The organism is Microbispora sitophila (assembly GCF_014892245.1).
In the GTDB taxonomy this organism is placed as follows: Bacteria; Actinomycetota; Actinomycetes; order Streptosporangiales; family Streptosporangiaceae; genus Microbispora; species Microbispora siamensis.
Genome location: NZ_JADBGC010000018.1, coordinates 57,338 through 113,378, shown reverse-complemented (window position 1 = coordinate 113,378; position 56,041 = coordinate 57,338). Strand labels below are relative to the sequence as shown.

The 56,041-nt window shown below is 71.4% G+C and carries 55 protein-coding genes and 1 pseudogene (2 of these 56 cut by a window edge); 36 read left to right on the top strand and 20 right to left on the bottom strand.

Annotated features, from left to right (window positions below; translation table 11 throughout):
- The 3 genes from atpD to IL992_RS30105 form a co-directional block, all read left to right on the top strand.
- Nucleotides 1-1,256, top strand: partial view of a F0F1 ATP synthase subunit beta gene (gene atpD, locus IL992_RS30115; RefSeq protein WP_193206730.1) — the 3' portion only. Its footprint begins 172 nt before the window's first position; only the last 1,256 of its 1,428 coding nucleotides appear in the window; its start codon lies beyond the left edge, outside the window; its stop codon occupies nt 1,254-1,256.
- A 71-nt stretch (nt 1,257-1,327) separates the two neighbouring features.
- Nucleotides 1,328-1,729 carry a F0F1 ATP synthase subunit epsilon gene (locus IL992_RS30110; RefSeq protein WP_079320504.1) on the top strand — a complete coding sequence of 134 codons (402 nt, stop codon included), beginning with the start codon at nt 1,328-1,330 and terminating at the stop codon, nt 1,727-1,729.
- 21 nt (nt 1,730-1,750) lie between these two features.
- Nucleotides 1,751-2,149 carry a DUF2550 domain-containing protein gene (locus tag IL992_RS30105; protein ID WP_193206729.1) on the top strand — a complete coding sequence of 133 codons (399 nt, stop codon included), beginning with the start codon at nt 1,751-1,753 and terminating at the stop codon, nt 2,147-2,149.
- A 156-nt stretch (nt 2,150-2,305) separates the two neighbouring features.
- Here the strand turns inward: IL992_RS30105 and IL992_RS30100 are convergent, their stop codons facing one another.
- The 4 genes and pseudogenes from IL992_RS30100 to nucS all read right to left on the bottom strand — a co-directional run bounded on the left by IL992_RS30100 (nt 2,306) and on the right by nucS (nt 4,993).
- Nucleotides 2,306-2,923: a cob(I)yrinic acid a,c-diamide adenosyltransferase gene (locus IL992_RS30100; protein ID WP_193206728.1), complete on the bottom strand. Its 618-nt coding sequence runs from the start codon at nt 2,921-2,923 to the stop codon at nt 2,306-2,308.
- A gap of 53 nt (nt 2,924-2,976) precedes the next feature.
- A complete protein-coding gene (locus tag IL992_RS30095; protein ID WP_193206727.1) occupies nt 2,977-3,585 on the bottom strand; it encodes a TetR/AcrR family transcriptional regulator in 609 nt (202 codons plus the stop codon).
- Between the two features lie 429 nt (nt 3,586-4,014).
- Nucleotides 4,015-4,231, bottom strand: a pseudogene (locus IL992_RS46715) (ATP-binding cassette domain-containing protein); the annotation flags it as partial.
- An 87-nt stretch (nt 4,232-4,318) separates the two neighbouring features.
- Entirely contained in the window at nt 4,319-4,993 is a 675-nt protein-coding gene (nucS, locus tag IL992_RS30085) for an endonuclease NucS (protein WP_193206726.1), read from the bottom strand.
- A 215-nt stretch (nt 4,994-5,208) separates the two neighbouring features.
- Here nucS and IL992_RS30080 point away from each other — a divergent pair, with 215 nt between their 5' ends.
- The 3 genes from IL992_RS30080 (at nt 5,209) to IL992_RS30070 (ending at nt 7,101) form a co-directional block, all read left to right on the top strand.
- Complete coding sequence (locus tag IL992_RS30080; protein WP_179155549.1) at nt 5,209-5,526, top strand: ATP/GTP-binding protein; 318 nt, start codon at nt 5,209-5,211, stop codon at nt 5,524-5,526.
- Nucleotides 5,527-5,546: 20 nt separating this feature from the next.
- Entirely contained in the window at nt 5,547-6,251 is a 705-nt protein-coding gene (locus tag IL992_RS30075) for an alpha/beta hydrolase (protein ID WP_193206725.1), read from the top strand.
- A gap of 79 nt (nt 6,252-6,330) precedes the next feature.
- Entirely contained in the window at nt 6,331-7,101 is a 771-nt protein-coding gene (locus IL992_RS30070; RefSeq protein WP_193206724.1) for an alpha/beta fold hydrolase, read from the top strand.
- Between the two features lie 91 nt (nt 7,102-7,192).
- Here the strand turns inward: IL992_RS30070 and IL992_RS30065 are convergent, their stop codons facing one another.
- Nucleotides 7,193-8,494, bottom strand: a complete 1,302-nt coding sequence (locus tag IL992_RS30065; protein ID WP_193206723.1) for a DivIVA domain-containing protein — start codon at nt 8,492-8,494, stop codon at nt 7,193-7,195.
- Nucleotides 8,495-8,675: 181 nt separating this feature from the next.
- The gene (mce, locus tag IL992_RS30060) at nt 8,676-9,098 is read right to left on the bottom strand and encodes a methylmalonyl-CoA epimerase (RefSeq protein WP_139575889.1); all 423 of its coding nucleotides are present in this window, start codon (nt 9,096-9,098) and stop codon (nt 8,676-8,678) included.
- Nucleotides 9,099-9,203: 105 nt separating this feature from the next.
- Here mce and IL992_RS30055 point away from each other — a divergent pair, with 105 nt between their 5' ends.
- Nucleotides 9,204-10,433 (top strand): acetyl-CoA C-acetyltransferase, encoded by a 1,230-nt coding sequence (locus tag IL992_RS30055; protein ID WP_193206722.1) that lies wholly within the window; start codon nt 9,204-9,206, stop codon nt 10,431-10,433.
- A gap of 12 nt (nt 10,434-10,445) precedes the next feature.
- On the top strand, nt 10,446-11,450 hold the full coding sequence (gene meaB / locus IL992_RS30050) for a methylmalonyl Co-A mutase-associated GTPase MeaB (protein WP_193206721.1): 1,005 nt from the start codon (nt 10,446-10,448) through the stop codon (nt 11,448-11,450).
- A 34-nt stretch (nt 11,451-11,484) separates the two neighbouring features.
- Here meaB and IL992_RS30045 read toward each other — a convergent pair whose 3' ends face one another.
- Nucleotides 11,485-12,207, bottom strand: coding sequence for a DUF4230 domain-containing protein (locus IL992_RS30045; protein ID WP_319018923.1), 723 nt, complete (start codon nt 12,205-12,207; stop codon nt 11,485-11,487).
- Between the two features lie 145 nt (nt 12,208-12,352).
- On the bottom strand, nt 12,353-14,446 hold the full coding sequence (locus IL992_RS47870; protein WP_193206720.1) for a hypothetical protein: 2,094 nt from the start codon (nt 14,444-14,446) through the stop codon (nt 12,353-12,355).
- Between the two features lie 377 nt (nt 14,447-14,823).
- On the opposite strand from IL992_RS47870, the gene IL992_RS30035 reads away from it, so the two are divergent.
- A complete protein-coding gene (locus tag IL992_RS30035) occupies nt 14,824-15,369 on the top strand; it encodes a MarR family winged helix-turn-helix transcriptional regulator (protein WP_193206719.1) in 546 nt (181 codons plus the stop codon).
- Between the two features lie 215 nt (nt 15,370-15,584).
- Here the strand turns inward: IL992_RS30035 and IL992_RS30030 are convergent, their stop codons facing one another.
- On the bottom strand, nt 15,585-17,321 hold the full coding sequence (locus IL992_RS30030; RefSeq protein WP_319018922.1) for a S8 family serine peptidase: 1,737 nt from the start codon (nt 17,319-17,321) through the stop codon (nt 15,585-15,587).
- A 205-nt stretch (nt 17,322-17,526) separates the two neighbouring features.
- Between IL992_RS30030 and IL992_RS30025 the strand changes: the two genes are divergently transcribed.
- Nucleotides 17,527-19,221 carry an acyl-CoA mutase large subunit family protein gene (locus IL992_RS30025; protein WP_226874031.1) on the top strand — a complete coding sequence of 565 codons (1,695 nt, stop codon included), beginning with the start codon at nt 17,527-17,529 and terminating at the stop codon, nt 19,219-19,221.
- Between the two features lie 24 nt (nt 19,222-19,245).
- On the opposite strand, the gene IL992_RS30020 is transcribed toward IL992_RS30025, so the two are convergent.
- The gene (locus tag IL992_RS30020) at nt 19,246-20,631 is read right to left on the bottom strand and encodes a pyridoxal phosphate-dependent decarboxylase family protein (protein WP_193206718.1); all 1,386 of its coding nucleotides are present in this window, start codon (nt 20,629-20,631) and stop codon (nt 19,246-19,248) included.
- 67 nt (nt 20,632-20,698) lie between these two features.
- Between IL992_RS30020 and IL992_RS30015 the strand changes: the two genes are divergently transcribed.
- A complete protein-coding gene (locus IL992_RS30015) occupies nt 20,699-21,166 on the top strand; it encodes an Lrp/AsnC family transcriptional regulator (protein ID WP_193206717.1) in 468 nt (155 codons plus the stop codon).
- Between the two features lie 19 nt (nt 21,167-21,185).
- Here the strand turns inward: IL992_RS30015 and IL992_RS30010 are convergent, their stop codons facing one another.
- On the bottom strand, nt 21,186-21,692 hold the full coding sequence (locus tag IL992_RS30010; RefSeq protein ID WP_193206716.1) for a DinB family protein: 507 nt from the start codon (nt 21,690-21,692) through the stop codon (nt 21,186-21,188).
- A 128-nt stretch (nt 21,693-21,820) separates the two neighbouring features.
- Here IL992_RS30010 and IL992_RS30005 point away from each other — a divergent pair, with 128 nt between their 5' ends.
- The 3 genes from IL992_RS30005 to IL992_RS29995 all read left to right on the top strand — a co-directional run bounded on the left by IL992_RS30005 (nt 21,821) and on the right by IL992_RS29995 (nt 25,063).
- Nucleotides 21,821-22,738 (top strand): tetratricopeptide repeat protein, encoded by a 918-nt coding sequence (locus IL992_RS30005; RefSeq protein ID WP_193206715.1) that lies wholly within the window; start codon nt 21,821-21,823, stop codon nt 22,736-22,738.
- A 237-nt stretch (nt 22,739-22,975) separates the two neighbouring features.
- Nucleotides 22,976-24,385 carry an NAD-dependent malic enzyme gene (locus tag IL992_RS30000; protein WP_193206797.1) on the top strand — a complete coding sequence of 470 codons (1,410 nt, stop codon included), beginning with the start codon at nt 22,976-22,978 and terminating at the stop codon, nt 24,383-24,385.
- Nucleotides 24,386-24,487: 102 nt separating this feature from the next.
- Entirely contained in the window at nt 24,488-25,063 is a 576-nt protein-coding gene (locus tag IL992_RS29995) for a YqgE/AlgH family protein (protein ID WP_079315330.1), read from the top strand.
- A gap of 82 nt (nt 25,064-25,145) precedes the next feature.
- Here the strand turns inward: IL992_RS29995 and IL992_RS29990 are convergent, their stop codons facing one another.
- The gene (locus tag IL992_RS29990) at nt 25,146-26,531 is read right to left on the bottom strand and encodes a cellulase family glycosylhydrolase (RefSeq protein WP_193206714.1); all 1,386 of its coding nucleotides are present in this window, start codon (nt 26,529-26,531) and stop codon (nt 25,146-25,148) included.
- 259 nt (nt 26,532-26,790) lie between these two features.
- Between IL992_RS29990 and IL992_RS29985 the strand changes: the two genes are divergently transcribed.
- Nucleotides 26,791-27,798, top strand: coding sequence for a leucine-rich repeat domain-containing protein (locus tag IL992_RS29985; protein WP_319018921.1), 1,008 nt, complete (start codon nt 26,791-26,793; stop codon nt 27,796-27,798).
- Between the two features lie 15 nt (nt 27,799-27,813).
- Here IL992_RS29985 and IL992_RS29980 read toward each other — a convergent pair whose 3' ends face one another.
- Nucleotides 27,814-28,455: a TetR family transcriptional regulator gene (locus IL992_RS29980; RefSeq protein WP_193206713.1), complete on the bottom strand. Its 642-nt coding sequence runs from the start codon at nt 28,453-28,455 to the stop codon at nt 27,814-27,816.
- A gap of 135 nt (nt 28,456-28,590) precedes the next feature.
- Between IL992_RS29980 and IL992_RS29975 the strand changes: the two genes are divergently transcribed.
- From IL992_RS29975 to IL992_RS29960, 4 genes are all read left to right on the top strand, one after another.
- A complete protein-coding gene (locus tag IL992_RS29975) occupies nt 28,591-30,153 on the top strand; it encodes an MFS transporter (protein WP_193206712.1) in 1,563 nt (520 codons plus the stop codon).
- An 85-nt stretch (nt 30,154-30,238) separates the two neighbouring features.
- Entirely contained in the window at nt 30,239-30,499 is a 261-nt protein-coding gene (locus tag IL992_RS29970) for a DUF3039 domain-containing protein (protein ID WP_030510937.1), read from the top strand.
- Between the two features lie 71 nt (nt 30,500-30,570).
- Entirely contained in the window at nt 30,571-31,848 is a 1,278-nt protein-coding gene (locus IL992_RS46705; protein ID WP_226874029.1) for a zinc metalloprotease, read from the top strand.
- Nucleotides 31,849-32,057: 209 nt separating this feature from the next.
- Nucleotides 32,058-32,948, top strand: a complete 891-nt coding sequence (locus IL992_RS29960; protein ID WP_193206711.1) for a hypothetical protein — start codon at nt 32,058-32,060, stop codon at nt 32,946-32,948.
- 271 nt (nt 32,949-33,219) lie between these two features.
- Here IL992_RS29960 and IL992_RS29955 read toward each other — a convergent pair whose 3' ends face one another.
- On the bottom strand, nt 33,220-33,570 hold the full coding sequence (locus IL992_RS29955; protein ID WP_193206710.1) for a hypothetical protein: 351 nt from the start codon (nt 33,568-33,570) through the stop codon (nt 33,220-33,222).
- Nucleotides 33,571-34,078: 508 nt separating this feature from the next.
- On the opposite strand from IL992_RS29955, the gene IL992_RS29950 reads away from it, so the two are divergent.
- The 4 genes from IL992_RS29950 (at nt 34,079) to IL992_RS29935 (ending at nt 38,452) form a co-directional block, all read left to right on the top strand.
- Nucleotides 34,079-34,549 (top strand): hypothetical protein, encoded by a 471-nt coding sequence (locus IL992_RS29950; protein WP_193206709.1) that lies wholly within the window; start codon nt 34,079-34,081, stop codon nt 34,547-34,549.
- Between the two features lie 394 nt (nt 34,550-34,943).
- Nucleotides 34,944-35,480 carry a hypothetical protein gene (locus IL992_RS29945; RefSeq protein ID WP_226874027.1) on the top strand — a complete coding sequence of 179 codons (537 nt, stop codon included), beginning with the start codon at nt 34,944-34,946 and terminating at the stop codon, nt 35,478-35,480.
- A gap of 316 nt (nt 35,481-35,796) precedes the next feature.
- Complete coding sequence (locus IL992_RS29940) at nt 35,797-36,405, top strand: hypothetical protein (RefSeq protein WP_193206707.1); 609 nt, start codon at nt 35,797-35,799, stop codon at nt 36,403-36,405.
- A gap of 289 nt (nt 36,406-36,694) precedes the next feature.
- Nucleotides 36,695-38,452, top strand: a complete 1,758-nt coding sequence (locus IL992_RS29935; RefSeq protein ID WP_193206706.1) for a DEAD/DEAH box helicase — start codon at nt 36,695-36,697, stop codon at nt 38,450-38,452.
- Nucleotides 38,453-38,714: 262 nt separating this feature from the next.
- Here the strand turns inward: IL992_RS29935 and IL992_RS29930 are convergent, their stop codons facing one another.
- The 4 genes from IL992_RS29930 to IL992_RS29915 form a co-directional block, all read right to left on the bottom strand.
- The gene (locus tag IL992_RS29930; protein ID WP_193206705.1) at nt 38,715-39,476 is read right to left on the bottom strand and encodes a DUF4407 domain-containing protein; all 762 of its coding nucleotides are present in this window, start codon (nt 39,474-39,476) and stop codon (nt 38,715-38,717) included.
- A 245-nt stretch (nt 39,477-39,721) separates the two neighbouring features.
- Complete coding sequence (locus tag IL992_RS29925) at nt 39,722-40,372, bottom strand: hypothetical protein (protein WP_193206704.1); 651 nt, start codon at nt 40,370-40,372, stop codon at nt 39,722-39,724.
- A 127-nt stretch (nt 40,373-40,499) separates the two neighbouring features.
- Nucleotides 40,500-41,072 (bottom strand): nicotinamidase, encoded by a 573-nt coding sequence (locus tag IL992_RS29920; RefSeq protein ID WP_193206703.1) that lies wholly within the window; start codon nt 41,070-41,072, stop codon nt 40,500-40,502.
- Between the two features lie 64 nt (nt 41,073-41,136).
- Nucleotides 41,137-42,414: a nicotinate phosphoribosyltransferase gene (locus IL992_RS29915; protein ID WP_193206794.1), complete on the bottom strand. Its 1,278-nt coding sequence runs from the start codon at nt 42,412-42,414 to the stop codon at nt 41,137-41,139.
- Between the two features lie 45 nt (nt 42,415-42,459).
- On the opposite strand from IL992_RS29915, the gene clpS reads away from it, so the two are divergent.
- The 5 genes from clpS to IL992_RS29890 all read left to right on the top strand — a co-directional run bounded on the left by clpS (nt 42,460) and on the right by IL992_RS29890 (nt 45,188).
- Nucleotides 42,460-42,747 carry an ATP-dependent Clp protease adapter ClpS gene (gene clpS, locus IL992_RS29910; RefSeq protein WP_079315320.1) on the top strand — a complete coding sequence of 96 codons (288 nt, stop codon included), beginning with the start codon at nt 42,460-42,462 and terminating at the stop codon, nt 42,745-42,747.
- Nucleotides 42,747-43,271 carry a DUF2017 domain-containing protein gene (locus IL992_RS29905; protein WP_193206702.1) on the top strand — a complete coding sequence of 175 codons (525 nt, stop codon included), beginning with the start codon at nt 42,747-42,749 and terminating at the stop codon, nt 43,269-43,271. The genes clpS and IL992_RS29905 overlap by 1 nt, the downstream gene beginning before the upstream one ends.
- A gap of 10 nt (nt 43,272-43,281) precedes the next feature.
- Entirely contained in the window at nt 43,282-43,698 is a 417-nt protein-coding gene (locus IL992_RS29900; RefSeq protein ID WP_142560302.1) for a Mov34/MPN/PAD-1 family protein, read from the top strand.
- Nucleotides 43,699-43,961: 263 nt separating this feature from the next.
- Nucleotides 43,962-44,240, top strand: a complete 279-nt coding sequence (locus tag IL992_RS29895; RefSeq protein ID WP_079315318.1) for a MoaD/ThiS family protein — start codon at nt 43,962-43,964, stop codon at nt 44,238-44,240.
- On the top strand, nt 44,241-45,188 hold the full coding sequence (locus tag IL992_RS29890; RefSeq protein ID WP_193206701.1) for a PLP-dependent cysteine synthase family protein: 948 nt from the start codon (nt 44,241-44,243) through the stop codon (nt 45,186-45,188).
- A gap of 91 nt (nt 45,189-45,279) precedes the next feature.
- On the opposite strand, the gene IL992_RS29885 is transcribed toward IL992_RS29890, so the two are convergent.
- The gene (locus IL992_RS29885) at nt 45,280-46,902 is read right to left on the bottom strand and encodes a DUF3352 domain-containing protein (RefSeq protein ID WP_193206700.1); all 1,623 of its coding nucleotides are present in this window, start codon (nt 46,900-46,902) and stop codon (nt 45,280-45,282) included.
- Nucleotides 46,903-47,066: 164 nt separating this feature from the next.
- Between IL992_RS29885 and IL992_RS29880 the strand changes: the two genes are divergently transcribed.
- From IL992_RS29880 to IL992_RS46700, 7 genes are all read left to right on the top strand, one after another.
- Nucleotides 47,067-47,861 (top strand): thioesterase family protein, encoded by a 795-nt coding sequence (locus IL992_RS29880; RefSeq protein WP_193206699.1) that lies wholly within the window; start codon nt 47,067-47,069, stop codon nt 47,859-47,861.
- 84 nt (nt 47,862-47,945) lie between these two features.
- A complete protein-coding gene (gene murI, locus IL992_RS29875) occupies nt 47,946-48,782 on the top strand; it encodes a glutamate racemase (protein ID WP_404804796.1) in 837 nt (278 codons plus the stop codon).
- Entirely contained in the window at nt 48,779-49,531 is a 753-nt protein-coding gene (locus IL992_RS29870) for an MBL fold metallo-hydrolase (protein ID WP_193206697.1), read from the top strand. Before murI ends, IL992_RS29870 begins: the two co-directional genes overlap by 4 nt.
- 5 nt (nt 49,532-49,536) lie before the next feature.
- Nucleotides 49,537-50,253 carry a ribonuclease PH gene (rph, locus tag IL992_RS29865; RefSeq protein WP_193206696.1) on the top strand — a complete coding sequence of 239 codons (717 nt, stop codon included), beginning with the start codon at nt 49,537-49,539 and terminating at the stop codon, nt 50,251-50,253.
- Between the two features lie 29 nt (nt 50,254-50,282).
- Nucleotides 50,283-50,885 (top strand): XTP/dITP diphosphatase, encoded by a 603-nt coding sequence (locus IL992_RS29860; protein WP_193206793.1) that lies wholly within the window; start codon nt 50,283-50,285, stop codon nt 50,883-50,885.
- Nucleotides 50,886-50,932: 47 nt separating this feature from the next.
- On the top strand, nt 50,933-52,642 hold the full coding sequence (locus IL992_RS29855; protein WP_319018919.1) for a molybdopterin-dependent oxidoreductase: 1,710 nt from the start codon (nt 50,933-50,935) through the stop codon (nt 52,640-52,642).
- 159 nt (nt 52,643-52,801) lie between these two features.
- The gene (locus IL992_RS46700; RefSeq protein ID WP_226874025.1) at nt 52,802-54,499 is read left to right on the top strand and encodes a toxin glutamine deamidase domain-containing protein; all 1,698 of its coding nucleotides are present in this window, start codon (nt 52,802-52,804) and stop codon (nt 54,497-54,499) included.
- 39 nt (nt 54,500-54,538) lie between these two features.
- Here IL992_RS46700 and IL992_RS29845 read toward each other — a convergent pair whose 3' ends face one another.
- Nucleotides 54,539-55,492, bottom strand: a complete 954-nt coding sequence (locus IL992_RS29845) for an alpha/beta fold hydrolase (protein WP_319018918.1) — start codon at nt 55,490-55,492, stop codon at nt 54,539-54,541.
- Between the two features lie 86 nt (nt 55,493-55,578).
- Here IL992_RS29845 and IL992_RS29840 point away from each other — a divergent pair, with 86 nt between their 5' ends.
- Nucleotides 55,579-56,041, top strand: the 5' portion of a protein-coding gene (locus IL992_RS29840; protein ID WP_193206695.1) for a TetR/AcrR family transcriptional regulator. The gene runs 161 nt beyond the window's last position; only the first 463 of its 624 coding nucleotides appear in the window; the start codon lies at nt 55,579-55,581; its stop codon lies beyond the right edge, outside the window.

Sequence of the window (56,041 nt, the reverse complement as noted above, 5' to 3'; positions counted from 1 at the left end):
TCGGCGACAACATCGTCCGGGCCATCTCCATGCAGCCCACCGACGGCGTGGTCCGCGGTGCGGCCGTGACCGACTCCGGCGCCCCGATCTCGGTGCCGGTCGGCGACGCGGTCAAGGGCCACGTGTGGAACGCCCTCGGCGAGCCGCTCGACGCGGACAAGGCCTCCATCCAGGTCAACGAGCGCTGGCCGATCCACCGTCCGGCCCCGGCGTTCGACCAGCTCGAGGCCCGTACGGAGATGCTGCCCACCGGCATCAAGGTCATCGACCTGCTCACGCCGTACGTGAAGGGTGGCAAGATCGGTCTGTTCGGCGGCGCGGGCGTCGGCAAGACCGTTCTGATCCAGGAGATGATCCGCCGCGTCGCGCTGAAGTTCTCGGGCACCTCGGTGTTCGCGGGCGTCGGCGAGCGCACCCGTGAGGGTAACGACCTGTGGCTGGAGATGGAGGAGGCGGACGTCCTCAAGGACACCGCGCTCGTCTTCGGCCAGATGGACGAGCCCCCGGGCACCCGTCTGCGGGTGGCGCTGTCCGCTCTGACCATGGCGGAGTACTTCCGCGACGTGCAGAAGCAGGACGTGCTGCTGTTCATCGACAACATCTTCCGCTTCACCCAGGCGGGTTCGGAGGTGTCCACGCTGCTCGGCCGCATGCCGTCCGCCGTGGGTTACCAGCCGACCCTCGCCGACGAGATGGGCGTGCTCCAGGAGCGCATCACCTCCACCCGCGGTCACTCGATCACCTCCATGCAGGCGATCTACGTGCCCGCGGACGACATCACCGACCCGGCGCCGCACAACGCGTTCGCGCACCTCGACGCGCAGACCGTTCTGTCCCGGCCGATCTCGGAGAAGGGCATCTACCCCGCGGTGGACCCGCTCGACTCCTCCTCGCGGATCCTCGACCCGCAGATCATCGGTGAGGAGCACTACGCGGTCGCCCAGGAGACCAAGCGAATCCTGCAGAAGTACAAGGAGCTGCAGGACATCATCGCCATCCTGGGCATCGACGAGCTCTCCGAAGAGGACAAGGTCACCGTTCAGCGGGCGCGCCGCATCGAGCGGTTCCTGTCCCACCCGATGTACGCCGCCGAGGCGTTCACCGGTCAGCCGGGCGAGTTCGTGCCGCTCGACGAGACCATCGCCTCGTTCAAGGGCCTGTGCGCCGGCGAGTACGACCACCTGCCCGAGCAGGCCTTCTTCATGGTCGGCGGCATCGAGCAGGCCATCGCCAAGGCGAAGGAACTCGAGCGCTAGGACGCCTTCGACGCCTGTGCGGCACGGCTTCGGCCGGGCCGTACAGGCGTCCGTCGAAAGGGAGCTGAGAAGTGGCAAAGCTTCGCGTGGGCGTCGTCTCGCCGGAACGTGAGATCTGGACGGGCGAGGCCGACATGGTCATTGCCAAGACCGTGGACGGTGAGATCGGTATTATGCCGAATCACGCTCCCGTTCTCGGTGTCCTCGTCGAGGGCGGGGTGCTGCGCGTCAAGCGCGGCGACGAAGGCGACCTCGTGGCCGCGGTACACGGCGGATTCATCTCCGTCGCCGACAACGACGTGTCGATCCTGGCGGAGGCGGCCGAGCTCGGCTCCGAGGTCGACGTCGCGCGGGCCAAGGACGCGCTGCAGCGTGCTCAGGCCTCGATCGAGGCCGACCAGGAGGACGCGGACGCACGACTGCAGGCCAAGCGTGCGGCTGCCCGGCTGCGGGCGGCCGGCGAAGAGGTCTGACACAGCAGGAGGAGGGCGGCAGTGGCGGCGCTTGGGATACTCGCGGGCGTCTTCGCCGTGGCCGCGCTCCTCGTCATCCGGGGCTTCGTCCTGGCACGAGCCCGGGGCACGATCGTCTGCCGGGTACGGGACGGCCAGGGGGGCTGGAAGAGCGGGGTAGCCCGCTACGTAGGGGGAGAGCTCCACTGGATTCCGTTCCTGGGACTCGGCCTGAGGCCGCGCCACGCGATCGCGAGGCGCGGCCTCACCGTTTCCAGCCGGAGGATGCTCGACACGGGTGAGGGGCCCGCCGGCTACTGGACCGTCGTCTGCTCGGCCGAGCGCGGCCCGCTGTCCCTGGCGATGAGCGAGGACGCTCTCACCGGCTTCCTCGCCTGGCTGGAGTCCGCACCGCCCAGCGCCCACCTCGACGCCGCGTAAAATTGCCTCGCCTCTGGCGGGGCGGCTCGGGCGCCTTGAGGCCGTTGGCCGTGCCGGAGGCGCGCCGTGAGCTCAGACCTCGTCGCGCTTGGTCGCTTCGCTCCCGCGCGCTCCTCAGTCCAGAGCACGGCCGCGCCCTCGCGCCCCTGTGGTGGGTCAGCGGGTTCCGCCGGGCTTCCAGAGGATCTCGTCGCCGGCGGAGGCGATGCGGCAGAGGATGAACATCAGGTCGGACAGGCGGTTCAGATACTTGGCCGTCAGGGGGTTCACGTCGTCGTGGGCCTCAAGCGCCGCCCAGGCCGACCGCTCGGCCCGCCGTACGACAGTGCGGGCGAGGTGGAGGAAGGCCGTGGCCGGTGCGCCGCCGGGCAGGATGAAGCTGCGCAGCGGCTTCAGCTCCGCGTTGAACCGGTCGCACTGCTCCTCCAGCCAGGCGATGTACGGCTCCTCGACCCGCAGCGGCGGAATGTACTCCCTCTGCGCGGCTCCGCCACGACCCGGATCCTCGACGACCGGGGTGCACAGATCGGCGCCGACGTCGAACAACTCGTTCTGCACCCGGCTCAGAACGGCCGCGACGTCCTCGGACAGGCCATCGGTGGCGAGAGCGACGCCGATGGCGGCGTTGGCCTCCTCCACGTCCGCGTAGGCGGCCAGGCGGGGGTCGGTCTTGCGGGTGCGGCTCATGTCGCCCAGGGCGGTCGTGCCGTCGTCGCCCGTCCTCGTGTAGATCTTGGACAGGACGACCGGCTTGTCGTTGTCGGCTCGGGTCATGCCGCTCAGCGTAGTCGCCGCGCTCTGCGTCACTGGGCGAAGGCCGCCACGGGTCACTGGGCGGAGGCCGTCAGGGGACCGTCTGAGCTGAAGGTGCGGCGGAAGATGTACACGGCGGTCTCGATCAGTTGCTCCGTGGGCGGGGACGGTTCGGTCATCACCCATTCGATGAGTAACTCGGTGATGGCGCCGATGAGGCCGAGCGCCAGCAGGTGCAGGTCGAGGGGAGGCATGCGGGCCGCGCCCCGTGCCGAGGACTCTATGACCTTGGTGAACGAGGCCACCGCCTGCTGACGGGAGCCGCTGAGCACGTTGCCCGCCCGTCGCACCTCCAAGTGCATCAGACGGGCGCGCCGCACGTCCTTGGTGACGAAGCGGATGTATTCGGCGATGCCGGCCACGATCCGGTCGTCGAGCGTGGGCGGGGCCTCGTCGATGGCCTCGGTGACTGACGTCAGGGTCTCATCGATGCACCGCTCGTAAACCGCGCGCATCAGGTCCTCGCGACTGGAGAAGCATTCGTAGAAGGCGCGATTGGAGATGCGCGCGGTCGCGCACAGCCGCTCGATGGTGGTCGCGTGGAAGCCGGGTTGGGCGAACAAGGTGTATGCGGCTGATATGAGCCTTTCCCTCCTGTCTGCAAGCCTTTCGGCAGCCGACATCCCCCGATAGTCCCGTCCCGCCACTTTTCACCTCACCCTGTCATGGTCCCCCCAGAAGTCCCCATTATGAACGCAAGATCCTTTTTGTGGAAGTGCTGAGAAATGAGCACTTTCAAGCTATGCCAAAGACGCTCATTAGCTTGACAGGGTCGTCAAGAGGTCAGCACGCTTACCAATTGGGATAGACAGACCGCGCTGCAATTGCATCGGCAATTACAGCAGCCCGCGCGCCAGGGCGGTCGTCACCGCGGCGGCGCGGTCGGAGACGTCTCACGCCGGGACAGCGCCCATCCGGCGGAGGTCTTCCAGGCATGCGCGTCCGTGGCGGTCCCTCCGGGCCTCTCGCACGCGGCGCCCGGCGCCGGGCCCCGCCGGCTCAAGGACCGGCCGGCGCCGCGCTCCGCGATCGGGCTCATCCGTCGCGCCGCCCCTTCCAGCCGACGGGTCCTGCCCCAGCATGGTGACCTCCCCGGCGTCGCGTTTGCGGTAGCCCTCCAGGATCTCGACCGTGGTCGACTTGCCGGCGCCGTTCGGGCCGAGGGACGGCGAAGACCTCGCCGTGCTTGACGTCGAGGTCCAGGCCCGCGACGGCCTGAACCTCGCCGTATCGTTTGGTCAGGCCCCGTACACGTATGGCGTGTTCCATGCCCCAAGGATCCACCGCGGAAGGATCACGGAACACCCTCGATCGGACGGTGATCGGTGTCCTCCGCACGGTGGACACGGGCCGGGGTCAAAACAGCGTGGGGTTCTCCGGCTCGATGCCGCGCAGGGCGTCGTAGTCGAGCGTCACGCACTCGATGCCGCGGTCGGCGGCGAGCACGCGGGCCTGCGGCTTGATCTCCTGGGCCGCGAAGATCCCCTTGACCGGGGCCAGGCGCGGGTCGCGGTTGAGCAGTTCGAGGTAGCGGGTGAGCTGCTCCACACCGTCGATGTCGCCGCGTCGCTTGATCTCGACGGCGACCGCGCCGCCGAGGTGGTCGCGGCACAGGATGTCCACGGGGCCGATCGCGGTCATGTACTCCCTGCGCACCAGCGTCCAGCCGTCCCCGAGCGTGGTGATGTGCTCGGCGAGCAGTTCCTGCAGGTGCGCCTCGACGCCGTCCTTGCGCAGGCCCGGGTCGACGCCCAGCTCGTGGCTGGTGTCGTGCAGGATCTCCTCGATCGTCAGCACGAGCTTCTCACCGGTCTTGCCGTGCACGACCGACCAGGTGAGCACCCCGTCGATCGTCTCCTCGCGGACCTTGCAGGGCGGGTTCATCCAGTTCAGGGGCTTGTACGCCCGGTCGTCGGCGTGTATCGACACGCTTCCGTCCGCCTTCATCAGGATGAGCCGAGGGGCCATGGGGAGGTGGGCGGTGAGCCGTCCCACGTAATCCACGCTGCACCGCGCGATGACCAGCCGCATGTGCGCCAACCCTACCGGGGTTACGGAGGTCCCGAGGCGTTCTGGGACACTGACCGGCATGGCACGGGCGTTCGCCCCGGCCGGAGCGGCCCGGGTCGGCACGACGAACACGGGGACCAACGGGGTCCGCACGTACGCCGGCTGAGCCGCTGCTGGAAGAATGGGCCGTCATCTCCCGTTCTGCCTGACATGAACCCCCCGGAAGGATGCCCGCCGTGAGTCCCCGCCGTGCCCGCCGCCGCGGCCCCTACGAACGCCCGGACGGCCGTGCCGTGCGGCCGGTGGGCCCTCAGGTGGCCGGGGTGGACCGCGTGGAGAGCGCGCACGACGGCGAGTGGGTCGTCCGCAACGTCTCCGGCGCCGCCCAGGGCAAGGCGTACCGGTGCCCGGGGTGCGAGCAGGAGATCAGGCCCGGGCTGCCGCACGTGGTGAGTTGGCCGGCCTGGTCCGGGGGAGAGGACGAGCGGCGGCACTGGCACACCGCGTGCTGGCGCAACCGGGCCAACCGGGGTCCGGGCCGCAGCCGTTACTGACACGAGCTTTCGGAGTGGGAATGGACATCAGGGCGTCCACGGTGCTGCCTGCCCGTCGCGAGGACATCGAGCTGCAGACGGCCGACGGGCTGACCCTCGTCGGCGAGGTGGCGTTGCCGGAGAGTCGGCCGCCGGTGGCGACGCTGGTCTGCCTGCATCCTCTGCCCACCCACGGCGGGATGATGGACAGCCACGTGCTGCGCAAGGCGTCCTACCGGCTGCCGGCGCTCGCCGACATCGCGGTGCTGCGCTTCAACACCCGGGGTACGACCTCCGACCGGGGGACCTCCCAGGGGTCCTTCGACGGCGGTGAGGCGGAGCGGTGGGACGTCGCCGCCGCCCTGGAGTACGCCGACTTCCACGACCTGCCGAACCCCTGGCTGCTCGGCTGGTCGTTCGGCACCGAGCTGGCGCTGAAGTGGGGCCGCGACCCGATCGTGCGGGGCGCGATCCTGCTGTCGCCGCCGCTGAAGCGGGCGGGCGAGAAGGACCTCGTCGCCTGGGGCGAGTTCGGCCGCCCGCTGGTGGCCCTGGTGCCGGAGCACGACGACTACCTGCGGCCGGAGGAGGCCGTACGCCGGTTCGCCGCGGCGCCGCAGGCGGAGGTCGTCGGCGTGGAGGGGGCCAAGCACCTGTGGGTCGGCGAGCCGTACGTGCGGATCGTGCTCGACGAGATCGTCAAGCGGGTGAACCCCGCCGCCGCGCCGCTGCCGACCACGGTCTGAACGTGACGGATCGCCCCGGCGGGGTCGCGAATCGGTGACGAACGGCGGCGGCGGGCGCGCGGCGCGTTACCGTGACCTGATGCAGCTCTACTCGCGATCCGCCGGGAGCGGCCTGCCAGTCGTCCTGCTCCACGCGTTCCCCCTGTCCTCCGCGATGTGGCTCGCCCAGCGCGAGGGTCTCGCGCCCGTCTGCCGGGTGATCACCCCGGACCTGCGCGGCTTCGGCGGCACGATGCTCGGCGACGACGAGCCCTCGATCGACCTCATGGCCGACGACGTGGCGCGCCTGCTCGACCAGGAGGGCGTCGACCGCGCCGTGGTCGGCGGCCTGTCCATGGGCGGCTACGTGGCGATGGCGCTGTGCCGCCGCCACCCGGACCGCGTACGCGGCCTGATCCTCGCCGACACCAAGGCCCAGGCCGACCCCGAGCCGGCCCGGGCGAACAGGGAGCGGATCGCCGCAGCGGTCCTGGAAAGCGGCACGGGCATCCTCGTGACCGAGTCGCTGCCCCCGATGCTCGGCGCGACCACCAGGGAGCGCAGGGGGATGGTTCTCGGGCGCGTCCGCGGGCTCGTCCAGGCGGCGCCGCCCGCGGCCGTCGCGTGGGCCCAGCGGGCGATGGCCGCGCGGCCCGACGCGTTCGGCACGCTGCGGTCCCTGACCGTTCCGGCACTGGTCGTCGTGGGCGACGAGGACGAGCTGTCGCCGCTGCCGGACGCCCAGGCGATGGTGGAGGCCATCCCGCAGGCGCGGCTCGCCGTCATCGAGAAGGCGGGCCACCTGTCCGCCATCGAGCAGCCCGAGGCGTTCAACCGCGTTGTCGCGGAGTTCGTGAAGTCCCTCGACTGAGCCGGGGAGCGGGAACGCACACACGAGAACGGGGCCCGGCGATCGCCGGGCCCCGTTCAGCCGTCACAGACTCCCCGAATTGTGCCAGCGGCTACTCCTGCCACCACTCCGCGTCGTCGTCGCTCTTGGTGGAGCTGATCGGCTCGACGGCCGGCGGGGCGGGCACGGCCGGCTTCTCCACGACCGGCGGAGCCGACAGGGCCGGCTTCGCCGGGGCCGCGGTGACGGGCGCCGGCTCCGGGTCCATGCCCGGCAGCGGGGCGCCGCCGAGCAGCTGACGGAGCTGGGCGAGGTGGCTGGTGATGCTGTCGCGCTGGCGGGTGAGCTCGTCCACCTGGCGCTGCATCGCCGTACGGGTGCGCTCGGCCTCGTTCTTGGCCTCGGTCACGATCGTGTCGGCGCTGGCCTTGGCGTCGGACACGAGCTGGTCGGCGTTCTTGCGCGCGTTGGCCAGCAGCTGCTTGGCGTGGGTGTCGGCCTCGCGGCGGGTCTGCTCGGCCTGCTGCGTGGCCTTGGCGGCCCGCTGCTCGGCGGTGGCGGCGCGCTGCTCGGCCTCGGCGACCAGCTTCTGGGTGTTGGCCTGGGCGGTGGCGTGCCGCTCGGCCTCCTGCCGCTCGGCCTCCTCGCGGCGGGCGGCGAGCTGGATCTCGAACTCCGCCTCGTCCTGGGCGCGCTTGGCCTCCGACTCCTCCAGGATCCGCTGCGCCTGGGCCCGCATCTCGTCCGCCTGACGCTTCGCGGTGGTGAGCACCTCGTCGCGCTCGCGCTTGGTCGAGGCCCGCAGCTGGGCCACCTCGCGCTCGGTCGTGGTGCGCAGCTTGGCGATCTCGCGCTCGGCGTCCGCCCGCTTCTCCGCGACCTCGTGGTCGGCGGTGGCGCGGATCTTGGCGACCTCCCGCTCGGTGGTGGCGGTCAGCTCGTCGGCCTCACGCCTGGCGGTCGACCGGATCTCCTCCGCGTCGCGCTCGGCGGTGCTGCGCATCTCCTCGGCCTCGCGCGCCGCCAGCGCCCGCTTCTCCGCCGCCTCGTTCTCCGCGGCCGCCCGCAGGTCGGCGGCGTCCACCTTGGCGGCGGCGCGGATCTCGTTCGCCTCCGACCTGGCCGCCTGGACGAGCTCGGTGGCCTGCTCCTCCGCGAGCCTGAGCAACTGCTCGATGCGGGCGCCGAGACCCGAGTACGTCGGCCGCTCCTGCTCCTGCAGCTGGCGCTGCGAGTCGGACAGCTCCCGCTGGAGTGCGCTGATCTGTTCCTTGGCCTGACGCAGTTCGGTGTCGATAGTCTTCAGGTGGTCGTGGACCTGGTGCCGGTCATAACCCCGGAGCACCACGTCGAATTCGCGAGATGGGGCGTCCTCGAAGAAGTTGTTGAGCTGGGCGTCGATGTCGGACTGCATGAGGCTCGATCCTGGTTGTCGAGACGGCTACAGGGGCCGGACGGGGGGTCGGTTCCGAGGCGAGGAAGCCGATGTGGCGTCCACGTCCGGTGGTACGCCAGCGTACTCCGGTACTGCCGCGTTGGAGGCCCCCTCCGACTTTCTGCGCGACTTGTTACGTATGAACGTTTCTTGCGTTTGCCTAGCGCCTGGACGTCTCGACGAGCTCGGTGAGAACCCCTCCCACGTCCTTGGGATGCAGGAACGCGATCGAGGCTCCCATCGACCCGTGCCTGGGCCGCTCGTCGATCAGGCGCACGCCCTTCGCCCCGATCTCCTCCAGGGCCTTGGTGACGTCCGCCACGCCGTACCCGATATGATGCACGCCCTCGCCCCGCTTGGCGAGGAACCTGCCCACGGCGGTGTCGGGGTGCAGCGGTTCGAGGAGCTGGACATACGACGCGCCCTGGTCGCCGTCGGCGACGTGCAGCATGGCCTCGCGGACGCCCTGCTCCTCGTTCACCTCCCGGCTGACGACGGTCAGACCGAAGACGGACTCGTAGAACTCGATCTTCTCTTCCAGGTTGTGGCAGGCCACGCCCACGTGGTCGATTCGCAGCAGCATCGCCGTCTCCCCTCGCCGTTCCCGTCCCGCCGCCCGCTCTCCGGCGACCGTACTACTCCTGGGTATGGTGACACCGTTGCCCCGATCTCGCAGTGGAGGGTCCCAATGTCTGGTTCCGTCATCGTCGCCGGAGCACGTACACCGATCGGACGGCTTCTCGGCTCGCTCTCCGACCTGTCCGCCGTCGAACTGGGCGGAATCGCGATCAAAGCGGCACTGGAGCGGGCGGGCGTCTCACCGGACCAGGTCCAGTACGTGATCATGGGGCAGGTGCTCCAGGCCGGGGCCGGTCAGATCCCCTCCCGCCAGGCGGCGGTGAAGGCCGGCATCCCCATGACCGTGCCCTCCCTCACCATCAACAAGGTCTGCCTGTCGGGCCTCGACGCGATCGCGCTGGCCGACCAGCTCATCCGCGCGGGCGAGTTCGACATCGTCGTCGCGGGCGGCATGGAGTCGATGACCAACGCGCCGCACCTGCTGCCGGGCCTGCGCAAGGGCGTGAAGTACGGCAGCGCCGGAATCCTGGACGCGATGGCCTACGACGGGCTCACCGACGCCTTCGACCAGATCGCGATGGGGGAGTCCACCGAGCACCACAACGCCAGGCTCGGCCTGACCCGGGAGGAGCAGGACGAGTTCTCCGCGCGGTCGCACCAGCGCGCCGCCGAGGCCACGGAGAAGGGCCTGCTCGACGACGAGATCGTCCCGGTGCCGCTGCCGCAGCGAAAGGGGGCGGTGGGGCGTAGCCATGGGGGGGAAACACAGGATGACCGGGTGCTGTTCTCCGCCGACGAGGGCATCCGCAAGGACACCACGGTCGAGGCCCTGTCGAAGCTGCGCCCGGCGTTCACCAAAGACGGCACCATCACGGCCGGATCGGCCTCGCAGATCTCCGACGGCGCCGTCGCCGTGGTCGTCATGTCGAAAGCCAAGGCCGAGGAACTGGGCCTCGAATGGCTGGCCGAGATCGGCGCGCACGGCAACGTGGCCGGGCCGGACAACTCGCTGCAGTCCCAGCCCGCCAACGCCATCAAGCAGGCGCTGGCCAAGCAGGGGCTGACCGTCGACGACCTCGACCTGCTGGAGATCAACGAGGCGTTCGCCCAGGTCGTGCTGCAGTCGGCGAAGGAGCTCGGCGTCCCGCTCGACAAGGTCAACGTCAACGGCGGCGGCATCGCGCTCGGTCACCCGATCGGCGCGTCCGGCGCCCGGATCGTGCTGACGCTGGCCCACGAGCTGAAGAGGCGCGGCGGCGGCCTCGGCGCGGCCGGCCTGTGCGGCGGCGGCGGCCAGGGCGACGCGCTGATCATCCGAGTTCCCGCGCCCGGCGCCTGATCGGAGTCGCAGGTGGACGTCCGTGAGCTTGTCGGCCAGGCGCGACTGGGACGGCCGCGCGCGGTGGCGCGGTTGATCTCGCTCGTGGAGAACGCCGTGGAGAACGCGGTGAACGTCACGGGCCCCGACGGGGGAGACCGGGCGGCGTCCGCGGCGGCGAGCCGTGCGCTGCGCGAGGCGATGGCCGAGCTCGCCACCGGCACCGCCCGGCCGTACACCGCCAGGGTCATCGGCCTGACCGGCTCTCCCGGCGTCGGCAAGTCGACCTCGACCGGCATGCTCATCCGGGCGTTCCGCAGGCGCGGCAGCAGGGTGGGGGTGCTGGCGGTCGACCCGTCGAGCCCGTTCACCGGCGGCGCTCTGCTCGGCGACCGCGTACGCATGCAGGACCACGCGACCGACCCCGAGGTCTTCATTCGCAGCATGTCGAGCCGGGGGCACCTTGGCGGTCTCGCATGGGCCACGCCGCAGGCGCTACGCGTGCTGGAGGCCGCCGGGTGCGACGTGATCCTCGTCGAGACGGTCGGCGTCGGGCAGGCCGAGGTGGAGATCGCCCGCCTGGCCGACACGACCGTCGTCATTCTCGCGCCGGGCATGGGCGACGGCGTTCAGGCCGCCAAGGCGGGCATCCTCGAGGTCGCCGACGTCCTGGTGGTGAACAAGGCCGACCGCGACGGCGTCCAGACGACCGTGCGGGAGCTGCGGAACATGACGGGCCTCGTCGAGACGCCGTGGCGGCCCCCGATCGTCACGACCGTCGCCTCAAAGGGCGAGGGCGCCGACGACCTGCTGGCCGCGCTGGACAAGCACCAGGCATACCTGGAGGAGTCCGGCGAGGCTCGCAGGCGGCGGCTGGCGCGGGCCCGCGACGAGATCGAGGCCATCGCGCTGGCCCAGCTCCGGTCGCGCTTCGCCGTGCTCCACGCGGGCCGCCTGGACGCGCTCGCCGAGCGGCTGCTCGGCGCGGAGACCGACCCCTACGCCGCCGCCGACGACCTCATCGCCGCGCTGGGTTAGGTCGTACGGCTCTCGCGTCGCGGCGGCCGACGGGTCAGGGCTCTCCGGCGTACTTGACCGTGATCGTCGTGAAGCCGAGGGACTTCAGCATGCCCTCAAGCATGGCCTTGGCGTTCTGGTCGGCCCGGGAGCGCAGATCGCTGGCGGTGGCCGCGTCGGCGATCTTGCGTTCGGCCAGTACGTAGAGCTCCTGCTGGTTCTGCGGCGACGACGACAGGAAGTCGGAGATCCGGTCGAAGATGCCCCGCTCCTGGGCGAAGACGTACGACCGCTTGTTGTCGAGGTTGGGCTTTTCCAGCTCCGCGTGCGGCAGCCGCACCGTCACCGCCGTGCGGTCGGGGGAAACCGTGAAGGCGTCCTTGGGCAGCGACGAGAAGTCCACGTAGGCGTCCACGTGGCCGGCGCCCACGAAGAGCGTGCGGCTGCCCTTGATGGCGTCGGGCAGGAACTTCGCGTCCTTCTCCAGGTCGACGATGACCTGGAAGTCGCCGGTCGCGGCCTCGAAGCGGCTCAGGTTCTGCACCGACCTGAGCAGCGCGGGGCCGCTGCGGTCGATGGTCTGCTCGCCCAGCGGGTTGAGCCAGGACCAGGTCAGCCGGGCGCCGACCACGAGCAGCAGGACCACGAACAGCAGGCCGGCGAGCACCCGCCAGCCGCGCCGGGAGCGGCGTGCGGGGGCCGCGGCGCTCGCCGTGGCGTCGGTGGCGGCGGCGCCGGAGTCGGCCGGCGCGAACGAGGGTCGAGTCTGACGGTCCACGGGGGGAATCTTCCCGGTATTCCCGCGATCTCACGCCCGGCATGATCGTTTCTGCCCGCAGACCGTGCTTCGGCCCTCCCAAACCCGCCTTTCGTCCGGCCCGGTAGCCATACGGGCCCTCCGCCGCTCGCTCACCCCGAGGGCGCTATGCGGCGGGGGCCAGGAGCGTGCCGGGGACGCCCGCCACGCCGGGGTCGTCCTGGGGGCTGTCGGTGTCGCCCGTGGCAGGTCGGCCGCCGTCCGTGCGACCGCCGTCACGGCCGCTGTCACGACCGCCGTCGTGATCGTCGCCGCGTCCCCCGACGCGTGCGGTGCGTCCGGGACGCCTGTCGTGCCCGTCGCTGCCGGGGACCGGGCCGCCGGACTGCGGGCGGCCGGGCCGGTGCTCCTGGACGGGTGACGGGCTCGCGCCGGGGCCGCCGCCGGGCCGTGCCTGTGGACGGCCGGGCCGCTCCTGGACGGGTGAGGGGCTCTCGCCGGGCCGTGCCTGCCCGCCGGGCGCACCCGGCCGGTCCGGGGACGCGGTGTCACCGGGCCTGCCGGTCCTTCCGGGCCGCCAGGGGTGCGGCGACCGTCCCGGGCCGGGGGCCCAGGGACCGCCTCTCCGCGCGCCTTCGCCGTTCGGCGTGTCCCACGGACCCGGATAACCCGCGCGGCCCATCGGACCCTGACCCGCCGGACCCCGCCCCATCGGACCCCGCCCCATCGGACCCTGACCCGCCGGACCCTGCCCCATCGGACCTCGCCCCATCGGGCCCTGACCCGCCGGATCCTGGTCTGCGGGGCTCGCGGCGGGAGACGGCCACACCGGGGCGGACGGACTCGGGCCGGTCCATCCCGGACCGGTCTCGCCGCCGCTCGGGTCCGTGCCCCGCTCCCAGCCGGGGTCGGGTCCGGCCGGCAGGCCGGTGGCGACGGCAGTACCCGCAGGGGTCGGCTCGACCGGATACTCCGGCGCGTACGCGGGAGTGGGGTTCACCGGATAGCCCGAGGCGACGGGGTCGGCGAGCCGGGTGCCGCCGCCGAAGTGCTTGGCCTGCAGGCCGCAGGAGACGAAGTCGGAGTAGAACATGCGCAGCCAGTCGTGCCGCTGGGCGTCGCTCAGTTCCGAGAACCAGACGGACGCTTCGCGGTGCTCGCGCAGCGGTCCGCCGGGCAGCGAGACATTCCGCAGCCAGGCGACGACGATGGCCCGGTAGCCCGCGGCCACGGTTCCCGGGCAGGGGCGGGCCAGGCGGTCGAGGAACTCGGTGGCCGCCCGCTGGGCGTACCCGGACCCGAGGTCGTCGATGTGGACGACGACAACTCCCGGCCCCGCCGAGCCCTCCTCGCCGTACGCCCGTTGCTCGACCCTCTTGAAGGCGGCCGGCGTGCCGTCCAGCTTCATCGCGAGCTTGGTGAACACAGTGGCGAGCTCGGCCAGGCCCCCGCGCAGCGCCGGGTGCACGCAGACGCTGATCGGCCACTCCTGGCAGACGAGGCGTTCGCTCACCTGCATCGTTCGCGGCACGGTGACGAGCCGCGCCGCGCCGGTCCCGGCGGCCAGCACGGCGATCACCGCGGCGGCCAGCGCCAGCGTCCGCCGGGTCACCAGGGCCACCCACCCGAGGAGCAGCGCGGTGCTGAGGCCCAGCAGCCACAGCGTCTGGTCCGCGTAGGCGCTCTCGCTGACCCCGGAGAGCAGGTCGTACGGCTCCCCGGTGGCGGGCGCGAGCCGGTCGGCCCAGTTGGGCCCGGTGGCCAGCCAGGTGAACAGCCCGAACGTGCCGGCGCCCGCGATCAGCGGGACGACGACGACCGGCACGAGCCAGCCCAGGATCCAGCCGATCACGACGTACAGCCCCAGCCCGGCGACGGACATCGCGAGACCGCCGGGCAGCAGCGGCCCGCCCTGCCCGGTCAGCGCGGCGCGCAGCCCGAGCAGCAGCACGGTGGCCCCGAAGGAGCCGGTGACGACCGCGATGATCGACAGCGGCGCTCTGGCGGCCCGCCACGGCGTCAGGACACGGCCCTTCTCCGCGCGGCGCCTGCGGAACGCGACCCAGGCCGCGAACGCGGCTCCGAGCGGCCCCGTCAGGCGCAGCGAGCCGATGACGGCCGCCACTATGTCATCCCAGTCCATGAAACCGGGAATGAGGACGCTCCACGCGGCGACGAGCGCAAGCACGAACAGCACGGTCGCCGCGACCAGCGCGCCGTGTCTCAGCTCACCGCGTGAACCGCCCCTATGCTCACCCACAGCAGGGCGCGGCCCCTGGCCACGCCGCCGAAGTCCGGCGCGCATGCGGCGCCGGGACAGCGATGCTGTCCATTGAGAATCTCCCCCGTGTCTGTGTGAGCGGTGCGCGAACCCACGCCGTTCCCCGTGGCGCTGGTTCGCCGGCCGGCCTCGCCTCGCCCGCCGTCGGACGCGTCCCCCGCGGACCCCCGTCCGCGAGACGTCCTCTAGCAGACGGGGTTCCCCGTGCCGCCGGGTTTGCCGCCGCCTCACCTTTCGACGTGGCAACCATAACGGAGCGTGACCCGTACGGGGGGAGTTCTGGGGTCAAGGAATGAATCCGGTTACGCTCGGTGCGCCGGTCGATCTTGGCGGACGTCGCGCTACCGTATATCGCTGTGTCCGTTCCGCCCAGCTCAGAGCCGCCGCCCACGGGTGGCCCCCGGCCGCTCAAGCTCCCGTTCGACCCGATCGAGCGGGCGGCCGAGACCTGGCGTTCGACGTTCGGGCCGTCGTCCGCCATGGCCGCCGTGACTTCGATCATGAGAGCCCATCAGATCCTGCTGGCGCAACTGGACACGCTGCTCAAGCCGTACGACCTGACCTTCGCCAGGTATGAGGCGCTCGTGCTGCTCACGTTCAGCCGGGCCGGGTCGCTGCCGCTGTCGAAGATCGGCGAGCGGCTGATGGTGCACCCGACGAGCGTGACCAACACCGTGGACCGCCTCGAACGGGCCGGTCTGGTCCGTCGCATGCGCAACCCGCGGGACGGCCGCGGCGTGCTCGCCGAGATCACCGACGAGGGCCGGGACATCGTGCGGCGGGCCACGGCCGACCTGATGAACGCGGGTTTCTGCCTGGGCATGTACGACGAGGCCGAGCTGGACGAGATGTTCGGCCTGCTCAGGACCCTGCGCGTCGCCGCGGGCGACTTCAGCTCCTGACGCGGCCCTGTCGCCGGCGTCGTCAACGAGCCCCGGACGAGGGCCGGCAGTTCGGACTCGGCCGAGGTCTCGTCCAGTGCGGCGGCTCCTGGTCCGCGCCGCCCGGGTGGGCCGGTGACGCACCACCGCATGGGTGCGTCACCGGTCCGGGGTAGGCGCACGCGCGCCTACCCCGGTGAGCACAGGCGCACGGATGCGCCACCGGTCAGCTCGGCTCAGCGGCCGACGGCGCGCAGGGCGTCGACGATGCCCCTGCCGTAGAAGCCGTTGTTGTCGGCGGTGCCCTCACAGGTGTGCGTGGCGGTCGCCGTGGTGCCGTCCAGCAGATGGCGGGTGTAGGTGTAGGCGGGCGGGTTCGGGCAGGCCGTCCTGGTGGCCGTGCCCTTGAGGATCGCCTCCACCTTGTCCGGGTCCATCGTGAGGCCGCCGCGGGCGCGGTCGCGCTGGCCGTACCGGCTGACGATCAGCGCCGCGACGCCGGCCGCGCGCGGCGAGGCCATCGAGGTGCCCTGCAGGTACTGGTAGTAGGCGCAGACCGAGCCCTTGCAGTCCTTCACCACATACGGCACCGTCGGGTCGCCGTTCTCGTCGATCTCGCCGTTGGCGACGGCGAGCGCCTTGGGATAGGCCGAGAGCGTGGCCTTGGTTATGTCCCTCGTGTTGCCGGGGGTGTCGTACACGTCGCCACCGGGCGAGGCCACGTCGATGTAGCCGTTGCCGTAGCTCGAGTAGTAGGCCTTCCGCTTGCTGATCCCGGTCGAGGAGACCGCGATCACGTGCTCGGACTCGTTCGGCAGCGAGACGCAGGACGGGGGAATGGTCCGGGTCCGCTCCGTCTGCTGGCCGGGGAAGGTGGCGTAGTCGGGGCTGCCGGAGTCGACGTTCGTCTTGGTGTAGTCGATCGCCTCGTTGCCCGCCGCGCTGACGAGCGTCACGCCGCGCGCGTAGGCGTAGTTGATCGCCCGCTGGGTGGCGGCGATGTACAGCCGCTGCTGGACCTGCTCCTCGGGGCTGTCGGCCGGGTTGTCGGCGCAGTTGAACAGCCACGGGTCGATGTAGTAGCTCATGTTGACCACGTCGACGCCGATGTCGCCCGCGTAGGTGAGGGCGTCGACGGTGGGCTGGAGGAAGAAGTAGCCCGAGTCCTGGCCGGCCCGCAGGTTCACGATCGTCACCTTCGGCGCGACGCCCGAGATGCCCAGCTTGTTGATGGGCGCGGCGATCGACGAGGCGACGTGGGTGCCGTGACCGTCCTCGTCCACGTCGTTCGGGTCGGTGCAGGAGCCGTCGGGGTCCTCCTCGCACGGCCCGTCGATCACGGTGCCGTTGGCGTCGGCGGGCAGGTCGACCGTGAAGTTCCGGCTCAGCCTGCGGTCGAAGTTGGGCGCGATGTCGGGGTGCGAGCCGTCGACGCCGGTGTCGAGGATGCCGACGAGGACGCCCTTGTCGCCCTGCTCGAACCTGTGGGCCTGGTCCGCGTGGATCTGCTTCATGTCCCACTGCAGGTCGGCGAGCGGCTCGTCCTTGACGTTGCGACCCCACTTGGGGCCCGTGGCGCCGCCCCGGCCCTCCTTCTCCACGGCCTTGCTCTTGGCCGCCTTCTCCATGGCCTTCTTCGCGGCGGCGGACGCCTTCGCGTCGTCCGGCGCGCTGCCGATCACGCGGTTGCGGGCGACCCCCTCGATGACCGCGGCGCCCTGCAGGGCGGCCGCGAAGTCGGGATTGGCGGTGCTGACCGTGGCCAGCCCGACCTCGGTGTTCACCCTGATGACGCTGCCGCCCGCCGCTTCGATCGCCTTCTGGGCGTCCGCCGCGGCCGCGCCTTCCTTGTACAAAACCACGTATTCGGTCTGGGCCGCCGACCCGGCGGCCGCTGGTACGGCCTGCGCGGGTATGGCGAGGGTTGCCGCCACCATCGCCGCGGTCGCGGCGACGACTGTCAAGCGCTTCACATCCACCTCCGTGTGGACTTCAAGGGCGCTGACCATGTTTGAAGATTTCCTGGCTCTGTCAAAGGTCCGTGACAATTCGCGACCAACGTGTGACATGAACGGCGCGGAGGCGGGTGGTCGTGCCGTGACGTCCGGGGGGCGGTGGTGGCCGAATTTACTAGGACGTCCTAGTATCTTCTCGGAGAGTGAGACCCGGGGAGGGTGCATGGAGCCGGATGCGACGAGTGCCCAGGTGAGCGCGGCGGCGATCGAGGCGGGCAGGGCCCGCTGGCAGGCGCGGTACGACGCCGCCTTCAAGCGGGACCGTGAGTTCCGGACCCTGTCGGGGCTGGAGGTGGACCCCGTCTACGGGCCGCCCGGCGACGATCCCAGGTTCGGGCGCATCGGCTGGCCGGGGGAGTTCCCCTTCACCCGGGGCCTGTACGCGACCGGATACCGAGGCCGTCCCTGGACGATCCGGCAGTTCGCCGGGTTCGGCAACGCCAGGCAGACCAACGAGCGCTACAAGATGATCCTCGGCGCCGGCGGCGGCGGCCTGTCGGTGGCGTTCGACATGCCGACGCTGATGGGCCGCGACTCCGACGACCCCCGCTCGCTCGGCGAGGTGGGCCACTGCGGCGTGGCGATCGACTCGGCCCTCGACATGGACCTGCTGTTCGACGGCATCCCGCTCGGCGAGGTCACCACGTCGATGACCATCAGCGGGCCCGCGGTACCGATCTTCTGCATGTACGTGGTCGCGGCCGAGCGGCAGGGCGTGCCGGTGGGGAGGCTCAACGGCACGCTCCAGACGGACATCTTCAAGGAGTACATCGCGCAGAAGGAGTGGCTGTTCGCACCCGAGCCGCACCTGCGGCTGATCGGCGACCTGATGGAGTTCTGCGCCGCCGAGATCCCCGCGTACAAGCCGCTGTCGGTGTCGGGATACCACATCCGCGAGGCGGGGGCCACGGCCGCGCAGGAGCTGGCCTTCACGCTCGCGGACGGCTTCGGCTACGTCGAGCTCGGTCTGTCGCGCGGACTCGACGTGGACGTGTTCGCGCCGGGCCTGTCGTTCTTCTTCGACGCGCACATCGACTTCTTCGAGGAGATCGCGAAGTTCCGCGCCGCGCGGCGCATCTGGGCCCGCTGGATGCGCGACGTGTACGGCGCGCGCACCGAGAAGGCGCAGTGGCTGCGCTTCCACACCCAGACGGCGGGGGTCTCGCTGACCGCGCAGCAGCCGGACAACAACGTCGTCCGCACGGCGATCGAGGCGCTGGCGGCCGTGCTCGGCGGCACCAACTCGCTGCACACCAACGCGCTGGACGAGGTGCTCGCGCTGCCGTCGGAGAAGGCCGCCGAGATCGCGCTCCGCACCCAGCAGGTGATCATGGAGGAGACGGAGGTCGTCAACGTCGTCGACCCGCTGGGCGGGTCCTGGTATGTCGAGGCGCTGACCGACCGGCTGGAGGCCGAGGCGGAGAAGATCTTCGCGAGGATCCGGGAGATGGGCGGCGACGGCACGATGACCGCCGGCATCCTGCGGGGCATCGAGGACGGCTGGTTCATGTCGGAGATCGCCGAGTCGGCCTTCGACTACCAGCGCAAGCTGGAGAAGGGCGACAAGCGGATCGTCGGCGTGAACTGCCACACGGCGACCGTGGAGCAGCCGCTGGAGATCCTGCGGATCAGCCACGAGGTCGAGGTCGAGCAGCGCAGGGTGCTGGCCGAGCGGCGCGCCGCGCGGGACCAGGCGGCCGTCGACGCGGCGCTGGCCGCCCTGCGGACCGCGTCCAAGGGCGACGACAACATGATCCCGCCCATGCTGGAGGCCGTACGGGCCGAGGCCACGCTGGGCGAGATCTGCGACGTCCTGCGCGAGGAGTGGGGCACCTACTCCGAGCCCGCCGCCTTCTAGAGTCCGGCCAGGCGGTTTCCAGAGTCAGGACAGGGCGGCGACGCGGTCGAGGAGGGCCTCCAGGGTCTTGTCGTCGGTGGCCGGGGCCATGACCGTCACCCGCAGGTGGCGGACGCCCCCGAGCTCGGCCGAGGTGAGGTGGAAGGAGCCCTCCTCCAGCAGGGTCTCGCGAATCGCGGCCTGGTCGCCGTCGCCCCACCGGAAGCAGACGATGTTGCTCTCCGGCTCGTACGGGCAGTGGAAGCCGGGCCGCTCGCGGGCCAGTTCCCAGAAGCGGTGCGCGGTGGCGTACCGCCGCGCCACGTGCTCGCCGAGGCCGTGCTCACCCCGCCAGGCCAGGTTGAGGAAGACCTTCAGCCCGAGCGCGGCCTTGGTGCACTCCACGGTCCTGCCGATCAGGTCGAACCCCTGGTCGCCGTAGAACAGGTAGCTGGCCCGCTGCCGGAACGCGGCGTCCAGGTCGCCCTCGCGCCGGACGAGCACGGCCGCCGCGAGGCCTGCGGTGCGCAGCATCTTGTGCGCGTCCCAGATGACGGAATCGGCCAGCTCGACGCCGTCGAGCAGGTGCCGATGCGCCTCGCTGAGCAGCGCCGACGCTCCGTGCGCGCCGTCCACGTGGAACCACAGGCCGTGCTCGGCGCAGAACTCGCCGATGGGCCGCAGGTCGTCGTACAGGCCGGTGCCGGTGGCGCAGGCGGCCGCGACCAGGGCCATCGGCCGGCGGCCGGCCCGCCGCGCCCGGTCGAGCCCTTCGGGCAGCCGGGCCACGTCGATCCTGCCCAGGTCGTCCACGTCGAGCGGCACGACCGCGCGCTCGCCGAGGCCGAGGATCGCCGCCGCCCGCGTGATCGAGTAGTGCGCCGACGGCGGCGCGAGGAGGGCGAGGTCGCCGGGCACGCCCTCGGTCCACGCGTCCGGCGCGGCGGCGGCCCGCGCGGCGAGCAGCGCGGTCAGGTTGGCCAGCGACCCGCCGTGGGTGAGCACGCCGCCGCCCTCGGGGAAGCCGACCTTGCCGAGCATCCAGCGCAGCACCTCGAACTCGACCGTCGCCGCCGCGGCCCCCATCTCGTAGATCGCCATGGGGTTGTTGATCGCGCCGTGGACGAAGTCGGCCAGCGCGGCGGGGAAGTCGGGCGCGGCCGTCTGGTGGGCGAGGTAGGCCGGGTGGTGCAGTCGAGTGCCCTCCGCGAGATAGGCGTCCAGCCACTCCCGGTAGCTCTCCGGGGTCATGCCGCCCTCCCGGATCCAGCGGGCGAGCCCGAGCCGTCCGGCCAGTTCCCCGGGCGGCCTGCGGCGGATCACCGGCGCCGCCCCGTCCTGGCTCTCCCGCACGTACGCGGCGAGGCCCCGCACGGTCACCTCGGCGGCGTTGACGAAGTCGTCGATGTCCCAGGCATGATTCGGGGTCATGCCGGGATGATGGCCGGATCGGACGCCCGTCCGCCATATTCGCCGAATCGATCGAGGGAATCAGGCAGTGAGCACCGAACTGGATTCGACCGACAGGAAGATCCTGGAGCTGTTGCAGAAGGACGCACGGCTGCCCAACAAGGACCTCGCCGAGCGGGTCGGCGTCGCCCCCTCCACCGCTCTCGAACGCGTGCGGTCACTGCGCCGGCGCGGCCTGATCACGGCCTTTCGCGCGGAGGTCGACACGCAGGCGCTCGGACGGCCGCTGGAGGCGCTGCTGGCGCTGCGCGTGCGGCCCCACACCAGCCAGCTCGTGGATCCGCTGCGGGCGTTCGTGCTCGGGCTCCCCGAGACGATCGCGCTGTTCCACGTGGCCGGCCCGCAGGACTTCCTGGTGCACGTCGCGGTGCCCGACGCCGATCACCTGCATCGCCTGATCCTCGAGCGCATCCTGGTCCGCCCGGAGATTGTCCATCTGGAGACGACGCTGATCTTCCGTACCGAGCGCAGGACCGTCCAGGGCCCGGTCGGCTGAAGAACAGGGGTGCCCGGCCTCAGACGCCCACGGCCCCGTCGACGCCCTCACGCAGGAAGTCGGCGTGGCCGTTGTGCCGGGCGTACTCGTGGATCATGTGCAGCATCACCAGCCGCAGCGACACCTCCTCGCCCCACCGGGGCGCGTAGGCGGTGACGTCGAGCGACTCGGCCGCGCGCTCGATCCTGCGGGAGTGCTCGACCTCGGCCTGCCAGGCGGCGAACGCCTCCGCGCCGGTGGACCCGCTCGGGTCGTACGCCGCCTGGTAGTCGCCCTCTTCCGACCAGACGAGCGGCACGTCCTCCTTGCCGATCACACGGCGGAACCACGCGCGCTCGACCTCGGCCATGTGCCTGACCAGGCCGAGCAGCGAGAGCGTCGAAGGCGGCATCGACCTGCGGCGCAGCTCCTCGTCCGACAGGCCGTCGCACTTCAGCGCGAGCGTGGCCCGGTGGTAGTCGAGGAACGCGCGCAGCATCTCGCGCTCACCGGCGACGGTCGGCGGGCCGACGCGTTCCACTGCCATGTCCTGCTCCCTCCGTATGGCGAATTGTGCGTCGTTCACCCTACGGCGGGCGGCGGCCCGCTCCGATCGCGGAGGAAGGCGGCGGGGATGGCACGGATCACGCGGGCGGGTACGGCAGGATTGGGGGTATGGCAGCGGAGTTCTCTCGACCTGGATCGCTCTACGGCGCCGTGGACCTCGGCGCGCGCAAGCAGGCACTCGAGGCCCAGGCGCGGCGTGAGGCCGCCGGGCCGTCCGGAGCCGCCTCGGCGGACGTCATCGAGGTGACCTCGGCCACCTTCAACGCCGAGGTGGTGGAGCGCTCCCTGAGCGTTCCCGTGATCGTCGAGGCGACGGTGAGCAGGGCCGAGCAGGTCCGGCAGTTCAGCGGCGTGATGGAGAAGCTGGCCGCGGAGGCGGCGGGCGCGTGGGTGCTGGCCAGGGTGGACGTGGAGGCCGACCCGCAGCTCGCCCAGGCGCTGCGGATGCGCGCGGTGCCCACCGTCTACCTGGCCTTCCAGGGGCAGCTCATGCCCCTGTTCGAGGGCCCGCTGCCGGAGGCGCAGCTCCGGCAGGCGTTGGCGCAGGTGTTCGAGCAGCTCGGCGTGGAGCTGGCCGCGCCGGGCGAGGAGGGGCAGCCCGCCGAGCCGCTGGTCGACCCCGAGCTTCTGGCGGCCGAGCAGGCCGTGGAGAAGGGCGACCTGGACGCCGCGGCCGCGGCGTACGAGCGCCTGCTGGCGAGGTCGCCGTCGGACGAGGGCGCGAAGATCGGCCTCGCGGGGGTCGGCCTGCTGCGGCGCACGCAGGACCTCGACCCGGCCGACGTGCTGCGCCGGGCCGCCGAGAACGCCGACGACGTGGACGTGCAGACCCAGGCCGCCGACCTGGAGATGGTGAACGGCCAGGTGGACGAGGCGTTCGACCGGCTCGTCGCGCTCGTGCGTCGCATCCGGGGCGCCGACAGGGACAAGGCGCGGGTCCACCTGCTGGGGCTGTTCGACGCCCTGCCCGCCGACGACCCGTCGGTGTCGCGGGCGCGCAGGGCGCTGGCCAGCGCGCTTTTCTGACCTGTTCCCGCCCGCGCCCGCCCCGCCCCTGCGCCGCGGCGGCGTGCGGGCCGGGCACGGCGCGTGGCGGGACAGCATGGGCACGGGCTGAAACACCCCGCCGGGGATGGCACGATGGATAGCACCCATGAGCCGTCCAGCCGGATGCGCGAGCGTGGCCGCCACGCGGAGGCCGCGCCCCACTGGAGCAGCCGGGAGAGCACGGCCAGGCAACACCCCGCAAAGGAGCGGATAGACGTGGCCACCGTGCCCAGCGTGTCCTACTCGATCACCGTGCGCCTCGAGGTGCCCGCAGGGGGCAAGGCGGTCAGCCTGCTCACCCACGCGGTGGAGAACGCGGGCGGCGTGGTGACCGCCCTCGACGTGACCAACGCCGGTCACGAGAAGCTCCGCATCGACGTGACGTGCGCGGCCAAGGACGCCGACCATGTGCAGGCGATCGTCGACAGCCTCGGCGCGGTCGAGGGCGTCGCGATCCACAAGGTCTCCGACCGGACCTTCCTCATGCACCTCGGCGGCAAGATCGAGATGCAGTCGAAGGTCCCCCTGCGCAACCGCGACGAGCTGTCGATGGCGTACACCCCGGGCGTGGCGCGGGTCAGCCTGGCGATCGCGCGCAACCCCGAGGACGCCCGCCGCCTCACGATCAAGCGGAACTCGGTCGCCGTCGTCACCGACGGCTCGGCCGTCCTCGGCCTCGGCAACATCGGCCCCGCCGCCGCACTGCCGGTGATGGAGGGCAAGGCCGCCCTGTTCAAGCGGTTCGCCGGCATCGACGCCTGGCCCATCTGCCTCGACACCCAGGACGTGGACGAGATCGTCGCGACCGTTCGGGCCATCGCGCCCGGCTTCGGCGGCATCAACCTGGAGGACATCTCGGCGCCGCGCTGCTTCGAGGTGGAGCGGCGACTGCGTGAGCTGCTCGACATCCCGGTCTTCCACGACGACCAGCACGGCACCGCCATCTGCGTGCTCGCCGCGCTGACCAACGCGCTGAAGGTCGTCGGCAAGGAGCTATCCGAGGTGCGGATCGCGATGGCCGGCGCCGGCGCGGCCGGCACCGCCGTCCTGCGCCTGCTACTGGCGGCCGGGGCGCGGAACGTCGTCGTCTGCGACTACCGCGGGGCGGTGCACCTCGGCCGCGACGACCTCGACGACTCGCTGCGCTGGATCGCCGAGCACACCAACAGCGAGGGGTACGGCGGCGACCTCCGCGGCGCGGTCAAGGGCGCCGACGTCTTCATCGGCGTCTCCGCGCCGGGGATCCTCACCGGGGACGACGTCGCCGCCATGGCGCAGGACGCGGTGGTGTTCGCGCTGGCCAACCCCGAGCCGGAGGTCTCCCCGGACGACGCCCGCGAGCACGCCGCGGTCGTGGCCACGGGCCGGTCGGACTACCCCAACCAGATCAACAACGTGCTGGCGTTCCCGGGCGTGTTCCGCGGCCTGCTCGACGCCCAGGCGGACGGCGTCACGCCGGAGATGCTCCTCGCGGCGGCCCGCGCGCTGGCCGCGGTCGTGACGAGCGAGGAACTCGGCCCCAACTACATCATTCCCAGCGTCTTCCACCCCGACGTGGCCAACGCGGTGGCGGCGGCCGTACGGGAATCGGCCGGCGGCAGGGCGCGCGGCTTCACCGAGGCCTAGACCGGTTCCAGAGCAGTGACGTCGCTGTCACGGTAAGTAATATGACGCGGCAAACCGGGGTCGGCGTACACGAATCCGCAATCCTCCCTCATGATGGGATGTATGGCGGAGGCGATCTACGTCGGCGGGTTGCTTGTAGCGACGCCACTGCTCGACGACCCCAACTTCCGGCGTAGCGTGGTGCTCGTCCTGGAGCACGACGAGGACGGCGGCACCTTGGGTGTGGTGCTCAACCGGCCCAGCGAGATCGCCGTGACCCAGGTCTTACCGTCCTGGGACGCCCTGGTCACGGGTCCTCCGGTGCTGTTCGAGGGCGGCCCGGTGCAGACGGACAGCGCGCTCGCGCTCGCCGTCGTGCTCAGCGGCGAGGAGCCGCTGGGCTGGCGCCGGCTGCAGGGCAGGGCGGCGGTCTCGCGCCTCGGCACGGTGGACCTCGACGCGCCCCCGGAGATCCTGGCGGGGGAGATCTCCCAGATGCGGATCTTCGCGGGCTACGCGGGCTGGACCGCCGGACAGCTCGAGAACGAGCTCCAGGAGGGCGCCTGGTACGTCGTGGACTCCGAGCCGGGGGACACCTTCCACCCGAACCCGGCCACGCTGTGGCGCACCGTGCTGCGCAGGCAGAAGGGGGACCTCGCACTGGTCGCCACCTTCCCCGACGACCCCCTGCTCAACTGATTCCCCCGGCACGCCCCGCCGGGCCGCGCGCTGACACGCGGAGGCCGGGCGCGGGAAGCGCGCCCGGCCGTGGTGAGGCGTCTCAGCTCGCGGTGCAGCTCACCGCCGGCACCGCGTTGGTGCCGTTCCAGGAGCCGAGGAACCCGAACGAGGTGGACGCTCCGGCGCCGAGACCGCCGTTGTAGCTCACGTTCTTGGCGGTGATCGACGATCCGCTCGACGTCACCGTGGCGTTCCACACCTGGGTGATCGTCTGGCCGTTGGCGTACGTCCAGGTCACGGTCCAGCCGGAGATCGCGCTGGAGCCGGCCTTGACGGTCACCTCGCCCTGGAAGCCGCCGCTCCACTGGTTGGCGACCTTGTACGTCGCCGAGCAGCCCTTTGCGCCGCCGCTCGGGGACGGGCTGGGGCTCGGGCTCGGGGACGCGCTCGGCGAGGCGCTGGGGGAGGCGGACGGGCTGGGGGACGGGCTCACCGGCGGCTGGCCGCTGTAGATCGTCGCCTCCTTGGCGGTCGACTTGATGCCGTTGGCGCCGTTGAAGAGCCGCTGGCCCCACGAGGTGAGCTGGCTGACGTTGAAGTTCGTCACCTGGTCGAGGTATTCGACCCCGCCGCCGTTGCCGCTCCACGACCAGCCGAGGTAGCCGACGCCCCGCGACTGGGCCTGCGACATGATCGTGTCCTCGTCCGGGTCGCCGTCCGAGTGCATGTTGCCGAACTCGCCGATCACCAGCGGCAGGCCGGCGGTCTGGAACGCCTGGAGGTAGCCGGTGACCTCGGCCGCCGTGTCGAAGACGCCGTACATGTGGATCGAGAAGACGGTGTTCTTCTGGGGGTCGCTGTCGAAGACCGAGGCGGCGTTGTCACGCATGACGAACTGCCAGTCCTGGCCCCAGTTCGGCGCGTCGACCATCAGCAGGTGCTGGAATCCGGCCGCCCGCATCCTGCTGATCGCGCTCTTGGTCGCGCTGGTCCAGGCGGAGGGGCTGTTGTTGCCGTACGGCTCGTTGCCGATGTTGATGACGACGTAGTTCTCCTGGCCGGTCAGCACGCTCTTGAGGCCGACCCAGTAGTCGACCGCCTGGTCGAGCGTGTACGCGCCGCTCTGCTCGCCGTAGCCGGTGGTGTCGTGGTTCTCGAGCACGCAGATTAACCGGTTCTGCTTGCACAGCGAGATGACGTTGGCGACGTCGCTCGCCGAGTTGGCCGTCCAGCGGCCGCCGCTCAGCACCACGCGGACCGTGTTCGCGCCCAGGGACTTGATGTTCGCGAACGAGCTCGTCTGGCTCGGATACCAGGTGTGTGCGTGGCTGGTGCCCCGCATGATGAACTGGTTCCCGTTGGCTTCGAGGATCTTCGTGCCGCTGACGTGGAGTCCGGTAGCGGCCTGCGCGTTCTGGGTCATCGCGATCACCGACATCAGGAGGGCGAGGAGTGCCGCGCCCGCGGCGATGAAACGTGTTCTCATTCTGTACCTCGGGTGGGGGATCGGCACCGATGGAAGCGCCGGACGCACCATAGGCAGGGGGAGCCGGGGCCGTACAGGAGACGGCTCCCGCGTCGCCATCGACGGGCCCACCCCTCACTGAACCGGTTCGGCATGGTGTGCCACCGGACCAGCGCGATCTCCCGCCGCGGGCCCTCACCTGGGCCGCCGCATCCCGATGAAACGTTCACCGATCGGCCGGTGCGCGGGGGTGTGGAGGTCGTCTGTAGAGTCGGCTCCCGTGCCCGAACCCCGAGTGCCCGAGCCCGGTGTGCCAGAACCCGGCTGGGCGCCCGCGGGCGCCGTCCGGTTCGCCGGCGATGTGCCCGTCGCCCTGGTGGCGCCCGGCGCGGGGCTGCCGTCGCTGCCCGCCGCCGTGGGCGACATGGCGACGCTGCGCCACATCGACCTCGAGGGAAACGCGCTCACGACGTTGCCCGGCTGGATCGGGCGCCTGGAGCGGCTGCGGGTCCTGCTGCTCTACGGCAACCGGATCACGGCCCTCCCGCCCGAGCTCGGCCGTCTCGTCTCGCTCGAACACCTCGGCGCCGGGCGCAACGCCCTGACCGCGGTGCCGGACGCGCTGTGGGGGCTGAGCCGGCTGCGGTCGCTCATCCTGGCGGAGAACGAGATCGCGGACCTTCCTCCCGGCCTCGGCCGCCTCCGCGAGCTGCGCATGCTCGACCTGGGGCACAACCGGCTGCGCGAGGTGCCGGCGGAGATCGGCGACCTGCCCTGCCTCACCGACTACCTCTACCTGAGCGACAACGGGTTCACGTCGGTGCCCGCCTCACTGGGACGGCTCGACCGGCTCGGCTACCTCAACCTCGCGGAGAACCGGCTGGCCGCGCTGCCCGAGGCGATCGGCGACATGACCGGCCTGCACGAGTTGCGCGTCCACGACAACCGGCTGGCCACGCTGCCGGAGGCCGTCGGCCGCCTGACCGGGCTGCGCGAGCTGCACCTCAGGAACAACCGGCTCACCGCGCTGCCCGAGGCGATCGGAGGGCTGCGCGCGCTGCGTCACCTGGACCTGCGTGGCAACCCCATGGAACGGCTGCCCGACTCCGTCGTACGCCTGACCGAGCTGACCCACCTCGACCTGCGGGCGACCCGCCTCACCACGCTGCCCGGCGGGCTGGCGGAGCTGCCGCGGCTGGAAAAGCTCGACCTGCGCTGGATCAAGTTCGACGAGGTCCCCGCCTGCGTCCATCCGCTGCGCGAGCGCGGGTGCGTCGTGCTCCTGTGAGGACGTGCCGCGGCGTCAGCCCGCGGTCGAGGCGGGCTCGGCCGCCCCGGAGCGTACGGGCAGGTCCCAGCCGGGACACAGGGATCGCTCGGCCAGCGCGAGCAGGTCCTCCAGCCGCCGCGCCAGCACGGCGGGGTCCTGCGTGCGCTCGTCGAAGCAGGCGAGGGCCACGCTGACGAAGACGGCCACGATGAACTGCGGCTGAAGGTCGCACGGGTCCGCTCCGAGCCTGCGGGCCACCTCGGCGACCAGCCTGCGCTCGTTCTCCTTGACCAGCCGCATGGTCCCGGCGAGCAGGGCGGGCGTGGAGTGCACGACCCTCTGGCAACGCAGGTACCTGCCTGCCTCCGTCTCATCCGCCTCTCGTAGGATCTGCAGCAACGAGCGCATCGCCTGGCACAGCGCCGTGAACGGCGACTCCGACGCGGGGCGTGCGGCCAGCTCCGCGAGGAGCATCCGCTGCTCGTCGGCGGTCAGCGAGAGCGCCACGTCCTCCTTGGAAGCGAAGTACCGGAAGAAGGTCCTGGGCGAGACCTCCACCTCGGCGGCGATCTGGTCGATCGTCGTCGCCTCGTAGCCCCTGGTGAGGAAGAGGTCGAGGGCCGCGTCGATCAGGGCGTCCCGCGTCCGCTGCTTCTTGCGTTCGCGTAGACCCACGGCGGTCACCTCCTCGAAACTGCCGGTTCACAAACTCTCAGATGTCACCGTATGTCGGATAAAAGGATTTGTCATCTGTCATCGACTGACATAAATTGCTGCCGGTCGACACAGTGGTGCTAAGGGGGAATCTCCATGACTCAAGCCGTATCGGTGGACGCCGACGCGCCTCCAGGACGAGGCCAGGGGCATCCATGGCTCACGCTGCTCGCCGTCTCGCTCGGCGTGATCATGGTCATGCTCGACGGCACGGTCGTGGCCATCGCGAACCCGGTGATCCAGGTCGAACTGAAGGCGTCGCTGTCCGACCTGCAGTGGATCACCAGCGGTTACCTTCTTGCTCTTGCGGTATTCCTGATCACGGCAGGCAAGCTGGGCGACCTCTTCGGGCACAAGCGGGTCTTCCTGATCGGCGTCGCCGGCTTCGCGCTGACCTCGCTCGCCATCGGCCTGTCGTCCTCGGTCGGCATGCTGATCGCGCTGCGCGTGCTGCAGGGACTGTTCGGCGCGCTGCTCCAGCCCGCCGCGCTCGCGTTGCTCCGGTCGGCGTTCCCCGGTGAGAAGCTGAACATGGCCATGGGCGCCTGGGGCGCGATCATCGGCCTGTCGAGCGCGGCCGGCCCGATCGTCGGCGGCCTCCTGGTGGAGAACGTGAGCTGGCAGTCGGTGTTCTTCATCAACGTGCCGGTCGGTGTGGTGGCCCTGGCGTTCGGGCTGTGGGCGCTGCGGGAGAGCAAGGCCAAGATGCTGTCCAGGGTCGACTGGCTCGGCGTGGTGCTGCTGTCCGGCGCGATGTTCTCGCTGGTGTGGGCCATCATCAAGGCCCCCGCCTGGGGCTGGGGCGACGTCAAGACGCTCGGCTTCCTCGCCGCCGCCGTGGTGGTCGGGGCCGTGTTCGTGTTCTGGCAGTCGAAGGCGAGCGAGCCGCTGCTGCCGCTGAGCCTGTTCCGCAACGCCTCGGTCTCGATCGGGACCATCCTCATGATCCTCATGTCGTTCGCGATGTTCGGCGCGATGTTCTTCCTCACGTTCTTCTTCCAGGGCGTGCACGGGCTCACGCCGCTCGACTCCGGCCTGCGGATGCTGCCCATGAGCGCCGGCATGATCGTCGCCTCGCCCGTCGCGGGCATCCTCATCGGCAAGCTCGGCCCGAAGATCACCATCGCGGGCGGCATGGTGATCAGCGCCTTCGCGATGTTCCTGATGTCGCGGCTCAGCGTCGAGGCCGCCTTCGCCGACACGGCGATCCCGTTCGTGCTGCTCGCCTTCGGCCTGTCGCCGGTGTTCGTCGGCGCCACGGAGATCATCGTGGGCAACGCGCCGGAGGAGCTCAGCGGCGTCGCCGGGGGCGTGCAGAACTCCGCGATGCAGGTGGGCGGCGCGCTCGGCACCGCCATCCTCGGTGCGATCGTGTCCGCCAAGGTGGCCGACGTGCTGCCCGGATATCTCGGCCCGGCCGCGGCCGCCATCCCGCCCAAACAGATGGAGGACCTGAAGAGCGCCGCGTCGGTCGGCGCCGCCCCGCCCGGGACCGGCCCCGTGGCCGAGGCGCTGGCGAACGCGTCGCACCTGTCCTTCATGGACGGCCTGCACCTCGGCTTCGTCGTGAGCACGGCGGTCGCCCTCGTCGCGGCGGCCCTGGCCCTGTTCGTCAGGGCCGGCCGCAAGACCGAGGGCGCCCCGGTCCACATGGGCTGACGTCCGGCCCCCTCCGTACGGCCCCGCCACCCCGGCGGGGGCCGTACGCGCGTCCGGGCCGGGGCCGCCTCCTCGCTCAGTAGACTTGGTATCCGTGAGCGGCACGAAGATTCTTCCCGAGAGCGACGTAACACCCCGGCTCTCGCACGGCGACGGTGACCACGAGCGCTTCTCGCACTTCGCCGACAAGAACAAGATCACTGAGAGCTACGTGACCGGCGCGCCGGTGCGGGCCCTGTGCGGCAAGGTCTGGGTGCCCAGCCGCGACCCGAAGAAGTACCCGGTCTGCCCGGAGTGCAAGGAGATCTACGAAGGGTTGCCCAAGGGCGAACCGTCCGGCGAGTGAGTGTCGATACGGGATCATCGTCTCCCCGGCGGCTAGGGTCAGCCTTCTGACCAGCCGTATCGGGGGAACGAATGGTTCGGCGACCCATCGCCGTCTTCCTTGCATGCCTTTACGCGCTGGGCGGCGCCTGCGCCGCCCCGGCGTCCGCCGCCTCCCGGGCGGCCGGTGGTCCCACCGGCGCCGGACTGCGCGGATCGCCGGCCTCCCGGCCGGACGCCTGCCTCACCCGCCACGCCGTTCCGCAGCGCCGGCACGGTGTGGGCGCGCTCACGCACGCCCTGGAGCCGCGTGAGCCGGGGCCGGACGAGGTGGCCCGGATGTCGGCCGACCTGGCCCGCAGGCTCGGCACGGCAGAGCCCGGAGACACGGCACAGCCGGGAAACACGGCACAGCCGGGGGAGGCCGCGCGGCCCGGAGGCACAGCGCAGCCAGGAGGCACAGCGCAGCCAGGAGGCACAGCGCAGCCAGGAGGCACAGCGCAGCCAGGAGATACCGCGCAGCAGGGAAACGCAGCGCGGCAGGGGAGCGCCCCGGACGACCGGCGGAGCGTTCCCCGGGCCGTCGAGCGGATCACCGTCCCGGTGTGGGTGCACATCATCAGGGACCACACGCTCGGCCTGCCCGACGCCGCCGTCTCCCGGCAGATCGCCGTGCTGAACACCGCCTACTCCGGCGGGTACGGCGGAGCCGACACGGGCGTGCGCTTCGAGCTCAAGGGCATCACCCACACCGACAACCGGAGCTGGTTCCGCGACCCCCTCGGCTACGAGGAGCCGATGAAGAAGAAGCTGCGGGTCGGGGGTCCCGAGACGCTCAACCTGTACATCGCGCAGCTGAGCCGGCTCGTGCTCGGCTACTCCACCTATCCGTACTGGTACGACGACGAGCCGGTGCTGGACGGCGTGGTGATCGACTGGCGGAGCGTCCCCGGCGGCCCGCTGCGCGACTTCGCCAGAGGCTTCACGGCCGTGCACGAGATCGGCCACTGGCTGGGCCTGCTGCACACGTTCGAGAACGGCTGCAAGGCCCCGGGCGACTCGGTGGACGACACCCCCGCCGAGGCGTACCCGACGAACGGCTGCCCATCGAAGAAGGACACCTGCCCCGTCGCGGGCGGCGACCCGATCCACAACTTCATGGACTACGCCCAGGACCGCTGCATGCGCGAGTTCACCGCGGGCCAGGGCGTACGCGTCCACCAGATGTGGGACGCCTATCGCCGTCCGGCGCCGCAGGGAACCGACGCCGGGCTGCAGAACGCCGCCGCGGGGCTCCAGGGGGCCGCCGCGGACGGCACGGACGGCGCGGCGGACGGTCCAGAGCCGGGCCTCGCCGCACAGGGCCCATGAGGGCCCGGTCGATGGCATACAGGGCGGGGAGGAATCGCCAGGAGGAACAGGGCGATGACGAATCGGTCCGGAGCCGTTGACGTCGCGGCGTGGGTGTGAGTAACTCCACAGCAGCGTTCATGGTCACGAAGCCTCGCGCCCGGCCCTGAGCGCCGAGTCGCTCGCCGGTTCCGTCCCACGCGCCCGGCCATGCCGCCCGGGGAGGCTTTGTGGATGACCAGTGGACCCGCCGGGTCTGGCCCCCCGCCGAGGACGAGTCCGCGCCGTCCACGCAGGGGCCCACTCGCCCGTACGGCGCCCCCGGCGGGTCGCCGCGGTCGTCCACGCCGTCCGCGCCCTCCCAGTGGCCCACCCGGCCGTACCGTGAGCCGGACCGGAACCCGGAGGAGAGCCTCACCGGCCTGTACGGCGCGCCGGTCTCCGAACGGAGCCGGGTCGACCGCCCGGTCTGGCCGTCCCTGGGCCTGGAGTCCCCGGAGCCCGAGGACGACCTGCCCCCGTCGGCCCGCCGCTACCGTGCGCCCGAGACGCCTCCCCGCCCGATGCCGCGGTGGCTGCGGCGCCTTCTCGTCGGCGGGCTCGCGCTGGTCTGCTCGGCGGCCGTCATCGGCGCGGTGGTGGTCACGGTGCTGCATCGCGCCGAGAGCGCGCCTCCCACGGTGATCCACGACCAGATCGCCGGGGTCGCCTACACGTTGCCGCCGGAGTGGCGGGAGGGCGTCGTCGCGCCCGTGACCGGCTTCACCTCCGTCGCCGCGCACGGGGACAGCGCCACGGTCATGGCCCGGCCCGGCGACCGGGTGGACCCGCCCAACCTGCGTTCGGCCGTCATCGACCTGAGCGATCTCTACACGCAGTTGCTGCTGCACGGCGACAAGGTCGAGGTGCTGGACGACCGAGCGGTGACGGTCGGCGGGCGGCCGGGTCACACGCGGGCCGTACGGGCCGAGTACACCGACGTGGTGAACGAGCCCGCCTTCATGCGGGTCACCCTGCTGACCCGGCCGGACGGCGGCAGCACGGTCCTGCTCGGGCTGGCCCATCCTGACCGTCCCCAGTCGCGCGCCGAGATCGAGGGCCTGATGTGGGGAGCCCGCTGATCCCCCCCGCCGGGCGGTGGTGGATAGGGGGATAACCGGGACAACGCCGGGCGACGGCATGCCAAGGCCTCCCGGAGGTCATCGCTGATCGAAGGGGCTGTCTCCGGGAGGCCGTGGGTTCACATCGGCAGAACGGCCGACGCGGTTCTCCGCCGTATACGCGGCTCGGCGAATGACGACCCGCACGACGAGATCACGACATCGCCCGATCGGCCAACCGCTTCTCAGGCGGCGTGCGACCGCGAGTCTCGGTGGCCTTGGATGGTGTCGTTCACCGAGTCAGCTGATTGGCGAAGCCGGCGGCTCCGGACGATCCACTGCCGCCCGGTCCGGTGGGAACGTTGGCGGGTCCGAACGACCGGCTGCCGGATGTGGTGGGTCCGAGCCCTCCGGTTCCGGGCGCTGCGGTGGGAACGTCGGCGGGTCCGAACGATCCGGGGTTGGCCAGCAGTGTGGTCGGTTCCGGTTCCCCGACAACACTGATCCGCTCGCCGTCTCGGCGATCATGCGCCTGCTGCGCCGCGACGGCGGGCAGGGCGGCCAGGGGCACCAGGCCGGCCGCCACGACCGCCGCTGCCAGGACTGACCGGCTGTGCGTCTCCCTTCGCGGGTTCTCTGTCATGTCTGCGATCCAACGCGTGAACAGCATGTGGGCCTCCTATCGAGATGGCGATCCCGTTCTATGTCGCGTGGCCGCAATGACGTTCACTCGCCACGCCGGGATAGCCGCTCCTGACCGAGAGCTTGATTTGTTCGTGGCGCGTGTGACGCGTTGCACCGGCCAAGGCGGGCGTATCAGATCGGCTCCGGCAGTTCACAGGAAGCGTCGTGAATCGCCACAAAAAGGCGACGAGGCGGGCGGGCGTGGAGAGATTTATAGAAAGTGGTCGGCTTTGAACTAGCCGTAACTTATGTTTGCCGTGCACCGAAAGGTGTCTCAGTGCCTCCGTTCCCGTGGAGGGGTAGCTTCGGGGCTGCATCGCTCGAGAGCGCGGTGACCCGGAAAGTCCAATTCTCGTCATTGGGAGGGAAATCAATTGATTTCTCGTAGGAGCACTTCGGTTTCAGGCCCGCACACCGTCGGTCGCCTCCTTACCTGGGCCGCCGCGACGACGGTGGCCGGTGCGCTTGTGGGACTGTCGGCTCCGCTGGCCGCCAGTGCCGACACCGCGACGACGAGGCCTGCCACCGAGCGCCAGCTCAGCGCGCCGGCGTCGGTGCCGCTTCACATCAACGGGAACGACCCGAAGCGCGGGAAGGAGCCGGTCCGGTGGCTCGACTCCACCATCGTCTCGCGAGGCATGCCAGCCGGTCCGGTCAACTTCGCCGTGTCCGCCAACAACGGGGCCCCGTTCGTCTTCGACCCGCGTAGCGAGCCGCTGGGCTGGCAGAGCCTGCGGCGCGTGCCGGGCAGCCGGGGAGCTTTCGTGACCAACATCACCGCGACCGAGGACGCCGGTTCGGCGACCGGCGGGACCCTCGCGATCGTCGCGCGGACGTCCGACAGCAACATCTTCTTCACGATCTGCGACGTGAGGAACGCTCTTCCGCAGGCGCCCGCGCCCTTGCCGTGCAGCCCCTGGCAGCGTCTGCGCGACTGACGGCGGACGGACCACGGACCGGCGGCCCGCAGGAGTCCAAATCTCCTGCGGGCCGCTCGCGGTTATTTGCCGATGACGGCCGGCAAGTCGGCCCGCATCTTCGTTTCCTGCGTCCGGTGACTGCGGGGACAAACGCGCGAACCTTCGCTTGGGCGGCCGATATGACGATAGGTGGCTGTTTTCCCCCGAAACGGCTTTGAGATAGGCGTGACATCTGTTTGCCGGTATCCGATAAGTGGCGCGCTGCCCGCGTTTCCCCGGACAGGTATCTTCGAGGTCGCATCGCACGAAAACGCGGTGACCCGAAAGACCAATTCTCACTTGGGGGGAAATCAAATTGGTTTCTCATAGGAGCGGCTCGGCCTCTGGTTCGCGTGGCGCCGGTCGCCTGCTGATGTGGTCCGCCGCGGCGGTGGTGACCTGTGCGACCGTGGGGCTGTCGGGCTCGATCGCGGCGAATGCCACCCCGGCGAAGACCACCCCTGCCACGCAGGCGGCGACAAACCCGGCGGGGGAGAAGGACAAGAAGCCCATCCCCTACCCGCGCCTCGACAGCGCGAACATCATCACCACGTTCACGATCGGCGCGAGCTCCGTGGCACCCAAGGGCTCGACGACGTTCACGGGGTCGGCGCGCAGGGGCCGCGTCTTCGTCCACGACGGCACGGACTGGTCCGACCTCACCTCGGTGTTCTCTCCGGGCTATCTGTACGACGTGACGCTGGCTCCCTCGCCGAACACCGCCTTCTCGGGCACCAGCGGTGTGCTGACCCGCCTCGCCACGAGCGGGATTCCCGTGGGGCTGCTCAGGGTCACGGTGCGCAAGGCGGATGGCAGCCTCTACTACTCCGACTGCAGTGTCTCCAACACGAGCGGTGCCTCCACCCTTCCGCTGGTCGCCAGCCGCTGCACCGCCCCGACCCGTCTGTGACGCGGGCGCGGCGAGCCCGCCGCCGATTCCGGGGGCGGGCTAGCGCCGCGCGGCCCGGCAGCCGTCGGCCGGCCGGGCCCCATCAGGAAAAGGCCAGAAGAAAGACGTTCAAAGGCGGCCGCGGCGATTGTCCGGCGCCGTCTGACAGCGCCCGCCTGATATCTGCCGTGAGTCCTTTTCGTATGCGAGAGGCAGCTCCGGGCTCCTTCGCCCGGAGACGCGGTGACCTGAAAGACGAATTCTCACCATGGGGGAATGTCAAGTGATTACTCGTAGGAGCGACTCGGCCTCTGGTTCGTGTGGCGCCGGCCATCTGATGCTGCGGTCCGCCGCGGTGGCGGTGACCTGCGCGGCCGTGGCGTTGTCGGGCGCCGTCACGGCGAGCGCGGCCTCGGCGAATAGCACCCCCGCCACGCAGACGGCGACCAACCCGGCAGGGCAGAAGGACAAGAAGATCCCATACCCGCGCCTGGACGCGGCGAACATCGTCACGGCCTTCAACAGCCGCACCGAGTTCACGGCCCCCAACTTCGACACGGTCGTCGGCGAGCTCCTCCCGACGCGGAGCAACGAGTACACCGGGTCCGCGCGGCGGGGCCTGCCGTGGGTCTACGACACCAACAACAACCGCTGGGTCAACCTCTCCTCGGTGTTCGGCAGGGGCTACGTGTACGACATCGCCCTGACCGCGCCGCCCAGCGCGCCGCTCGCGCTCACCGGCGGGAACACCCTTCAGCCGATCCGGCTTCCGAACACCGGCGACCCCGCGGGTCTGCTGAGGGTCGTCGTCCGGAAGGCGGACGGTTCGATCTACCGGAGCGACTGCACGGTCTCGCGGGCCACCGACGCCACGTCCCTGGCGTACGGCGAGATCCCGCTGAGCACCGTCAACTGCACCACTCCCACGCGGCTGCCCACGAGGTGACGGCGGGTCCGGCCGGCTGACGAACAGGGCGGGCGATCCTCGGGGCTCATCGGCTCCCGGGGCGTCCGCCCTCGTCGTCGTGCTGCCGATCCCGGGGGAGGGTGAGGCCGACTCCGCAGGGGCGGAGCCGGTGCGCGGCGGACGATGTGGCCAGTGCCACACCCGGCTATTTCGGACCACCCTGCGTGTGGGCGGCACGTCTTGTCGGTCGGGCGGGCTAGTCTGAATCCACTGTGAGGGAGCGAACCGATAGAGACACCAGTGTTCCGATGAGTTCGGGGAGGCGTCGTTGAGCGTTTCGGCCGCGTCCCACCTCTCCCCGTCCTACCCCGACAGAGCCGCCTGGGGCACCGCCCCGAAGCTGCGCGCATGGCAGCAGCAGGCCTTCGACCTCTACTTCAGCCGTGAGCCGCGCGACTTCCTGACCGTCGCCACCCCCGGCGCCGGCAAGACGACGTACGCGCTGCGGATCGCCAGCGAGCTGCTCAGCCGTGGGGTCGTGCGGGCTCTGACGATCGTCACCCCCACCGAGCACCTCAAGCGGCAGTGGGCCGACGCCGCGGCCCGGGTCGGGATCGGCATCGACCCCGAGTTCAAGAACAGCCAGGGCACCACCTCGCGCGACTACACCGGGGTCGCGGTCACCTACGCGCAGATCGCGATGCACCCGGCGCTGCACCGGGCCCGCACCGAGGCGCGCAAGACCCTGGTGATCTTCGACGAGATCCACCACGCCGGCGACGCGAAGTCGTGGGGCGACGGCGTCCGCGAGGCATTCGAGCCCGCGACCAGACGACTCGCCCTGACCGGCACGCCGTTCCGGTCCGACGAGAGCCCGATCCCCTTCGTCACCTATGTCGAGGACGGCGAGGGGGCGATGCGGAGCGTCTCCGACTACTCCTACGGCTACGGCCCGGCCCTGTCCGACGGCGTCGTCCGGCCGGTCATCTTCCTGGCGTACTCGGGGGAGATGAAGTGGCGCACGCGGGCGGGCGACGAGATCGCCGCCACCCTCGGCACTCCGCTGACCAAGGACCAGCTCTCGCAGGCGTGGCGGGCCGCCCTCGACCCGAAGGGCGACTGGATCCGCCAGGTCATCCACGCGGCCGACCGACGCCTCACCGAGGTGCGGCGGGGCGTTCCCGACGCGGGCGGGCTGGTCATCGCCTCCGACCACGAGTCGGCCCGCGCCTACGCCCGGCACATCCGCACGGTGGCCGGGGAAGGGGCCGAGGTCGTGCTCTCCGACGACCCGGGCGCGTCAAAGAAGATCAAGGACTTCGCCGCCTCCGACCGGCGCTGGCTGGTCGCGGTCCGGATGGTCTCCGAGGGCGTCGACATTCCCCGGCTGTGCGTCGGGGTCTACGCCACGAGCACCTCGACCCCGCTGTTCTTCGCCCAGGCCGTCGGGCGTTTCGTCCGCGCCCGCAAGCGGGGGGAGACCGCGTCGGTGTTCCTGCCCTCGGTGCCCGTCCTGATGGGCCTCGCGGGCGAGATGGAGGCCGAGCGCGACCACGTGCTGGGCCGCCGCCGCGACGAGGACGGCCTCGACGACATGCTGCTCGAACAGGCCCAGCAGGAGAAGAAACAGCCCGACGCCCTCGGCGACGAGCTGCCCTTCCAGACGCTGGAGGCGTCGGCCACCTTCGACCGGGTGCTGTTCGACGGCGGTGAGTTCGGCACCGCCGCCGCGCCGGGCTCGCCGGAGGAGGAGGACTTCATCGGTCTCCCCGGCCTGCTTGAGCCCGACCAGGTGGCCTCGCTGCTGCGCAAGCGCCAGGCCGACCAGCAGGCGGCCAAACGCAAGACCAAGAAGGGGAGCGAGGACAGCGCCCCCGCCCTCGCGCCGCACGAGCAGCTCGCCGAGCTCCGCAGGGAGCTGAACGGCCTCGTCGGCGCGTGGAACCATCGCACCGGCCAGCCGCACGGCGTCATCCACGCCGAACTGCGCCGGGCCTGCGGCGGCCCCGCCATCGCCCAGGCCACCGCCGAGCAGGTCCGCGAGCGCATCGCGATGATCCGCAAGTGGGCCACCCAGCGCAGGTGACCCCACCGTCGTAGGTCCTCCGCGTGGCCCTACAGGGAGAGAGCGCCGAGGAGCCGTCTCGGTGTTCTCCCGGCGACACGCCGTCCACGCCGAAACGGAAACGGCTCGCCGGCCTACGAGGCGGCGAGCCGCGTGGGTCTTCGCCCTGCTGAAAGCAGGAGGTCAGGAGGATCTGCGGAGACACGCCCCGCGTCCCCGGCCCGACGGGCGGCCACCGGTTCGCCCGCGGCGCTCCGGCGTCCGGTTCGGGCCAGGGCGTCGATCAGGCGGACCGCTCCACCGGTCCGTCCTCGGCAGGCTCCGCCCGGTGGCGCTCCGGGGAATTGACGAGGTTGCTCATCCGGACGTGGGCGTACAGGTCCTCCAACCGGGTCAGGACCGAGTTGAACATTGTCTTGTTCAACTCGGCGCTCCTGCCCATGTGGTCGGCCATGGCGTCGACCCGATCCGTCAGCGTGGTCAACTGGTCGTTCACCGCATCGACCCGGGTGGTGAGGCCGTCGACCCGGCCGGTAAGGGTGTCGACCTGGCCGGTGAGTCCGTCGACGTGGCTGGTGAGTGCGTCGATGTGGCCGCTGAGCACGCTGACCTGTCCGGTGAGCGTGTCGACCCGGTTGGTGAGCGTGTCCACACGTGTGGTGAGGCCGTCGACCCGCCCGGTCAGCGTCTCGACCTGTCCGCCGAGCGTCTCGACCTGCCCGGTAAGGGTGTCGACCTGTCCGGTGAGTGTGTCGACCCGATTGCTGAGCTCGTCGATGCGGCCGTCCAGGCGCGCGATCTCGTGGTCCAGACGGTCGAACCGGCGGTTGGCGGCGGCCATCTGGCTCTTGAGGACGCCGATGTCCGTTCTCGTCTGCTCGCCGATCTGCTCGACCCGGGTGAGTCGCTCGCTTATCGCGTCGACCTTGACCCAGATCATCTGCTGCGCGTCATAGGCACGTATCGTCGCCTCCAGACGGTTGCTCTTACCGAGATCCATCACTTCTTGCTCCAGGAGTTCGACGCGTTCCTTGAGCGTCAACATGCATGTCCTCCGATGCTGTCTGGCAGCGTAGCTCGCCGACGGGGATTGGGGGCGCCCGGAGGAATTGCTATCAGCTGGGAAGCCTTATCGGAGGGTGGGTAGGAGACGCCGATTCGGGATCCGGGATGAGGGTTTTCCATTGCGGTGTGAAGAACTCGCTGCCAAATGCGCGCCTGTTGCCTCGTGTGCCGGAAATTTCGATATTCGTGAGAGGTGTTTTTTCCACTGGTGGCCGGTGTACGACCTCACGAGGTGCGGGAGCGCAACGGGATCTTGTCGCCGGTGTGGCCGTTGATCGCCACATAACGCCGGTGGTGCCGGGTGGCCGGGGCGAGCCGGAGGCTGAGGGAGGCCATGCCCTGCTCCACGCGTACGGGAACGTTGCGTGCTCCCTCGTGCTGCCTCGCCTCCGCGCCCTCGCGCAGCCAGATGCGCAGCCGGTGCCCGGCCTGGTGGACGGCCACCGTCGCCGTGTCGCACTGCGCGGGCGACGCGGGCCAGTACACCGTGAGGCCGTGCAGGGCCCTGCCGTGGAACGACAGTCGTACGGCCTCGGGGTTGGGGACGCGGGAATCGCAGGCGGGAGGGCCGCCCGGTGCCGGTGCCGGAGACGGTGCCGCGGACGGTGTCGCGGACGCCGCCACTCCGGGGGCCCGCACGGCCTGCGCGCCTGCCGGCCCGTCGGCGCCGGCGCGCGGGTCGCGTACGGCGACCGTCTGGGCGGGGACCCGGGCGGACCTTTGCGTGAATCCCACGATCATCGTGAGCGTCTGCAGGGCCGCCAGCGTCAGCGCGCCCGTGGCGCGGAGCACGCCCCGGTGGCCGCGGCCGAAGAGCAGCCAGATGCAGACCGGGGTCAGGACGAGCCAGCTGAGGCCGAGCAGGAACGCGAACATCGAGGCCGCCAATCCACGAGGAGTCGTCGCTCTAGGTAATACACCCGTGACGCTTCGTGGTGAAGACATTGACGTCCCGATCCCGCGCGTGTCCCGGCTCGGCCGCCCGGCCGGTCGGATTCGCGGATCAGGAGCGGAGGACGGGCTCCCCGGTGAGCTCCACCCCGGCCTCGGCGAGGCGGGCGAGCGCCGACTCGGTCGTCTCCCGGGCCACACCTGCCGTCAGGTCCAGCAGGACCCGTACGGCGAAGCCGTTCGCCGCCGCGTCGAGGGCGGTGGCCCGGACGCAGTGGTCGGTGGCGATGCCGACGACGTCCACGGCCTCCACGCCGCGCTCGCGCAGCCAGGCGGCCAGGCCGACGCCGTCCGCGGTGGCGCCCTCGAACCCGCTGTAGGCCGCCTGCCGCGCGCCCTTGCTGAAGACCTCCTCGACCTTCGCCGTGTCGAAGGCCGGGTGGAAGCCGGCGCCGGAGGTGCCGACCACGCAGTGCGGCGGCCAGGAGTCCACGAAGTCGGGCTCGGCCGCGAAATGAGCCCCGGGATCGACGTGGTAGTCGCGGGTGGCGACCACGTGGTCGTACGCGTGCTCGTGGACGTGGCGGCTGATCGCGGCGGCCACCTCGGCGCCGCCGCCGACCGGCAGGCTGCCGCCCTCGCAGAAGTCGTTCTGCACGTCCACGACGACGAGTGCGGTCTTCATGGGGTCACCTCACAGTGGCGATCACGGAGGACCGGCGTCGTCCTCATGCGCCGGTCCCCCGCGATCACTTGAAGATAGTAGGGACTGCGGGGTCTCCGGGGGAGAGGCTGCACGCCTCCAGAGGCAACTCGGCCAAAGTCGCCCGGTGGCGGCCGCGGGCGGCCTCCAGGCTCTCGCGGCCGACGACCTTGCCGTCCCGCACGAGTTCGGCCAGCAGCGGGCGGTCCTCCGTCTCCACCGGCTCGCGGGTGACGACCTCGGCGGTCGCGGTGCCGCCGCTGGTCCTGCGGTAGGCCCACTTGCGCCCGCCGACGCTCGGCTTGCCGACGGACGCCTTGGCGACCGGCTGGAGCTGTCCCGTGTGGTCCTCCCGGGCGACGAGCTTGTAGACGAGGCTGGCCGTCGGGTGTCCCGAGCCGGTGGACAGGGCGGTGCCGACGCCGTAGGCGTCCACCGGCGCCGCGGCCAGCGCCGCGATCGCGAACTCGTCCAGGTCGCTGGTGACGACGATCCGCGTGCGGCTCGCGCCCAGCTCGTCGAGCAGGCGGCGCACCTCGACCGCCACCACGGCGAGGTCGCCGGAGTCGATGCGCACCGCGCCGAGGTCGGGCCCCGCCAGCTCCACCGCGGTGCGTACGGCCTTCGCCACGTCGTAGGTGTCCACGAGCAGGGTGGTGCCGAGCCCGAGGGAGTCGATCTGGGCCCGGAAGGCGTCCTCCTCCGAGTCGTGGAGCAGGGTGAACGCGTGGGCGGCGGTGCCGGCGGTCGGCACGCCGTACAGGTGGCCGGCCATGAGGTTGGAGGTGGAGGCGAAGCCGCACAGGTAGGCGGCCCTGGCGGCGGCGACCGCGGCGTACTCGTGGGTGCGGCGCGAGCCCATCTCGATGAGCGGCCGGTCGCCGGCCGCCTGAGCCATCCGGGAGGCGGCCGCCGCGATCGCGCAGTCGTGGTTGAGTATCGACAGGGCCACGGTCTCCAGCAGCACGGCCTCGGCGAACGTCCCCTCCACGACCATGATCGGCGAGCCGGGGAAGAACGCCTCGCCCTCCAGGTAGCCGTACACGTTGCCGGAGAAGCGGTAGCCGGCGAGGAACTCGCCGGTGGGCTCGTCCACGATCCCGGAGGAGCACAGGAACTCGATGTCCTGCTCCTCGAAGCGGAAGTCCTCCAGCGCGTCGAGGAACCGCCCGGTGCCTGCCACCACCCCGTAGCGCCGTCCTCCGGGCAGCCGCCGGGCGAACACCTCGAAGACCGCCCGCCGGTGGGCCGCGCCGCCGGCGAGCGCGGCCTGGAGCATCGTCAGTTCGTACTGGTCGGTCAGCAGGGCCGTGCCCGTGGTCATGCGCACGTGTCGAAGACTACGACGGTCGTGGTGCAGGATGGGTACGTGGGTAGCACAGCTCCAACCGAGGTCGAGCGTCCGTCGTCGGACGTGCGCCCCGATCTGCCGTGGCTCACGATCGTGTGGAACGACCCGGTCAACCTGATGTCGTATGTGACGTACGTCTTCCAGACCGTGTTCGGCTATCCCCGGCAGAAGGCCGAGAAGCTGATGATGGACGTCCACCACAAGGGCAAGGCCGTCGTCGCCAGCGGCACCCGGGAGGAGATGGAGCGGGACGTGCAGATCCTCCATTCGTATGGCCTGTGGGCGACCGTCCAGCAGGACAAGTGATGAGCACGGGATTCCGGGCGACGCGCGACGGGGTGACCGTCCAGCTCGACGCGGGCGAGGTGTCGATCCTGCGCTCGCTGGTGTCGCAGGTGCTCGGCCTGGTCGAGCCGGGGACCACCGGCGACGACCCGTTGGAGCGCGCCCTGGGCATCGGCTCCGCCGCTCCGCCGGCCGATCCCGTGCTCGCGCGGCTGTTCCCCTCGGCGTACGCGGACGACGAGGACGCGGCGCAGGAGTTCCGGCGCTACACGGAGGCGACGCTGCGCGACGGCAAGCGGGCCGACGCGACGACGCTGCTGGAGACGGCGGCGCCGGGCCGGCTGACGCTGACGGCCGAGCAGGGGCAGGCGTGGCTGCGGGCGATCAACGACGTCCGCCTCGCGCTCGGCGTGCGCCTGGAGGTCACCGAGGAGGTCCACGAGGAGATCGCCTCGATGTCCGAGGACGACCCCCGCTATCCGGCGTTCGTGACCTACGACTGGCTGACCTACCTGCAGGACACCCTCGTCAGGGCGCTTTGGTAGGTTTCCCAGCATGCTGACGATCTCACGCGAGCTGGTCGACAAGATCGTGGCCCATGCCCGGGCCGACCACCCCGACGAGGCGTGCGGCGTCGTGGCCGGGCCCGCCGGGTCCGACCGTCCCGAGCGGTTCGTCCCCATGGAGAACGCCGAGCGCTCCCCGACGTTCTACCGGTTCGACTCGATGGAGCAGTTCCGCGTGTGGCGGGAGATGGACGACCGCGACGAGGTGCCCGTCGTGATCTACCACTCCCACACCGCCACCGAGGCGTACCCCTCCCGTACGGACATCAGCTACGCCTCCGAGCCCGACGCCCACTACGTGCTGGTGTCGACCGCCTCCGAGGAGGAGACGCCCTTCCGGTCCTACCGGATCGTGGACGGGGTCGTGACGGAGGAGGAAGTCAAGATCGTAGAGTCGTACGGTTAAACTTGAACCATGGCTAACGATGACGCTCGTCCCGTGTCGTCACCGGCTGCCCTATCGCGCCGGGTACGCCCGGAATCTCCTGTTCAGGCGTTCCTCTTCGCGCACACGCCGTCTGTCGTCGTCTACGACTGTCGCTGAACCCCAGCCGCCTCTCTCGGCGCGCCGGGGAAGAAGACCGCTGGAATCGCCGCCCGCCTGCCCCTGTTCAGAGCAGGTGGACGCCCACCATAACGACGACCACTGATCAAGGAGATTGAGCCGAGATGGCGATCGAGGTCCGCATTCCTACCATCCTCCGCAGCTACACCGATGGCGCCAAGGCGGTCAACGCCAAGGGATCGACCCTCGAAGAGCTGATCGGCGACCTGGAGTCGCGCCACCCCGGCCTGAAGGACCGGCTGGTGGACGAGTCCGGGCTGCGCCGCTTCGTCAACGTCTACCTCAACGACGAGGACGTACGTTTCCTCGGCGGGCTCGGCACGCCCGTCGCCGACGGCGACACCGTGACCGTGCTCCCGGCCGTCGCGGGCGGAGCGCGCTGAATGCGCTTCGACTCGTTGATCGACTCGGTCGGGCGCACCCCGCTGGTGGGTCTGCCCCGGCTCTCGCCGTCCGCTGACGTACGGATCTGGGCGAAGCTGGAAGACCGCAACCCGACCGGGTCGGTCAAGGACCGGCCGGCGCTGTGGATGATCGAGCAGGCCGAGAAGGACGGGCTGCTCACGCCGGGCTGCACGATCCTTGAGCCGACCTCCGGCAACACCGGCATCTCGCTGGCGATGTCGGCCCGGCTCAAGGGCTACCGGTTGATCTGCGTCATGCCGGAGAACACCTCCGAGGAGCGCCGCCAGCTGCTGCGCATGTGGGGCGCCGAGATCATCTCCTCGCCGGCCGCGGGCGGCTCCAACGAGGCGGTGCGGGTCGCCAAGGGCCTCGCGGCCGAGCATCCCGACTGGGTGATGCTCTACCAGTACGGCAACCCCGCCAACTGGCGCTCCCACTACGAGTCGACCGGGCCGGAGATCCTCGCGGACCTGCCGACCGTGACCCACTTCGTCGCCGGGCTCGGCACGACCGGCACGCTCATGGGCGTCGGCCGCTACCTGCGCGAGCAGGTGCCGGACGTGAAGATCGTGGCCGCCGAGCCGCGTTACGGCGAGCTGGTCTACGGCCTGCGCAACGTGGACGAGGGGTTCGTGCCCGAGCTGTACGACGCCTCCGTGCTGACCACCCGCTACTCCGTGACCTCGGCCGACGCGCTGCGCCGGACCCGTGAGCTGCTGGCCGCGGAAGGCATCTTCGCGGGCATCTCGACGGGCTGCGCCCTGCACGCGGCCCTCGGCATGGCCCGCAAGGCCGTCCAGGCGGGCGAGCGGGCCGACATCGTGTTCATCGTGGCCGACGGCGGCTGGAAGTACCTGTCCACCGGCGCGTACGAGGGCACCCTCGACGAGGCGGAGGACCGGCTCGAAGGCCAGCTCTGGGCCTGATCGCCGATGAAGACCGACCGGCTCACCCCGCCCGCTCCGGCGTGGGTGGGCCGGAGATCCGGTTCGGACGGGATGAGCCGGAGTATGGGAATCAGTTGAACACGACCCGGAGGGTGAAGGTCGAGCCGTCGTCGCCGTGGGTGCCGCTCAGGCCGATCGCCCGCAGCTTCTCGGCGTCGGCGCGCTCCTGGCCGTTCAGGCCGTCCAGGTACAGCTTCTCCAGCCGGTCGAGGTCGGCGTACAGAGCGTAGGTGGCGTTCGCGGCGCCCGGGACGGCGATCTTGAATGTTTCGCTCTCGCCGAGCGTGCCGCCGCCGTTCAGCGTGTCGGCGTACTCCTGGGTGCTCGCGATCACGAATCGCCCGTCGCCCTCGGCGGTGGCGATGTCGGCGGACCTCTCCATGCCGTTCCGATGGATCTTCACCCGGTCCACCACGTCGCGCGCCTTGGCGGTGTCCGTCGTGAGCACGGCGCCGATCCGGGGCTGCGCGCCGTCCAGGTCCTGCTCGTCCAGAGCGAGCGTGAGGGTGCGACCCAGCAGCGTCGCGAGGTCGTCCGGCAGGGACAGGCCGTACTGCACCCGCGCCTCGTCGAGGGCCTGCCTGACCGTCTCGCCGCCCGAGCCGCTCGCCGCTCGCTCGATGGACGGCCACTGCTCGCGCAGCAGGTCGCCCAGGCCGGAGATCGAGGCCGCCGCGACCGTGGAGGCGGGCAGCTCGCCGATCTTCACCGGCTCGGGCCGGCCCGACGTGGCCGTCCCGCCGCGGGTGATCCCGGCCAGCTCGGCGTAGTCGCCCGAGAACCGGAGGGCGCCGGCGAACCGCATGCCCCTGATCTGCTGCAACACGGGCGTCGCGGCGATCTCGTTCCAGCCGGCGTCGGCGACCTTCTCCACGTCCATCCAGAACGACAGCACGCCCTGCTCGCCCAGTGCGTCGAGGTCCCCGGCGAAGCGCGGCTCGCCGGACAGCGGCGCCGCCTTGACGTACTCGTCGGCCAGCTTCTGGCTCGTGGCGATGATCGCGTATCCGTCGCGGAACGCCAGGCCAACCTTGCCGCCGCCGAGGCCCATCTTGGCGATGCCGGCCCGGGCCGCCGCCTCGTCCTTCACCTGGACGGCGAGCGCCCCGACGGGGTCGCCGCCGCCGTCCGCCGGCAGCACGGCGAGGCCGACGCGGTCGCCGAGCCAGGGTTCGACGTCCCTGGCGTAGTCGACCTTCGAGAGGTCCGGGTCGTCCTTCTGCAGCGCGGTGACGACGGCCTTGCGCGGGTCGTCCCCGCCGAAGGAGTCGCGGGTGGCCGAGAACTTGCGGGCGATGCCGAACAACGCGAGCTTCTGCCCGGCCGACGGGTCGAGGTCGAGCCGGACGTAGGCCAGCGCGTTCGCGGGCAGCACGTCCTGCGGTTGCGTGCCGCCGCCGCTGAGCTTCGAGGCGGCCCACACGCCGCCGCCGCCGACCACGCCGACGAGCACGGCGGCCACCAGCGCCAGGATCCAGCCGCGCCCCCGCCGGCCCCCGCCCGCAGGTGGCGCCGGCGGGCCGGGCACGGTGGCGGAGCCGATCTCCTCCGGCTCCGTCCAGGACGGCAGCCGGACGGTGTGCGCCTCGTTCGCGGCGGCGCGGGGAACGCGATAGGCGACGGTGCGGTCGAGGTCGGGTTCGTCGCCCGGCCGCCAGGGGCTCGGATTGTGCGGGGAGGTGTCGGGGGACATGGGGCTCACTCACATGCGTCGTCGTCGGGTACGCCGCGACGTTAGGCCCGGCCGGTAGCGGCGCGCTTGCAGTCCGCTTGACAAGGAGACCCCGGGGGCGCTCCGGGGGAGTGCCACGCTAGAGTAATGAGCAGAACAATATTCGGTAGAGCGGCGAGGGGCGCATGACCAAGTTCGACGAGGCGACGCAGGCCATCCGGGTCGACGACACCACCTACGACGTGTGTCTCGACGACGGGTACTCCATCGGAGGGCCGCTGAACGGCGGCTACCTCATGGCCACGATGCTGCGCGCCGTGGTGGACGCCTCGCCGCACGCGCACCCGGTCTCCACGAGCGCCCAGTTCCTGCGGGTGGCCCGGCCGGGCCCGGCCAGGGTGCTGCTCGAACCGCTCAAGACGGGCCGTACGGCGGCGATGAGCCGGGCGCGGCTCGTCCAGGACGGCGAGTCGTTCATCGAGATGCTCGTCACGACCGCGACGCTGGACGGGGAGGCGGCCCCGGACTGGGCGGACGGCCCGTCGGCCGTCATGCCGGACCTGGCGGACTGCGTGCGCCTGCCCGAACCCAAGCCCGAGTCGAACATGAACTTCAGCGCGCAGATGGAGCTCGCGTTCGATCCGCCCACGATCGGCTGGCTCACCGGCGCGCCGACCGGACGGCCCGAGTCGCGGGCGTACTTCCGGCTGGCCGAGCCGCAGGACCCCGACCCGTACGTGCTGGCGCTGGCGGTGGACGCGCTGCCGCCGGTCGTGTTCTCGGCGGGGGCGCGGGGATGGGCCCCGACGGTGGAGCTGACCTGGCACCTGCGGGCCCTGCCCGCCCCGGGGTGGCTGACCCTGATCGGCGGCGGACGGCTGATCAGCGACGGCTGGTTCGACGAGGAGGTCGAGGTGTGGGACTCGGCGGGCCGGCTGGTCGCCCAGTCCCGCCAGATCGCGCGCCTGGGCCGGGGCTAGCTAGGCCGCGCCCTTCGTACCCGGCGCGCGATGTGAGCATTCTTACCGTCGGCGGCGGGGATCAGTCCCCTAACCTTGGGAAGCGTGCCGGAGGACAACACCAGGGCGATCGGGATCTTTGACAGCGGCGTGGGCGGCCTCACGGTCGCCCGGGCGATCATCGACCAGCTGCCCCACGAATCGATCTTCTACGTGGCCGACACGGCCCACCAGCCGTACGGGCCCAAGAGCATCGCCGAGCTCCGCGCGTACGCGCTGGAGGTCATGGACCACCTGGTCGAGCACGACGTGAAGATGCTGGTCATCGCGTGCAACAGCGCGAGCTCGGCCGTGCTCAGGGATGCCAGGGAGCGCTACGACGTCCCGGTCGTCGAGGTGATCCAGCCCGCCACCCGGCGGGCCGTGCGGGCCACGAGGAACGGCAGGGTCGGCGTGATCGCCACGCGGGCCACCGTCGAGTCGATGGCCTACCACGACGCCTTCGCCGCCGCCCCCGACGTCGAACTGGTCGCGGTGGCCGCCCCCCTGCTCGTGGAGTTCGTCGAGCGGGGCGAGACGATGAGCGAGGAGCTCATCGAGGTGGTCAGGGGCTACCTCAAGCCGATCCAGGACGCGGGCTGCGACACGCTCATCCTCGGCTGCACGCACTATCCGCTGCTCACCGGCGCCCTCTCGTACGTCACCGGGGACGGGGTCACGCTGGTGTCCAGCGCCGAGGAGACGGCCAAGGACGTCTATCGCATTCTGCACGACCGCGGGCTGTCCAACGGCGCGGGGGAGCCGAGGCACCGCTTCCGGGCGACCGGCGACACCGAACTGTTCGAACGGCTCGGGCAGCGCTTCCTCGGTCCCGAGCTCCAGTCGGTGGAGCGGACCGCCTCCGGCATCGGCGACGTCAGCGGCGTAGGGAGTTCGCGATGAAGTTGACGATCATCGGGTGCTCGGGCAGCTTCCCCGGCCCCGACAGCCCGTCCTCCTGCTACCTGCTGGAGGCCGAGGGCTTCCGGCTGCTGCTCGACTTCGGCAACGGGTCGCTGGGCGCGCTGCAGCGGCACGCCGGGCTCTACGACGTCGACGCCATCCTCCTGTCCCACCTGCACGCCGACCACTGCCTCGACCTGTGCGCCTACCACGTCGTGCGCACCTACACCCCGGACGGCCCGCTGCCGAAGGTGCCCGTCCACGCCCCCGGCGGCGCCTCCAAGCGGCTCAACGCGGCGTACGCGATGCCGGACGAGCCGGTGCTCGAGAACTCCTTCGACTTCGTACGGCTGGCGCCCGGCACCCGGCACGTCGGCCCGTTCGAGGTGACGGCCGCCCCGATGAACCACCCCGTGGAGACCTACGGCTTCCGCGTCACCCACCAGGGCCGGTCCGTCGCGTACTCGGCGGACACCGGCGAGTCGGCCGAACTGGTCAAGCTGGCCCACGAGGCCGACGTGCTGCTGTGCGAGGCGTCCTTCCTCGACGAGCCGGGCCTGACCCCCGGCCTTCACCTGAGTGGCAGGCAGGCGGCCGAGCACGCCGCCCGTGCCGAGGCCGGCGCGCTCGTCCTCACCCATCTCGTCCCGTGGTACGACAAGTCCCGCATCCTCGAGGACGCCTCGCGCGGCGGCTTCGCCGGCCCGATGGAGTTGGCGCGGAGCGGGGCCGTGTATGACCTAGGGTGACCCGTATGGCTCGTTCACACGGTCGTCGTTCCGACCAGCTTCGCCCCGTGACCATCACCCGGAACTGGCTCGCCCACGCGGAGGGTTCCGTGCTGGTGGAGTTCGGGGGCACCAGGGTGTTGTGCGCCGCGACGGTGGAAAGCGGCGTGCCCCGCTGGCGCAAGGGCAGCGGTCTCGGCTGGGTGACGGCCGAGTACGCCATGCTGCCCCGGGCGACCAACACGCGCAACGACCGCGAGTCGGTCCGCGGCAAGATCGGCGGGCGCACCCACGAGATCTCCCGGCTGATCGGCAGGTCCCTGCGGGCCTGCGTCGACTACAAGGCCCTGGGGGAGAACTCCGTCCTGCTCGACTGCGACGTGCTGCAGGCCGACGGCGGCACCCGCACCGCCGCCATCACCGGGGCGTACGTCGCCCTCGCCGACGCGATCGCCTGGATGCGGCAGCGCCGGATGTGCCCCGGCGACCCCCTGGTGAACTCGGTCGCCGCCGTCTCGGTCGGCGTCGTCGGCACCGAGCCGATGCTCGACCTCGACTACAGCGAGGACGTCAAGGCCGAGACCGACATGAACGTGGTGATGACCGGCAGGGGCGACTACGTCGAGGTGCAGGGCACCGCCGAGGGCACGCCGTTCGACCGGACGGCGCTCAACGGCCTGCTCGACCTGGCCGCGGCCGGCTGCGCCGAACTCACCCGCCTCCAGATGGAAGCCCTTTCCTGAACACCGTGGACTCGAACGAGGACGTCAGCATGAACAAGGTGGTCCTGGCCACCCGCAACGCCGGGAAGATCGTCGAACTGCGCCGGATCCTCGCCGACGCCGGTGTGCCGGTCGAACTCGTCGGCCTCGAAGCGTTCCCGCACATCGGCGACGTGGCCGAAACCGGTCTCACGTTCGCGGAGAACGCGCTGCTCAAGGCGCACGCGGTCGCCTCGCAGAGCGGCCTGCCCGCCATCGCCGACGACTCCGGCCTGTGCGTCGAGGCGCTGAACGGCATGCCGGGCATCTTCTCCGCCCGCTGGTCGGGCCGCCACGGCGACGACGACGCCAACCTCGACCTGCTGCTCGCGCAGATCGCCGACGTGCCGGACGGCCGCCGCCAGGCCCACTTCGCCTGCACGGCCGCGCTCGCGCTGCCGACGGGGGAGGAGCACGTGGTGGAGGGGGCCGTGCACGGCCACCTCATCCGCGAACGGCGTGGCACGGGCGGCTTCGGCTACGACCCGATCTTCGTGCCGGACGGCGACACCCGCACGACGTCCGAGATGTCGGCCGAGGAGAAGAACGCGATCAGCCACCGGGGCAAGGCGTTCCGGGCGCTCGCCCCGGTGATCGCCGAGGTCGTCTCGTAATACCGCCGTAAGACCCCCGGAGGGCGGGCGGGCGTAGCGTTCGGAACGTGAACGCAGGAGGCACCCGCATGCCCGCCTGGGCGGCCGCGCTGACCGGCCTCGTCGCCGGCGCGGTGGCGCTCGGGGCGGCCCAGATCGTCGCCGGTCTGATCGACCCCGGCGCCGCGCCGGTCGTCGCTGTGGGCGGCGCGATGGTCGACGCCACGCCCGCCGGTCTCAAGGAATGGGCGATCCGCAGCTTCGGCTCCAACGACAAGCCGGTCCTGCTCGGCGGCATCGTCGTCGTGCTCGCCCTCGTCGCCGCCGGTCTCGGCCTGCTCGCCCGCCGCCGGACGGCGTACGGCACGCTGGGACTGGCCCTGTTCGGCCTCGTCGGGGCCGCCGCCGCGCTGTCCCGGCCGGACGCGGGGGCGGCGCACATCCTGCCCTCGCTCGCGGGCGCCGCGGCCGGCGCCTGGACCCTGTCGCGCCTGACGCGCCGTGCCATGGGCAACGGCGAGGAGGACTACGTGGCCGCCAGCCGGGCCGCCGACCAGGGCATGAGCGAAACGCCACTGGCAGCGGCCGTGCCGGCCGAGAGCACGAGGGCCGAGAGCACAAGGGGCGGGAGCGTTCGGGAGGAGAGCCGTGCGGTGGAGCCCGGCCCCGCCGTGCCGGTCGTCATGCGGGCGGGAACGGAGTCCGCCTTCGACCGGCGCAGGCTCCTGACCGGGGCGGCCGCGGGCGTCGCGGTGGCGGGCGTCGCCGGTCTCGGCGGATGGCTGCTGTCGGGCAGCAAGGACGCCGAACTGGCCCGGCGCGGCGTCGCCAGGATGCTGCCGCGCGCGGCGCGCCCGGCCGCGCCGATCCCCGTCGGGGCGGACCTGCGGATCCCCGGCCTCACGCCGTTCGTCACGCCCAACGCGGAGTTCTACCGCGTGGACACCGCCCTCGTCGTGCCGTCGGTGGACCCGGCCCGCTGGACCCTGAAGATCCATGGGCTGGTGGACAGGCCGGTCGAGCTGACCTTCGCCGACCTGCTCAAACGCCCGCTGACGGAGGCGGACGTCACGCTGACGTGCGTGTCCAACGAGGTCGGCGGGCCGTACGCGGGCAACGCCCGCTGGCTCGGCGCCCGGCTCGCCGACGTGCTGCGCGAGGCCGGGATCCGCCGCGAGGCCGACATGCTGCTCAGCGTCTCCGAGGACGGCTGGACCTGTGGCACACCGGTCGACGTGGTCATGGACGGCCGCGACGCGCTGCTCGCCGTCGCCATGAACGGCGAGGTGCTTCCGGAGGCCCACGGTTTCCCGGTCCGCCAGGTCGTGCCCGGACTGTACGGATACGTGTCGGCGACGAAATGGGTGACCGAGATCAGGGTCACCCGGTTCGACCGGGACGAGGCCTACTGGACGCCGCGCGGCTGGGCCCCCCGGGGGCCGATCAAGACCCAGTCCAGGATCGACCTGCCCCGTGACGGGGACGAGGTCACGGCGGGCCGTGCGACCGTGGCGGGCGTCGCGTGGGCCCAGCACCGCGGTGTCGACGCGGTCGAGGTGCGGGTGGACGGCGGCGCGTGGCGGCAGGCGAGGCTCGCCGACGCCCCCGGCCCGGACACCTGGCGGCAGTGGTCGCTCGACCTGGACCTGACGCCGGGCCGGCACGCGATCTCCGTGCGGGCCACCGACGCGACCGGTTACACCCAGACCGCGGACGAGGCCCCGCCCGCCCCCGACGGCGCCACCGGCCTCCACACCGTCACCGTCACGGCCCGCTGACCGCCCCCGCACGGCTTCCCGGTGGAGAGCCGGGTCTGGAGTTGGGAAAACCCGCCGTGCCCCGGACGGCTCGCCCCTACCATCGGCACCCTGATGTGCGCGAGGAGGGGGGCCAAGCGCGTGAACCAGGAGAGGGCGCGCCGGCATGCGAGGTGGCGCTTGCCGTCCGGTGTGTACAACCCGGTCGTGACGGCCGACGGCCGGCGATGGCGGGACTACGAGCAGGCCGCCGAGGCGCCTGCTCCCTCGCTGGAGGATCGCCGCCTGGAAGTGCGGCTCGCGGCGCTGCCGCTGGGCGTGGACACCGTGACCATGCCGGTGGTGCCGGCCGCCAGGAACGGCGAGAGCGGGGGACGCGGGGGCCACGGCCTGGCGGCGCCGATCGGGCGGCGTGCGGGGTCGCCAGACGCCCGGGAGGCAGGGTCGCCGGACCTCCGGGAAGCCGTTCCCGCCGTGACGCCCGCCGACGCCGGGAACAATGGGGACATCGGGGACACGGCGGATCCGGAAGACGCCGAGGGCTCCGAGGAGTTCGGAGACTTCGAAGACGCCGGGGACGCCCGGGAGACGGCGGAAGAGGCGGCGGCCGGGGAGATCGCCGCGGAAGCTACCGCAGCGACCGCCACCGACGCCGCACCCGGCTGCTCGCCGTCGGCCCCGGAACAGTCCGGTGCGGAAGAGTCCGGCTCGAGGGAGCCCGGTTCGCACGACTCGGGCTTGGGGGAGCCCGGTTCGCACGACTCGGGCTTGGGGGAGCCCGGCTCGAACGACTCGGGCGCGGGGGAGTCCGGCGACCTCGCGCCTGTGGAGGAGCGCGGGGCCGCCGGGGTGGAGTCGGACGACGCCGAAGCCGACGCCGGGGTTGACGACGCGGGGCACGAGGACGACGTCGAGGACCCGGCCGAGCCCCCAGATCACCTGGAAAGCACTGATCACCTGGAAAGCACTGATCATCTGGAAATCGCCCCCGCCGGGACGCGGGACGGCGCCGCGGAAGAGGAGACCATAACGGCCGTGGCGGCCGTCGACGGCGATCCGGCGCGCGAGCCGCTATCCGCGCCGCTATCCGAGGCGGGACACGACGTCGCGGCTCAGACCGGACCGGACGTGTGGCTCGCCGAGACCGCGCCCGCGCCGAGGATTCCCGCGCAGCCGGGCATGGCCGTGGACGACGGTCCCGAGGTGGGCGAACTCGCGGACGCCGACGACTTCTGGTCCGCCGTGCTGCACGACGAGACCGAGCGCGACTGGCTGGACGGCCCGGGCCGCCCGCGACGGCTGGAGGAGACCCGCCCGTACGGCAGGCCCGGCGGCCTGGCCGAGGCGGATCAGGACGGCCAGGTGAGCCTCGCGCAGGCGGTGAGCGGGCGCTTCCCGGACCCGCGCGGCACCTGGATCCGCCTGATCAACGCCGAAGGCCCGACGGAGGACGCCTTCAGGTCCAACAACGCCGTCGACTGCGCGCTGTCGGTGATGTCCACATGGCACGGCGAGCCCGTCGTGGCGGCACGCAGGCAGCCGGAGTACGACGGGTCGGGACGCCCGCTGCTCACCGGGGAGACCGGGGGCGTCGCCCGCGCCGAGGAGTGGCTCGGGCACCGCTTCGAATACGTGGGCCACGGCCGCCGGGCGTACGTGGCCATCGCGCAACGGCTGATCTTCGGCGGTCACGGTGCCGCCGCCGTCCTCATCACCCGCTGGGCCGGCGGAGGCAGCCACGCGTGGAACGCCGTCAACTGCCGGGGTGAGGTCCTGTGGATCGACGCCCAACGAGGTCACATGGCCGTGGAACCGCCGTACGAGGACGTCACGGGGGTCTTCGCGGTGGTGATCGACCGCCAGGGCCGCCGCCTGTGACGGCCCGTGCGGCGAGCACGGGCCCGACGGCGACGACGGTCAGTGGCGGCGGAGTGCGTCGTCCGCGTCGAGCCGGTCGATGAAGTCGAGGACCCGGGCGGCGACCCGCTCGGGGAACTCGCCGTTGAGGGCGTGGGAGGCATCCGGCCACAGCTCGACGACCCCGTGGGCGAGCAGCCGACGGGCGCGTTCCGCGGCCCTGCCCGGATGGTGAATGATGCTGCGCCCGGCGATCACCGCGAGGGTCGGTACGTCGACCGCGGCGACCTCTTCGTCCGAGGGGTACGCCGGTGGGGGGAGGAAGGCGGCGAAGTCCCGCATCCCGGACGAGATCAGGGCGGCGACCGGCTCGTCGTCGGAGACGCCGGCTCCGCCGGAGATCCAGCGCAGCAGTCGCACGCGCCACGGCTCGGGGAGCGGCCCCACCGTTCCCAGCGAGACGGCGACCGCCTTCCAGGTGATCCGGCCGAACAGGCAGGCGGGATCGAGCAGGCTCAAGGAGGCGACCTTCTCCGGGGCGTGCATGGCGAGCCGGAAGGCGGTCCACCCGCCGATCGACACTCCCAGCAGGTGCGTCCGGTCGAGGCCGAGCCCGGCCAGGAGTTCGGCGAGCCACACGCCGTGGTCGGCCGCGCTCGCGAACGGCCTGCACTGCACCGAGAGGCCCGGCTCGCCGAGCAGGTCGATCGCGTAGACGACGCGGCCAGGGGCGCGGAGACCGGCGAGGTTCGGCGCCCACATCGGGGTGGACGCGGTACGTCCCGGCAGCAGGAGGAGAGGTGTTCCCCCATCGGCGCCGTCCGCGCCGAAACGGTAGGCGCGGACGGTCCCGAAGCCGGTCGGCACGTCCTGGAGTCCGTCGTACGCCGGGAGGTCGGCCATGGCCTGCTCGTAGATCCGCCGGTAGCGCACGTAGGCCGGCGCGTCCCGGAAGTGCCCGAGACGCCGCCGGCGGAACTCTGCTCCGATGTTGGGCCGCACGAGGTCGTTCACGTACGGGTCCTCCGTTCGCCATTGGCAGTACGATCGTATTGCATCGTTACCACAATACGTTCGTATCGCGAAAGAGGGGGCGGGCCGTGCCGAAGCAGGTCGACCACGCGGCTCGGCGGGAGGAGATCGCCCAGGCGGCGCTGCGGCTGTGCGCGCGAGACGGCCTGGCCGGAGTGACCATAGGGCAGGTGGCACAGGAGGCCGGCGTCTCCAAGGGGCTCGTGCAGCACTACTTCGCCGGGAAGGCCGATCTGCTGCGCGCCAGCGCCCATGTCCTGAGAGGAGAGATCGAGCGCAATGTTCGCGAGGCCGTCCGGGACGCTCGCGGTCCGGCGGACACACTGCGGTGCGTGCTGCTCGCGATCGTCGAACTGGGCGTGACCGCTGTGGTCCCGCTGCTCGCCGGGCACGCGTTCTTGAGCATGGCCGTCGGCGACCCGGAGATCCGCGCCCTCTATCGTGCCGGCGGCGACGCCGTCCATCGTGAGATCGCCGCGTTGCTGGCGGCCTCCGGCCCGGCCTCGGACGTCGATCCCCGCGCGGAGGCCC

Excerpts from the sequence above, each read along its gene's own strand:
- IL992_RS30100 (WP_193206728.1), bottom strand. The coding sequence starts at position 2,923 with ATGACCCGAGCCGACAACGACAAGCCGGTCGTCCTGTCCAAGATCTAC.
- IL992_RS30095 (WP_193206727.1), bottom strand. The coding sequence starts at position 3,585 with ATGTCGGCTGCCGAAAGGCTTGCAGACAGGAGGGAAAGGCTCATATCA.
- nucS (WP_193206726.1), bottom strand. The coding sequence starts at position 4,993 with ATGCGGCTGGTCATCGCGCGGTGCAGCGTGGATTACGTGGGACGGCTC.
- IL992_RS30075 (WP_193206725.1), top strand. The coding sequence starts at position 5,547 with ATGGACATCAGGGCGTCCACGGTGCTGCCTGCCCGTCGCGAGGACATC.
- IL992_RS30070 (WP_193206724.1), top strand. The coding sequence starts at position 6,331 with ATGCAGCTCTACTCGCGATCCGCCGGGAGCGGCCTGCCAGTCGTCCTG.
- IL992_RS30065 (WP_193206723.1), bottom strand. The coding sequence starts at position 8,494 with ATGCAGTCCGACATCGACGCCCAGCTCAACAACTTCTTCGAGGACGCC.
- mce (WP_139575889.1), bottom strand. The coding sequence starts at position 9,098 with ATGCTGCTGCGAATCGACCACGTGGGCGTGGCCTGCCACAACCTGGAA.
- IL992_RS30055 (WP_193206722.1), top strand. The coding sequence starts at position 9,204 with ATGTCTGGTTCCGTCATCGTCGCCGGAGCACGTACACCGATCGGACGG.
- IL992_RS30025 (WP_226874031.1), top strand. The coding sequence starts at position 17,527 with ATGGAGCCGGATGCGACGAGTGCCCAGGTGAGCGCGGCGGCGATCGAG.
- IL992_RS30020 (WP_193206718.1), bottom strand. The coding sequence starts at position 20,631 with ATGACCCCGAATCATGCCTGGGACATCGACGACTTCGTCAACGCCGCC.
- IL992_RS30010 (WP_193206716.1), bottom strand. The coding sequence starts at position 21,692 with ATGGCAGTGGAACGCGTCGGCCCGCCGACCGTCGCCGGTGAGCGCGAG.
- IL992_RS30005 (WP_193206715.1), top strand. The coding sequence starts at position 21,821 with ATGGCAGCGGAGTTCTCTCGACCTGGATCGCTCTACGGCGCCGTGGAC.
- IL992_RS29995 (WP_079315330.1), top strand. The coding sequence starts at position 24,488 with ATGGCGGAGGCGATCTACGTCGGCGGGTTGCTTGTAGCGACGCCACTG.
- IL992_RS29990 (WP_193206714.1), bottom strand. The coding sequence starts at position 26,531 with ATGAGAACACGTTTCATCGCCGCGGGCGCGGCACTCCTCGCCCTCCTG.
- IL992_RS29975 (WP_193206712.1), top strand. The coding sequence starts at position 28,591 with ATGACTCAAGCCGTATCGGTGGACGCCGACGCGCCTCCAGGACGAGGC.
- IL992_RS46705 (WP_226874029.1), top strand. The coding sequence starts at position 30,571 with ATGGTTCGGCGACCCATCGCCGTCTTCCTTGCATGCCTTTACGCGCTG.
- IL992_RS29955 (WP_193206710.1), bottom strand. The coding sequence starts at position 33,570 with ATGACAGAGAACCCGCGAAGGGAGACGCACAGCCGGTCAGTCCTGGCA.
- IL992_RS29945 (WP_226874027.1), top strand. The coding sequence starts at position 34,944 with ATGTGGTCCGCCGCGGCGGTGGTGACCTGTGCGACCGTGGGGCTGTCG.
- IL992_RS29940 (WP_193206707.1), top strand. The coding sequence starts at position 35,797 with ATGCTGCGGTCCGCCGCGGTGGCGGTGACCTGCGCGGCCGTGGCGTTG.
- IL992_RS29930 (WP_193206705.1), bottom strand. The coding sequence starts at position 39,476 with ATGTTGACGCTCAAGGAACGCGTCGAACTCCTGGAGCAAGAAGTGATG.
- IL992_RS29925 (WP_193206704.1), bottom strand. The coding sequence starts at position 40,372 with ATGTTCGCGTTCCTGCTCGGCCTCAGCTGGCTCGTCCTGACCCCGGTC.
- IL992_RS29920 (WP_193206703.1), bottom strand. The coding sequence starts at position 41,072 with ATGAAGACCGCACTCGTCGTCGTGGACGTGCAGAACGACTTCTGCGAG.
- IL992_RS29915 (WP_193206794.1), bottom strand. The coding sequence starts at position 42,414 with ATGACCACGGGCACGGCCCTGCTGACCGACCAGTACGAACTGACGATG.
- IL992_RS29905 (WP_193206702.1), top strand. The coding sequence starts at position 42,747 with ATGAGCACGGGATTCCGGGCGACGCGCGACGGGGTGACCGTCCAGCTC.
- IL992_RS29900 (WP_142560302.1), top strand. The coding sequence starts at position 43,282 with ATGCTGACGATCTCACGCGAGCTGGTCGACAAGATCGTGGCCCATGCC.
- IL992_RS29895 (WP_079315318.1), top strand. The coding sequence starts at position 43,962 with ATGGCGATCGAGGTCCGCATTCCTACCATCCTCCGCAGCTACACCGAT.
- IL992_RS29890 (WP_193206701.1), top strand. The coding sequence starts at position 44,241 with ATGCGCTTCGACTCGTTGATCGACTCGGTCGGGCGCACCCCGCTGGTG.
- IL992_RS29885 (WP_193206700.1), bottom strand. The coding sequence starts at position 46,902 with ATGTCCCCCGACACCTCCCCGCACAATCCGAGCCCCTGGCGGCCGGGC.
- IL992_RS29880 (WP_193206699.1), top strand. The coding sequence starts at position 47,067 with ATGACCAAGTTCGACGAGGCGACGCAGGCCATCCGGGTCGACGACACC.
- IL992_RS29870 (WP_193206697.1), top strand. The coding sequence starts at position 48,779 with ATGAAGTTGACGATCATCGGGTGCTCGGGCAGCTTCCCCGGCCCCGAC.
- rph (WP_193206696.1), top strand. The coding sequence starts at position 49,537 with ATGGCTCGTTCACACGGTCGTCGTTCCGACCAGCTTCGCCCCGTGACC.
- IL992_RS29860 (WP_193206793.1), top strand. The coding sequence starts at position 50,283 with ATGAACAAGGTGGTCCTGGCCACCCGCAACGCCGGGAAGATCGTCGAA.